General features: G+C 60.3%; 56 protein-coding genes and 1 other RNA gene (2 of these 57 running past the window's edge). 38 read left to right on the top strand and 19 right to left on the bottom strand.

The window, feature by feature from the left end:
- The 4 genes from ACP3TA_RS01535 to ACP3TA_RS01520 all read right to left on the bottom strand — a co-directional run.
- Positions 1-342, bottom strand: partial view of an NAD-dependent succinate-semialdehyde dehydrogenase gene (locus ACP3TA_RS01535; protein ID WP_033644731.1) — the 5' end (the start) only. The gene continues 1,107 nt to the left of window position 1, outside the view; 342 of the gene's 1,449 nt are visible here — the first part of the coding sequence; its start codon is at positions 340-342; the stop codon falls past the left edge of the window.
- Positions 343-388: 46 nt separating this feature from the next.
- Positions 389-1,513: an aromatic ring-hydroxylating oxygenase subunit alpha gene (locus tag ACP3TA_RS01530; RefSeq protein ID WP_033644732.1), complete on the bottom strand. Its 1,125-nt coding sequence runs from the start codon at positions 1,511-1,513 to the stop codon at positions 389-391.
- A gap of 26 nt (positions 1,514-1,539) precedes the next feature.
- Positions 1,540-3,150, bottom strand: a complete 1,611-nt coding sequence (locus ACP3TA_RS01525; RefSeq protein WP_101453750.1) for a BCCT family transporter — start codon at positions 3,148-3,150, stop codon at positions 1,540-1,542.
- Positions 3,151-3,514: 364 nt separating this feature from the next.
- Positions 3,515-4,600, bottom strand: a complete 1,086-nt coding sequence (locus ACP3TA_RS01520; protein WP_033652189.1) for a tartrate dehydrogenase — start codon at positions 4,598-4,600, stop codon at positions 3,515-3,517.
- An 82-nt stretch (positions 4,601-4,682) separates the two neighbouring features.
- Here ACP3TA_RS01520 and ACP3TA_RS01515 point away from each other — a divergent pair, with 82 nt between their 5' ends.
- The 4 genes from ACP3TA_RS01515 to fbaA all read left to right on the top strand — a co-directional run bounded on the left by ACP3TA_RS01515 (position 4,683) and on the right by fbaA (position 9,401).
- On the top strand, positions 4,683-5,642 hold the full coding sequence (locus ACP3TA_RS01515; RefSeq protein ID WP_273974485.1) for a LysR substrate-binding domain-containing protein: 960 nt from the start codon (positions 4,683-4,685) through the stop codon (positions 5,640-5,642).
- Between the two features lie 312 nt (positions 5,643-5,954).
- The gene (gene epd / locus ACP3TA_RS01510; RefSeq protein ID WP_004931582.1) at positions 5,955-6,971 is read left to right on the top strand and encodes an erythrose-4-phosphate dehydrogenase; all 1,017 of its coding nucleotides are present in this window, start codon (positions 5,955-5,957) and stop codon (positions 6,969-6,971) included.
- Positions 6,972-7,041: 70 nt separating this feature from the next.
- Positions 7,042-8,205 (top strand): phosphoglycerate kinase, encoded by a 1,164-nt coding sequence (gene pgk, locus ACP3TA_RS01505; RefSeq protein WP_025160206.1) that lies wholly within the window; start codon positions 7,042-7,044, stop codon positions 8,203-8,205.
- Between the two features lie 116 nt (positions 8,206-8,321).
- Positions 8,322-9,401, top strand: coding sequence for a class II fructose-bisphosphate aldolase (gene fbaA, locus ACP3TA_RS01500; protein WP_025304179.1), 1,080 nt, complete (start codon positions 8,322-8,324; stop codon positions 9,399-9,401).
- Between the two features lie 218 nt (positions 9,402-9,619).
- Here the strand turns inward: fbaA and ACP3TA_RS01495 are convergent, their stop codons facing one another.
- Entirely contained in the window at positions 9,620-10,288 is a 669-nt protein-coding gene (locus ACP3TA_RS01495; protein WP_096242579.1) for a DUF1345 domain-containing protein, read from the bottom strand.
- A 204-nt stretch (positions 10,289-10,492) separates the two neighbouring features.
- Here ACP3TA_RS01495 and mscS point away from each other — a divergent pair, with 204 nt between their 5' ends.
- Complete coding sequence (mscS, locus tag ACP3TA_RS01490; RefSeq protein WP_015378992.1) at positions 10,493-11,359, top strand: small-conductance mechanosensitive channel MscS; 867 nt, start codon at positions 10,493-10,495, stop codon at positions 11,357-11,359.
- Positions 11,360-11,613: 254 nt separating this feature from the next.
- Positions 11,614-12,741, top strand: coding sequence for a hypothetical protein (locus ACP3TA_RS01485; protein ID WP_033644738.1), 1,128 nt, complete (start codon positions 11,614-11,616; stop codon positions 12,739-12,741).
- A gap of 97 nt (positions 12,742-12,838) precedes the next feature.
- On the opposite strand, the gene ACP3TA_RS01480 is transcribed toward ACP3TA_RS01485, so the two are convergent.
- The 3 genes from ACP3TA_RS01480 to ACP3TA_RS01470 all read right to left on the bottom strand — a co-directional run bounded on the left by ACP3TA_RS01480 (position 12,839) and on the right by ACP3TA_RS01470 (position 16,410).
- Positions 12,839-14,188 carry an MFS transporter gene (locus ACP3TA_RS01480; protein ID WP_060660275.1) on the bottom strand — a complete coding sequence of 450 codons (1,350 nt, stop codon included), beginning with the start codon at positions 14,186-14,188 and terminating at the stop codon, positions 12,839-12,841.
- Between the two features lie 187 nt (positions 14,189-14,375).
- The gene (locus tag ACP3TA_RS01475) at positions 14,376-15,407 is read right to left on the bottom strand and encodes a methionine synthase (protein ID WP_206196294.1); all 1,032 of its coding nucleotides are present in this window, start codon (positions 15,405-15,407) and stop codon (positions 14,376-14,378) included.
- Positions 15,408-15,432: 25 nt separating this feature from the next.
- Entirely contained in the window at positions 15,433-16,410 is a 978-nt protein-coding gene (locus ACP3TA_RS01470; protein WP_033644742.1) for a DUF1852 domain-containing protein, read from the bottom strand.
- Between the two features lie 316 nt (positions 16,411-16,726).
- Between ACP3TA_RS01470 and ACP3TA_RS01465 the strand changes: the two genes are divergently transcribed.
- The gene (locus tag ACP3TA_RS01465; RefSeq protein ID WP_047573752.1) at positions 16,727-17,266 is read left to right on the top strand and encodes a DUF2058 domain-containing protein; all 540 of its coding nucleotides are present in this window, start codon (positions 16,727-16,729) and stop codon (positions 17,264-17,266) included.
- Between the two features lie 7 nt (positions 17,267-17,273).
- Here ACP3TA_RS01465 and ACP3TA_RS01460 read toward each other — a convergent pair whose 3' ends face one another.
- Positions 17,274-17,972, bottom strand: a complete 699-nt coding sequence (locus ACP3TA_RS01460; RefSeq protein WP_069100443.1) for an RluA family pseudouridine synthase — start codon at positions 17,970-17,972, stop codon at positions 17,274-17,276.
- A gap of 214 nt (positions 17,973-18,186) precedes the next feature.
- Between ACP3TA_RS01460 and argO the strand changes: the two genes are divergently transcribed.
- Positions 18,187-18,804: an arginine exporter ArgO gene (gene argO, locus ACP3TA_RS01455; RefSeq protein ID WP_025304159.1), complete on the top strand. Its 618-nt coding sequence runs from the start codon at positions 18,187-18,189 to the stop codon at positions 18,802-18,804.
- 121 nt (positions 18,805-18,925) lie between these two features.
- Positions 18,926-19,657 (top strand): oxidative stress defense protein, encoded by a 732-nt coding sequence (locus ACP3TA_RS01450; RefSeq protein WP_031300626.1) that lies wholly within the window; start codon positions 18,926-18,928, stop codon positions 19,655-19,657.
- 48 nt (positions 19,658-19,705) lie between these two features.
- Here the strand turns inward: ACP3TA_RS01450 and ACP3TA_RS01445 are convergent, their stop codons facing one another.
- A complete protein-coding gene (locus ACP3TA_RS01445) occupies positions 19,706-20,599 on the bottom strand; it encodes a LysR family transcriptional regulator ArgP (protein WP_004931613.1) in 894 nt (297 codons plus the stop codon).
- Between the two features lie 204 nt (positions 20,600-20,803).
- Between ACP3TA_RS01445 and rpiA the strand changes: the two genes are divergently transcribed.
- On the top strand, positions 20,804-21,460 hold the full coding sequence (gene rpiA, locus ACP3TA_RS01440) for a ribose-5-phosphate isomerase RpiA (RefSeq protein WP_025304157.1): 657 nt from the start codon (positions 20,804-20,806) through the stop codon (positions 21,458-21,460).
- A gap of 292 nt (positions 21,461-21,752) precedes the next feature.
- Complete coding sequence (gene serA / locus ACP3TA_RS01435) at positions 21,753-22,991, top strand: phosphoglycerate dehydrogenase (protein WP_025304156.1); 1,239 nt, start codon at positions 21,753-21,755, stop codon at positions 22,989-22,991.
- A gap of 48 nt (positions 22,992-23,039) precedes the next feature.
- Here the strand turns inward: serA and ACP3TA_RS01430 are convergent, their stop codons facing one another.
- The 3 genes from ACP3TA_RS01430 to zapA all read right to left on the bottom strand — a co-directional run bounded on the left by ACP3TA_RS01430 (position 23,040) and on the right by zapA (position 24,253).
- Positions 23,040-23,648: a 5-formyltetrahydrofolate cyclo-ligase gene (locus ACP3TA_RS01430; protein WP_101453755.1), complete on the bottom strand. Its 609-nt coding sequence runs from the start codon at positions 23,646-23,648 to the stop codon at positions 23,040-23,042.
- A 51-nt stretch (positions 23,649-23,699) separates the two neighbouring features.
- Positions 23,700-23,882: non-coding RNA, 6S RNA (gene ssrS / locus ACP3TA_RS01425), on the bottom strand.
- Between the two features lie 41 nt (positions 23,883-23,923).
- Positions 23,924-24,253 (bottom strand): cell division protein ZapA, encoded by a 330-nt coding sequence (gene zapA / locus ACP3TA_RS01420; RefSeq protein WP_004931621.1) that lies wholly within the window; start codon positions 24,251-24,253, stop codon positions 23,924-23,926.
- 319 nt (positions 24,254-24,572) lie between these two features.
- On the opposite strand from zapA, the gene ACP3TA_RS01415 reads away from it, so the two are divergent.
- The 8 genes from ACP3TA_RS01415 to ACP3TA_RS01380 all read left to right on the top strand — a co-directional run bounded on the left by ACP3TA_RS01415 (position 24,573) and on the right by ACP3TA_RS01380 (position 35,067).
- Positions 24,573-25,151 carry a YecA family protein gene (locus ACP3TA_RS01415; protein ID WP_004931622.1) on the top strand — a complete coding sequence of 193 codons (579 nt, stop codon included), beginning with the start codon at positions 24,573-24,575 and terminating at the stop codon, positions 25,149-25,151.
- Positions 25,152-25,206: 55 nt separating this feature from the next.
- Positions 25,207-26,523 carry a Xaa-Pro aminopeptidase gene (gene pepP / locus ACP3TA_RS01410; RefSeq protein ID WP_206196293.1) on the top strand — a complete coding sequence of 439 codons (1,317 nt, stop codon included), beginning with the start codon at positions 25,207-25,209 and terminating at the stop codon, positions 26,521-26,523.
- A 1-nt stretch (position 26,524) separates the two neighbouring features.
- On the top strand, positions 26,525-27,703 hold the full coding sequence (ubiH, locus tag ACP3TA_RS01405) for a 2-octaprenyl-6-methoxyphenyl hydroxylase (protein ID WP_042785326.1): 1,179 nt from the start codon (positions 26,525-26,527) through the stop codon (positions 27,701-27,703).
- 78 nt (positions 27,704-27,781) lie between these two features.
- Complete coding sequence (gene ubiI, locus ACP3TA_RS01400; RefSeq protein ID WP_042785325.1) at positions 27,782-28,984, top strand: FAD-dependent 2-octaprenylphenol hydroxylase; 1,203 nt, start codon at positions 27,782-27,784, stop codon at positions 28,982-28,984.
- A gap of 506 nt (positions 28,985-29,490) precedes the next feature.
- The gene (gene gcvT, locus ACP3TA_RS01395; protein ID WP_004931631.1) at positions 29,491-30,588 is read left to right on the top strand and encodes a glycine cleavage system aminomethyltransferase GcvT; all 1,098 of its coding nucleotides are present in this window, start codon (positions 29,491-29,493) and stop codon (positions 30,586-30,588) included.
- Positions 30,589-30,634: 46 nt separating this feature from the next.
- The gene (gcvH, locus tag ACP3TA_RS01390; RefSeq protein WP_047573770.1) at positions 30,635-31,021 is read left to right on the top strand and encodes a glycine cleavage system protein GcvH; all 387 of its coding nucleotides are present in this window, start codon (positions 30,635-30,637) and stop codon (positions 31,019-31,021) included.
- Positions 31,022-31,113: 92 nt separating this feature from the next.
- A complete protein-coding gene (gene gcvP / locus ACP3TA_RS01385; protein ID WP_015378983.1) occupies positions 31,114-33,993 on the top strand; it encodes an aminomethyl-transferring glycine dehydrogenase in 2,880 nt (959 codons plus the stop codon).
- A gap of 108 nt (positions 33,994-34,101) precedes the next feature.
- On the top strand, positions 34,102-35,067 hold the full coding sequence (locus tag ACP3TA_RS01380) for a quinone oxidoreductase family protein (protein ID WP_089195132.1): 966 nt from the start codon (positions 34,102-34,104) through the stop codon (positions 35,065-35,067).
- 9 nt (positions 35,068-35,076) lie between these two features.
- On the opposite strand, the gene ACP3TA_RS01375 is transcribed toward ACP3TA_RS01380, so the two are convergent.
- From ACP3TA_RS01375 to ACP3TA_RS01365, 3 genes are read right to left on the bottom strand one after another with little or no spacing between them, the layout of a single operon-like run.
- Positions 35,077-35,604 carry a GNAT family N-acetyltransferase gene (locus ACP3TA_RS01375; RefSeq protein ID WP_052752719.1) on the bottom strand — a complete coding sequence of 176 codons (528 nt, stop codon included), beginning with the start codon at positions 35,602-35,604 and terminating at the stop codon, positions 35,077-35,079.
- Positions 35,604-37,022 (bottom strand): ATP-binding protein, encoded by a 1,419-nt coding sequence (locus ACP3TA_RS01370; RefSeq protein ID WP_197755279.1) that lies wholly within the window; start codon positions 37,020-37,022, stop codon positions 35,604-35,606. The genes ACP3TA_RS01375 and ACP3TA_RS01370 overlap by 1 nt, the downstream gene beginning before the upstream one ends.
- Positions 37,023-37,026: 4 nt before the next feature.
- Positions 37,027-37,686: a response regulator gene (locus ACP3TA_RS01365; RefSeq protein WP_033644757.1), complete on the bottom strand. Its 660-nt coding sequence runs from the start codon at positions 37,684-37,686 to the stop codon at positions 37,027-37,029.
- Between the two features lie 189 nt (positions 37,687-37,875).
- Between ACP3TA_RS01365 and ACP3TA_RS01360 the strand changes: the two genes are divergently transcribed.
- From ACP3TA_RS01360 to rbsK, 12 genes are all read left to right on the top strand, one after another.
- Positions 37,876-38,109 (top strand): hypothetical protein, encoded by a 234-nt coding sequence (locus tag ACP3TA_RS01360; protein WP_033644758.1) that lies wholly within the window; start codon positions 37,876-37,878, stop codon positions 38,107-38,109.
- Between the two features lie 97 nt (positions 38,110-38,206).
- Positions 38,207-38,950 (top strand): SDR family oxidoreductase, encoded by a 744-nt coding sequence (locus ACP3TA_RS01355; protein ID WP_046688537.1) that lies wholly within the window; start codon positions 38,207-38,209, stop codon positions 38,948-38,950.
- Positions 38,951-39,027: 77 nt separating this feature from the next.
- On the top strand, positions 39,028-39,351 hold the full coding sequence (locus tag ACP3TA_RS01350) for a BrnT family toxin (protein ID WP_071883578.1): 324 nt from the start codon (positions 39,028-39,030) through the stop codon (positions 39,349-39,351).
- A complete protein-coding gene (locus tag ACP3TA_RS01345) occupies positions 39,314-39,631 on the top strand; it encodes a BrnA antitoxin family protein (protein ID WP_016929995.1) in 318 nt (105 codons plus the stop codon). Before ACP3TA_RS01350 ends, ACP3TA_RS01345 begins: the two co-directional genes overlap by 38 nt.
- A 380-nt stretch (positions 39,632-40,011) precedes the next feature.
- Positions 40,012-40,830, top strand: coding sequence for a DeoR/GlpR family DNA-binding transcription regulator (locus tag ACP3TA_RS01340; RefSeq protein WP_033644759.1), 819 nt, complete (start codon positions 40,012-40,014; stop codon positions 40,828-40,830).
- A gap of 48 nt (positions 40,831-40,878) precedes the next feature.
- Complete coding sequence (locus tag ACP3TA_RS01335; RefSeq protein WP_025304134.1) at positions 40,879-41,862, top strand: substrate-binding domain-containing protein; 984 nt, start codon at positions 40,879-40,881, stop codon at positions 41,860-41,862.
- 2 nt (positions 41,863-41,864) lie between these two features.
- Positions 41,865-43,382, top strand: a complete 1,518-nt coding sequence (locus tag ACP3TA_RS01330) for a sugar ABC transporter ATP-binding protein (protein ID WP_149542281.1) — start codon at positions 41,865-41,867, stop codon at positions 43,380-43,382.
- Positions 43,375-44,361 carry an ABC transporter permease gene (locus ACP3TA_RS01325; RefSeq protein WP_033652174.1) on the top strand — a complete coding sequence of 329 codons (987 nt, stop codon included), beginning with the start codon at positions 43,375-43,377 and terminating at the stop codon, positions 44,359-44,361. The genes ACP3TA_RS01330 and ACP3TA_RS01325 overlap by 8 nt, the downstream gene beginning before the upstream one ends.
- Positions 44,362-44,371: 10 nt before the next feature.
- Positions 44,372-45,406 carry an ABC transporter permease gene (locus ACP3TA_RS01320; RefSeq protein WP_033644763.1) on the top strand — a complete coding sequence of 345 codons (1,035 nt, stop codon included), beginning with the start codon at positions 44,372-44,374 and terminating at the stop codon, positions 45,404-45,406.
- 30 nt (positions 45,407-45,436) lie between these two features.
- Positions 45,437-46,108, top strand: a complete 672-nt coding sequence (alsE, locus tag ACP3TA_RS01315; RefSeq protein ID WP_033644765.1) for a D-allulose 6-phosphate 3-epimerase — start codon at positions 45,437-45,439, stop codon at positions 46,106-46,108.
- Positions 46,109-46,118: 10 nt separating this feature from the next.
- Positions 46,119-47,027, top strand: a complete 909-nt coding sequence (alsK, locus tag ACP3TA_RS01310; protein WP_149542280.1) for an allose kinase — start codon at positions 46,119-46,121, stop codon at positions 47,025-47,027.
- Positions 47,024-47,950 (top strand): ribokinase, encoded by a 927-nt coding sequence (gene rbsK / locus ACP3TA_RS01305; protein WP_033644768.1) that lies wholly within the window; start codon positions 47,024-47,026, stop codon positions 47,948-47,950. Before alsK ends, rbsK begins: the two co-directional genes overlap by 4 nt.
- A gap of 40 nt (positions 47,951-47,990) precedes the next feature.
- On the opposite strand, the gene ACP3TA_RS01300 is transcribed toward rbsK, so the two are convergent.
- Positions 47,991-48,599 carry an HD domain-containing protein gene (locus tag ACP3TA_RS01300; protein WP_047573791.1) on the bottom strand — a complete coding sequence of 203 codons (609 nt, stop codon included), beginning with the start codon at positions 48,597-48,599 and terminating at the stop codon, positions 47,991-47,993.
- Positions 48,600-48,782: 183 nt separating this feature from the next.
- Here ACP3TA_RS01300 and trhA point away from each other — a divergent pair, with 183 nt between their 5' ends.
- Positions 48,783-49,457, top strand: coding sequence for a PAQR family membrane homeostasis protein TrhA (gene trhA / locus ACP3TA_RS01295; RefSeq protein WP_206196292.1), 675 nt, complete (start codon positions 48,783-48,785; stop codon positions 49,455-49,457).
- 150 nt (positions 49,458-49,607) lie between these two features.
- Positions 49,608-50,105 (top strand): DUF2165 family protein, encoded by a 498-nt coding sequence (locus ACP3TA_RS01290; RefSeq protein WP_033644774.1) that lies wholly within the window; start codon positions 49,608-49,610, stop codon positions 50,103-50,105.
- 38 nt (positions 50,106-50,143) lie between these two features.
- Here the strand turns inward: ACP3TA_RS01290 and ygfZ are convergent, their stop codons facing one another.
- A complete protein-coding gene (gene ygfZ / locus ACP3TA_RS01285) occupies positions 50,144-51,136 on the bottom strand; it encodes a tRNA-modifying protein YgfZ (protein ID WP_033644775.1) in 993 nt (330 codons plus the stop codon).
- Positions 51,137-51,456: 320 nt separating this feature from the next.
- On the opposite strand from ygfZ, the gene sdhE reads away from it, so the two are divergent.
- From sdhE to creD, 5 genes are all read left to right on the top strand, one after another.
- Positions 51,457-51,723, top strand: coding sequence for an FAD assembly factor SdhE (sdhE, locus tag ACP3TA_RS01280; RefSeq protein WP_019455657.1), 267 nt, complete (start codon positions 51,457-51,459; stop codon positions 51,721-51,723).
- Positions 51,704-52,126, top strand: coding sequence for a protein YgfX (locus ACP3TA_RS01275; protein WP_033644776.1), 423 nt, complete (start codon positions 51,704-51,706; stop codon positions 52,124-52,126). Before sdhE ends, ACP3TA_RS01275 begins: the two co-directional genes overlap by 20 nt.
- Complete coding sequence (creB, locus tag ACP3TA_RS01270) at positions 52,126-52,821, top strand: two-component system response regulator CreB (RefSeq protein ID WP_047573795.1); 696 nt, start codon at positions 52,126-52,128, stop codon at positions 52,819-52,821. Before ACP3TA_RS01275 ends, creB begins: the two co-directional genes overlap by 1 nt.
- Positions 52,818-54,236, top strand: a complete 1,419-nt coding sequence (gene creC / locus ACP3TA_RS01265; protein WP_160204551.1) for a two-component system sensor histidine kinase CreC — start codon at positions 52,818-52,820, stop codon at positions 54,234-54,236. The genes creB and creC overlap by 4 nt, the downstream gene beginning before the upstream one ends.
- A gap of 80 nt (positions 54,237-54,316) precedes the next feature.
- Positions 54,317-55,681, top strand: coding sequence for a cell envelope integrity protein CreD (gene creD / locus ACP3TA_RS01260; protein WP_047573801.1), 1,365 nt, complete (start codon positions 54,317-54,319; stop codon positions 55,679-55,681).
- A gap of 37 nt (positions 55,682-55,718) precedes the next feature.
- On the opposite strand, the gene fldB is transcribed toward creD, so the two are convergent.
- Positions 55,719-55,878, bottom strand: the 3' end of a protein-coding gene (fldB, locus tag ACP3TA_RS01255; protein ID WP_033635825.1) for a flavodoxin FldB. It continues 359 nt past the right edge of the window; only the last 160 of its 519 coding nucleotides appear in the window; the start codon falls outside the window, past its right edge — the gene reads right to left on this strand; the stop codon is at positions 55,719-55,721.

Raw genomic sequence — 55,878 nt, 5'->3', positions numbered from 1 at the left:
GGAGGCGGCGTAGCGGATCTCACCCAGCGATTCCGCCAGCGGTTTGCCTTGCTCCAGCGTCATCAGGTTGGCCAGATCCTGCTGGTGTTCCAGCATCAGTTCAAACCAGCGCCGCAGCAGCTGCGCGCGCTGTTGCGCCGGCAGCGCGCGCCAGCCTTCCAGCGCCTGCTGGGCGGCGTCGATCGCCCGTTGGGTTTCGGCCGTCGCCATGTTGGGCACGCTGCCGATGAGTTGGCCGGTGGCGGGATCGCTCACCGGCAGGGTTTCCTGGTTGTCGGCGTCGCGCCATTGGCCGTTGATATATGCCTGTTGGCGGAATAGCGCCCGATCGGAAATTTTCACAAGAACCTCACAAGTCAGGGGAAAGGGGCCCGCGGGCCCCGTCGCATCAAGGTTGATAAACCTGCGCCAGCAGGTTGTGGAAGTGGGCGATGCCGTGTTCGCTGACGCCGCTGCCGGCGCCGTCGGCCATGATGCGCCCCTGGCCGCGATAGCCGCGCGACTTCAGGCCTTTTTGCACGCTTTCCACCAGCCGCAAATCTTCCGGGCGGAACACGTCGCGGTACCAGTCGATCAGTTTGAGCTGTTCGTCGCTCAAATCGGTGTTGGTGAAGTAGATGTCGTAGTGCTGCAGGGTGGTTTCCGCATCGACCGGGAACTCATAGATCACCGTCATCATGCCTTCCAGCGGCGGCATGTTGAACATGGTGCACGGCCACAGCCAGATGCCGTGGAAGCTGGATTCTTTGCCCTCTTCAAACTTGAACGACTGCTCGGAAGGGCGGGCGTAGCCGAACTGCAGCGTCCAGTTGCCGTGCAGGGTGTGCCAGTAGCGATCGACCTGCACCGAGTCGGCGAAACCGGGATGCGCCGGGCCGCAGTGGTAGCACTCGAGGTAGTTGTCGACGATGTTCTTCCAGTTGGCCGGGGTGCGGGTGACGAAACGCGCCGCCAGCTTGAGATCGTCGACCTGCGGGCAGGCTTCGCGCACTTTGGCGCCGAGGCCCGGCAGTTGGTCTTCCACCGTGCCGGCCTGCGAGTCCAGATTGACGTAAATAAACCCGGCGTACTCTTCGACCCGCACCGGCACCAGGTGCGAGTTTTCTTTATCGAAGTTCTGCACGTTTTCACAGTTGCGCGCGTGCGCCAGCTCGCCGTCCAGCTTGAATGCCCAGGCGTGATAAGGGCAGGTGATGACGTTTTTCGCCCGGCCGTCGCCCGCCAGCAGTTGGTGGCCGCGGTGCGGGCAGACGTTGTAAAAGGCGCGCAGCACGTTATCGCGGCCGCGCACCACCAGAATGTTTTCACCGATGATCTCGCGGGTGATGTAGTCGTTCGGTTGGGCAAGCTCGCTGCGGTGCGCCACGCAGATCCAACTGGTGGCGAACACCTGCTCTTTTTCGTGCTCGAACGCCGCCTGGTGGGTGTAGAACCGGGCCGGTATGGTGTAGGCCTCGCGTGCGTCGGCGCAGAAATCTTTCGGTAAGGTAAATTCAGGGATCAGAGTGCTCATAAGTTAACCTTCCTCTTTTCTTATTGTCATTTCGCCATAGGGCGCGGTTGATACGACGATGGAGCGGAGAGTTCGCCGGCCGGCGGCGCTTCGGGCAGCGTTGGCGGGCTGCTTTCGATCAGGTGCGCCGGGATGGCCGCGTAGTCCTGCTTCAGCCAGCGGGCGAAACCGTAGGTTTTCACCAGCAGCACCAGTAGGAACGGCAGTGCGGTCAGGATCACCGTGGTTTTCATGGTGTCCAGCGAGGCGCCGGTAAACAGGATCGACAGCGGGATCAGGGTGATCACCACGCACCAGAACAGGCGCAGCATCGGGCTGGGATCTTGCCCCTCCTGCAGGTTGCGGGTGCTGGTGGCGGCCATGGTGTAGGCCACCGCGTCCATGTGCGAGGCCAGGAAAATGATCATGATGAACAGATAGGCGGCCAGGAACAGCTTGCCGAGCGGCAGCGCCGTCAGCAGCATCTGCACGGCGGTTTCGCCGCCCTGGGTGCTGAGGATCTCCGGCACGTTGAGCTGCCCGCTGATGAACTGGTGCATGGCGTAGCTTTCCAGCGAGCCGAAGAAGAACCAGCAGCCGAGGGTGCTGCCGAGCAACAGCGCCCAGATCACCTCTTTAATCTTGCGGCCGCGCGAGACGCGGGTGACGAACATCGCTACGCCCGGGGTGTAAGAGATCCACCAGAGCCAGTAGAACACCGTCCAGCTGCGGCTGAAGCTGCCGTCGCCCATCGGATCGGTGAACAGACTCATCTGCAGGAAATTTTGCGCCGTCAGGCCGATGGCGTTGATGGTGTTGTTGATGGTGAACTCGGTGGGGCCGACCAGCAGCACCAACCCGGCGAAGACGAAAGCGCCCCAGCCGACCATTTTGCTCAGGCGCTGCATGCCACCGTCGATGCCGATGTAGGAGCTGAGGCAGAAAATCACCGCCGCCAGCAGGATCACCGTCGCCTGCACCACGAAATTGTCGGGGATGCCGGTCAGCGCCGTCAGCCCGCGGGTAAAGGTGGAGGCGGTCAGCACCAGCGAAATGGTGAGGGCGCCGACGGTGGCGACCAGGAAAATCAGGTCCACCATCCGCCCGATCGGGCCGTTGGCGCGCACGCCGGTGATGGCGGAAATGATCCCCGACAGGCTGAGCCCTTTGTTCTTACGCACGTGGAAGTGATAGGCCATGATCAGCGAGGCGAGGGCGTAGGTCGCCCAGGCGCTCAGGCCCCAGTGGAAGAAGGAGTAGCTGATGCTGTATTCCAGCGCCTTCGGGGTGCGCGGCGCGATGTTCAGCCCCGGCGTCTGGTAGTAATACGCCCATTCCATCACCCCCCAGTACAGGGTAGACGAGCCCAGGCCGGCGCAGATGAACATGAACAGCCAGGCCAGCGTGGAGTATTGCGGTTTGCCTTCGCCGAGGCGGATATTGCCGTATTTGCTCAACGCCAGATACAGCACCACCAGCAGGGCGATCAGCACCAGGATTTGAATGGTTGAACCGAACAGCCGGGTGACGCCGTTGAAAATGGTGTTGGCGATAAGCGCGGATTGAGCCGGAAAGAGCATCAGGCAAAGGGCGATCAGCGCAATGCTGCACAGGCTGATGGCGATGAGCGTGACATCCTTTTTGGGATTGCTCTGCATGGGAGTGAACTCCTGTTATCGGTGGTGGGCCGGTGCGCAAAGCGTAGGGTGCGCCCGGGCCTTATTGGCTTGAACCATTTGTTTTGTTACACCGCGAGGAGCAAACCGCCCGGTGGGTCGCTACCGGGAATATTCACTCTTCATTAACATTTTCGAGTGTGCACAAATTACAGGAGGGCCACAATTGGGGCATCTGTAAAAGGATAAAACACAGTATGTAAACAATTTGTTGTGATCTTGACCGGGGTATTGGCGTGCCTTCTGCGGTGGTTTTCAACGGATTTGCGGCAGCGATCGAAGCGGAAAAACGGACGTGGCAAAGCAGGGCGCGGAAGGGCGCCCTGCGCGGGAAAATCTGCGGCGTTCAGCGTTGCAGCAGGGCGGCGATCGCCTGGCCGACTTGCTGGGTGGAGGCGTCGCCGCGCATGTCCGGCGTGCGCGGCCCGTCGGCGATAATGCGCTCAATCGCCTGCAGGATGCCGTCGTGCGCCTGGCGGTAGCGGGCATCGCCGTCGCCGAGGAAGTCCAGCATCATCGCGCCGCTCCAGATCATGGCGATCGGGTTGGCGATGTTTTTGCCGAAAATGTCCGGCGCCGAGCCGTGCACCGGCTCGAACAGCGACGGGAAGTTGCGCTCCGGGTTCAGGTTGGCCGAGGGGGCGATGCCGATGGTGCCGGTGCAGGCCGGGCCGAGATCCGACAAAATATCGCCGAACAGGTTGGAGGCGACCACCACGTCGAAGCGTTCGGGGTTCAGCACGAAACGCGCGCACAGAATATCGATGTGCTGTTTGTCCCAGGCGATATCAGGGTATTGGCGCGCCATCTCCGCCACGCGCTCATCCCAGTACGGCATGCTGATGGCCATGCCGTTGGACTTGGTGGCGGCGGTCAGGCGTTTGCGCGGGCGCTGTTGCGCCAGCTCAAAGGCGTACTTCAGGATGCGGTCCACGCCCTGACGGGTGAAGACCGATTCCTGGATCACCATCTCGCGTTCGGTGCCTTCGAACATCCGTCCGCCGAGCGAGGAGTATTCCCCTTCGGTATTTTCGCGCACCACGTAGAAATCGATATCGCCCGGCTGCTTGTTCGCCAGCGGGCAGGGCACACCGGGAAACAGCCGCACCGGACGCAGGTTGACGTACTGTTCGAAGTCGCGCCGGAATTTCAGCAGAGAACCCCACAGCGAGATATGATCGGGCACCGTGTCCGGCCAACCGACGGCGCCGAAATAGATGGCGTCGAAGCCTTTCAGTTGCTCGAACCAGTCGTCCGGCATCATCTGGCCGTGGTGCTGGTAGTAGTCGCAGCTGGCCCACTCGAAGGTGGCGAATTCCAGCGACAGATCCCAGCGCGCCGCCGCCGCCTGCAATACTCGTATGCCTTCCGGCAACACTTCCCGCCCGATCCCGTCCCCGGGGATGGCGGCAATCTTGTAAGTTTTGCTCATACAGAGGTCTCATTTGTAGGTAGGGGAGATTGACAACACTGTTATCCTATAATTGACTAACTGTTAATCAATCCTGAAAACGGTGAAACATAAAACACGAATCATGAACAATATGCCGATCCTGAGTGACCTGCGGGTGTTCGTGCTGGTGGCGCGCCGCGCCGGGTTTGCCGCCGCCGCCGAAGAGTTGGGCGTTTCGCCGGCCTTTATCAGCAAGCGCATCGCGCTGTTGGAGAAGACGCTGGACGTGTCGTTGCTGCACCGCACCACGCGGCGGGTGGCGATCACCGAAGACGGCGAGCGCATCTACGAATGGGCGCAGCGCATTCTCAACGATGTCGATCAGATGATGGACGAGCTGTCCGAAGTGCGCCAGGCGCCGCAGGGCATGCTGCGAGTGGTCAGCAGCTTCGGCTTTGGCCGGCGTTTCGTCGCGCCGGCGCTGTCGGCGCTGGCGCGGCAGTATCCGCAGCTGGAACTGCGGCTCGACGTTTCCGATCGGCTGGTGGATCTGGTCAGCGAAGGTTTCGATCTGGATATCCGCATCGGCGACGATATCGCCCCCAATCTTATTGCGCGCAAGCTGGCGGACAACCAGCGCATACTGTGCGCTTCGCCGGCGTACCTGCAGCGCCACGGGGCGCCGAAAAACCCGGCGGAGCTGGCGGGCCGTTCCTGTCTGGTGATCAAAGAACGCGATCATCCGTTCGGGCTGTGGCGGCTGCAGGGGCCGAGCGGTGAAGAAACGGTAAAGGTGACGGGCGCGCTGGCGTCGAACCACGGCGAAATCGTGCATCAGTGGTGCCTGGACGGGCAGGGCGTCGCGCTGCGTTCCGCCTGGGACGTGAAAGAGAACATCGACAGCGGCCGACTGGTGCACATCCTGCCGGAGTATTATCAGCCGGCCAATATCTGGGCGGTGTACGTTTCCCGGCTGGCAACGTCGGCGAAAGTGCGGGTGACCGTCGAATTTCTGCGCGACTATTTTCGTGAGCACTACGGCGAAACGGTGCCGGCGAGTGAAAATCCGTCGCGGTCTTAAGGCCAAAAATGTGCGCCAGATCATCTTATGCTCGTAAAATTCCCGTCCGTTACCTGAGGAACTGTCGCACGTGTTCCTTTTGCCAAAACTTTGGTTTATGCTCAGCTGAAGCGTTTCAGTTGAAGCACTCTTCGACAGAAATGCCGATGTGACGGCGGTGAAAAACCGCTGAAGCGCGGGAATAATGCAAACTCGGCGATTCACAGCGGGCGGTACGATCCACTACTCTATGCGGGTTAGTGAGACAACCAGTCAGCGCCGGGCGGCGCCGGTGAGTCAACCCGGCGTGGACGGCCCTTTTTCAGGAGCAGCATGACCATCCGCATAGCGATAAACGGCTTTGGCCGCATCGGCCGCAGCGTATTGCGCGCACTGTACGAATCGGGCCGACGGGCGGAAATCTCCGTGGTGGCGATCAATGAGCTGGCGAACGCCGAAGGCATGGCCCATCTGCTGAAGTACGACTCCAGCCATGGCCGCTTCGCCTGGGATGTGCGGCAAGAGTGCGACACGCTGAGCGTCGGAGACGACGCGATTCGCCTGTTGCACCAACCGGCGGTGGAGCAGTTGCCCTGGGGCGAACTGGGCGTCGACGTGGTGCTGGACTGCAGCGGCGTGTACGGCAGCCGGGCGGATGGCGAGGCCCATCTGGCGGCGGGGGCGAAGAAAGTGCTGTTCGCCCATCCGGGCGGCAACGATCTGGACGCCACCATCGTGTTCGGCGTCAACCATCAGACGCTGCTGGCGGAACATCGCATCGTGTCCAACGCCTCGTGCACCACCAACTGCATTATTCCGGTGATCAAGCTGCTGGACGACGCCTACAGCATCGAGTCCGGCACCGTGACCACCATTCACTCGGCGATGAACGATCAGCCGGTGATCGACGCGTATCACGCGGATTTGCGGCGCACCCGCGCGGCGAGCCAGTCGATCATTCCAGTCGATACCAAGCTGGCCGCGGGCATCACCCGCATCTTCCCGCAGTTTTGCGATCGCTTCGAGGCTATCTCGGTGCGCGTGCCGACCATCAACGTGACGGCTATCGATCTTAGCGTCAGCGTGAGCGCCGCAGTGAAGGTGGCGGAGGTCAACCAGCTGTTGCAAAAGGCCGCACGGGAATCATTTCGTGGTATAGTTGACTACACGGAATTACCATTGGTCTCGATCGATTTTAACCATGACCCGCACAGCGCTATCGTCGACGGTACGCAGACCCGGGTCAGCGGGCAGCACCTGATAAAGACCTTGGTCTGGTGCGACAATGAATGGGGCTTTGCCAATCGGATGTTGGATACAACACGGGCAATGGCCGCCAGCGGTTTCTAGTACGGCGGCGCCGGCGTGATTGGCGCGCTGCTCAGGCAATTTTATAGAGATTCAATAAAGAGGGTTCACCATGTCTGTAATTAAGATGACCGATCTGGATCTGGCGGGTAAACGCGTACTGATCCGCTCCGATCTGAACGTGCCGGTAAAAGACGGTAAAGTGACTTCCGACGCGCGTATCCGCGCTTCCCTGCCGACTATCGAAGCTGCGCTGAAGCAAGGCGCCCGCGTGATGGTAACCTCCCACCTGGGTCGTCCTACCGAAGGCGAGTACAACGAAGAATTCTCCCTGCTGCCTGTGGTCAACTACCTGAAAGATCACCTGAAATCCCCAGTGCGTCTGGCGAAGGATTATCTGGATGGCGTCGACGTCGCCGAAGGTGAACTGGTGGTGCTGGAAAACGTCCGTTTCAACAAGGGCGAGAAGAAAGACGACGAAACCCTGTCCAAGAAATACGCGGCGCTGTGCGACGTGTACGTGATGGACGCGTTCGGCACCGCGCACCGCGCGCAGGCTTCCACCCACGGCGTGGGCAAGTTCGCGCCTGTCGCCTGTGCCGGCCCGCTGCTGTCCGCCGAGCTGGAAGCGCTGGGCAAAGCCCTGGGTAACCCGGCCCGTCCGATGGTCGCCATCGTGGGCGGTTCTAAAGTCTCCACCAAACTGACCGTGCTGGATTCCCTGTCCAAAATCGCCGATCAGCTGATCGTCGGCGGCGGCATTGCCAACACCTTCGTGGCGGCGCAGGGCAACAACGTGGGCCAGTCCCTGTACGAACCGGATCTGATCCCGAACGCGCAGAAACTGCTGGAAACCTGCGACATTCCGGTGCCGACCGACGTGCGCGTGGCGACCGAGTTCTCTGAGACCGCGACCGCGACCGTGAAGCAGGCCAACGAGATCCAGGACAACGAGCAAATTCTGGATATGGGCGACGTCTCTGCCGAGCGTCTGGCCGTTATCCTGAAGAACGCCAAAACCATTCTGTGGAATGGCCCGGTTGGCGTATTCGAGTTCCCTAACTTCCGTAAGGGCACCGAAATTGTCGCCCGCGCGATCGCCGATAGCGACGCTTTCTCTATCGCTGGCGGCGGCGACACTCTGGCAGCCATCGATCTGTTCGGTATCGCTGACAAAATCTCCTACATCTCCACCGGCGGTGGCGCATTCCTGGAATTCGTTGAAGGGAAACCGCTGCCTGCAGTCGTGATGCTGGAAGAGCGCGCTAAGCAGTAATTCAGACAACGGGAGGCGAAAGCCGCCCGTTTGTTTTATACCGCGCGGCAAATGCTGCGCGGCGTGAAAACATCGATTTACATCCATCTACGGCCGACGAAACAGGACAAAGTAACATGTCTAAAATTTTTGATTTCGTAAAACCGGGTGTCATCACGGGTGATGACGTTCAGAAAGTCTTCGCAGTTGCTAAAGAGAACAACTTTGCGCTGCCAGCGGTAAACTGCGTGGGTACCGACTCCATCAACGCAGTGCTGGAAGCCGCGGCTAAAGTGCGCGCGCCGGTCATCGTTCAGTTCTCCAACGGCGGCGCCGCATTCATCGCCGGCAAAGGCGTGAAGACCGATGTGCCTCAGGGCGCAGCGATTCTGGGCGCTATCTCCGGCGCACACCACGTTCACCAGATGGCTGAACACTACGGCGTGCCGGTGATCCTGCACACCGACCACTGCGCGAAGAAACTGCTGCCATGGCTGGACGGCCTGCTGGACGCCGGCGAGAAACACTTCGCCGCTACCGGCAAACCGCTGTTCTCTTCCCACATGATCGATCTGTCTGAAGAGTCTCTGGAAGAAAACATCGAGATCTGCAGCGCCTACCTGAAGCGCATGGCCAAAATCGGCATGACGCTGGAAATCGAACTGGGCTGCACCGGCGGTGAAGAAGATGGCGTGGACAACAGCCATATGGACGCTTCCGCTCTGTACACCCAGCCGGAAGACGTGGCTTACGCGTACGAAAAACTGAACGCCATCAGCCCGCGCTTCACCATCGCTGCATCGTTCGGTAACGTGCACGGCGTGTACAAGCCGGGTAACGTTAAGCTGACTCCAACCATCCTGCGCGATTCTCAGGATTACGTGTCCAAGAAATTCAACCTGCCGCACAACAGCCTGAACTTCGTGTTCCACGGCGGTTCCGGTTCTACCGACGCAGAGATCAAAGAGTCTGTGGGTTACGGTGTGATCAAGATGAACATCGACACCGACACCCAATGGGCGACCTGGGACGGCATCCTGCAGTACTACAAAGCGAACGAAGCTTACCTGCAGGGCCAGCTGGGCAACCCGAAAGGCGCCGATCAGCCTAACAAGAAATACTACGATCCACGCGTATGGCTGCGCGCAGCGCAGACCAGCATGGTGACGCGTCTGGAGCAGGCCTTCAAAGATCTGAACGCGGTAGACGTTCTGTAATCTTCGGCACCTGTTGCATGATGTACAAGGCTCCCTGCGGGGAGCCTTTTTGTTTATGGCAAGCCTGATGCGTGGCTTGGCTTGCCGTTGGCAATATATAAAAAATAAGGAAAATCAATTTATTGATTTTCGACTGATGATCACAAAGGAGGAAAAACCACGTTTTTTCCTCCTTTGTTTGCAATTTAAAGGCTCCCTGCGGGGAGCCTTTTTCGTTTTCAGCCCAGCAGGCCGGCACCGACGTTGATCGACAGGCCCAGGATCAGCATGTTGAACACGAACGAAATAACCGACTGCACGAGCGCGATTTTGCGTACCTCCGCGGCGCCGACCGCCACATCGGCGGTTTGCGACGCGACCGCGATGGTGAAGGAGAAGTAGGCGAAATCCAGATAGGTGGGATCGGCGAGATTGCCGGGGAACAGCAGCGGCAAAGGATCCTGCTGTGCGCCCTGGCGATAAAACTGATGAGCATAGTGCATGGTGAAGGCGGTCGGCAGAAGCAGCCAGGAGACCGCCAGCGTGGCGCCGGTCAGGAGCAAATGCAGCGTTTTCAGAGAGCCGGCCACCTGTTTGGCGCTGCTCAATTCAAACAGGATCGCCAGTAAGCTGACCAGGCAGCCGAGGCTGACTAACGCCAGCACCATGCTGGCGCTTTCGTCCTGCCGCCGGGCGATTTGGCGAATGTGCTGCGGCGTGCTGACCAGCATCAGCCGCCAGAGAAACAGCAGGTAGAGCCAGGCCAGCGTATTCCAGCCGATCATCAAGCGTTGCAGCAGCGAGAGCTGGGCGGGCAGCAGCAGAAAGCACAGCAGCCCGGCGCCGACGGAAAACAGCAGCCTGGGCCGCACTTGCCAATAGTGTTTGAGCGAAGAGCGAATGTGCATGAAGAACGGATCCCTTGTCGTGAAATGGCCAACGCGCTGTTCTCAGCATAGAAGAAGCGGCGGGCGGTTTCGGCTATTTTTAATGCTGATGGTTGGCATGAGCCTTTAATGTTGGTTACCCTTAGGCGTGGTTTCCTACTGGCCGCCGAGGCCAGTGTATTTTTGCGAGTTTCTCCCGTTAGGGACTGAGTTAGGACGACACGAATGAAAGATTTGAATGTAGTAGACGGCATCAACGGTGCCGGCGACTGGTTGGTGAAGAATCAGGATCTGTTGATCCAGTACGCGGTGAATATCGTCGCCGCCATCGTTATCCTGATCATCGGTTCGATTGTGGCCCGCGTGGTCGGCAATGCGCTGAACCGCGTGATGAAGCTGCGCGGCATCGACGCCACGGTGGCCGACTTCCTGTCGGCGATCGTGCGTTACGGCGTGCTGGCGTTCACCTTCATCGCCGTGCTGGGGCGCGTCGGCGTGCAGACAACCTCGGTGATCGCGGTGCTGGGTGCCGCCGGTTTGGCCGTCGGCCTGGCGCTGCAAGGCTCGCTGTCCAACTTCGCCGCCGGCGTGCTGCTGGTGATCTTCCGTCCGCTGCGCGTGGGTGAATATGTCGATCTGGGCGGCGTGGCCGGTACCGTCGATCAGGTGCAGATTTTCTCCACCACCCTGCGCACCGCCGACAACAAAACCATCGTGGTGCCGAACGGTAAAATCATCGCCGGCAACATCATCAACTACTCCCGCGAACCGAACCGCCGCGTGGATATCGTGGTGGGCGTGGCCTACAACGCCGATATCGACGTGGTGAAGAAGGTGCTGGGCGACGTGATCGCCGCCGACAAACGCATCATGCACGCCAAAGGCGTGACCGTGCGTCTGAACGAGATGGCGCCGTCCTCGCTGAACTTCGTGACCCGTTCCTGGACCACCAATGCGGAATACTGGAACGTGTACTTCGATCTGATGGAAAACTTCAAGCGCGCGCTGGATGCCCACAACATCGGCATTCCGTTCCCGCAGATGGATGTGCACCTGTATCGCACCGAAGACGCTTCCGCCAAGGCGGAATAACAGAGAAGGGGGCCTTGCCCCCTTTTTTTTGCCATTTTCCCCGTATTAGCCAGGCAGCCATTCAATCTGTCTCCGCTGTATCGATATTGGCGCCAAGCCGATATGCGCCTTCGGAAATTGCGGCCTATGACAAGTAGATGCGGGCGTAATAACGAGAAGCTCAATAAGTCGCGGTAAAAACGACTTTTCGTTGTTACTGTTTCCTTCTCTGATACCATAGCTTTCTTGTGGATTGTCGATAGGAAAGGGATGAAATGAAAAGGGCTGTTATTGCCGCATTATTGAGCGTCTTGATCTCTGGATGTGGGCCAAAAGCATTGTCGCCTGAACAAATACAGCAAGTAGACGATTTAAAGTCAGAGCTGGTGAGTACGGATGCCGAGATTGAAAACGCAGCTAAACAGCAGGACACGTTAAACGGCGGCTTGATTAAATCTCTGGTGATGGCGCGACTGGAAATTCTGAAAACGAACAAGGCGCTTATTCAGCAACGAATCAATGCGATCGAGTCTGGATCAAAGGTTGAGATTGTCACGAACCAGACCGCGCCGGATCTGAAGCTGGCGGAAAAGCTCACCGCCGAATTGGCAATGCTGACTCGGGAAATATCGACCGCTAAACAAGAGGCTGCACAATACGATGGTGGTCTGGTGGGGTCGATAAAAAAGGCAACGATAGCCACTCAAGAGCAAAGTCTGGCGATGTTGCAGCAAAAATTGCTGTCGGCGAAATATGGCCTGGCCGTTCCGACGATAGCCCATCATGCAACATCAACCGCTTCAAAATCCAATCAGCGGGAAGAACCGGTGGCGAAAGACGCGTTGCTTCCGCCCGGCATTGGGCCGTTTGGACTGCAAATGGGGTTGACGAAAAAGAACGTCGAGGACATGACAGGCGTTACCTTAACGGCAATACCGAATCGTCTTAATATTTATACTACGGAGGTCGTCCCCAAAACGTATTACGCCTTTGAAACCTACATTTTGCTCATCTCTCCCAAGGTTGGTTTATGCCGAATTCGCGCGCTTAGCGGTGATATCAATACAGACAGTTATGGGGTGGAGTTAAAGTCCAGGGTGAAGGACATTGCTAAATCATTGACCGCTAATTATGGCAAAGGAAATGCTACTGATTTGCTGTTGCCGGGGTCGTTATGGAAAGAACCTGGTGATTGGATGATGGGGCTGCTTAAAAAAGAACGCTATTTCGGTATTGACTGGGAAGAGAAAAAAGATAAACCGTTCAAGAACGATTTGCAGGGGATTATGCTTGAAGCGACCGCCGTCAATAGTGGGGTTGGGAGCGTTTATCTGCAATATGATTTTAAAAATGTCGATGAGTGCATAAAGGAAGCCAATGACAAGGAAAACAGTGCACTATAGCGGCAAGCGCTTTTGAAAAATAACCGATAGGTTAAGGGTTTCTCATGAGAGGCCGAGATGCTACCGATGGCGTCTCGGCCTTTTATTTTCCGCGAGGTCAGATGCCCGCAGCCGGTTCCGTGAGCGGCGTGCGGCGGCGCAGGCTGAGGCGATAGAGCAGGAAGATGGCGGCGGCGCCCAGCAGCGCCGGCAGCGCCAGCCAGAGGAAGAACACTTCCGTCGAGCCGGCGGCGGCCATCATCCAGGCGCCGAGCATCGAGCCGACAATTGAGCCGAAGCGGCCATTGGCCATGGCCCAGCTGACGCCGGTGACGCGGGCTGCGGTCGGATAAAGGGTGGCGGAGACCAGGTTCAGGCCGTTTTGCGCGCCGGCCACGCCGAAGCCGATAAGGAACACGACGGCGGCCAGCGTGTAGACGTCGCCCATCAGATACCCGGTCGCGCCAATTACCAGTGCGGCGCCCAGGTAGGAGACGGCCAGTACGCGGTATGGCCCGATCCGATCCATCAGCAGCGCCATCAGGATGGCGCCCAGGGTGCCGCCGAGCGGCACCATCGCGCCGATGCGCGAGGCGTGGGCGATATCGTAACCGGCGTCTTTGAGCAGGGTCGGCAGCCAGCTGGTGAGCAGGTAGAACACGAACAGCGAACAGAAGAACGCCACCCACAGCAGCAGGGTGCGTACGGCGCGGCCTTCGATAAACAGGTGTGATATCGGCGACCTGGCCTGCGCCGGGCGCTCGTCATCGACGATGGTTATCCCCGTCCAACGCTGGCCGGTGATGCGTTCGACCACCCGGCGCAGCCGATCGGCATGTTTGGCGCTGGCGGCCATAAAGCGTACTGATTCGGGCATCTGCCAGGCCAACAACGGCAGCAGCGCCAACGGCGCGATGCCACCGACCAGCAGCAGGCCGCGCCAGCCGAACGCCGGGATGATCTGCCCGGCCAGCAGGCCGCCCAGGGCCAACCCGGCGGTAAAGCCGCTCCAGCTCAAGGTGACCATCAGCATGCGGCGGCGCGCCGGCGAGTACTCCGAGCTGAGGGTGATGCAGGTCGGTATCGCGCCTCCGAGGCCAATGCCGGTGATGAAGCGCAGCAGGGTCAGGGATTCGATCGAATGCGTATAGGCCGAAGCCAGAGTACAGCCGCCAAACACCAGCACCGCGACGAGCAGCACGCGTTTGCGGCCAATGGCGTCGGCGATCGGCCCGAACAGCAGGCTGCCGATCAGCAGGCCGAACAGCCCCGCGCCGAAGGCGGGGGAGAGCTGAGCGGGCAGCAGATCCCACTCTTCGCGCAGCGCCGGCGCGATATAGCCGATGATGGCGGTATCGAAACCGTCCAGAAGGGCAATGAGGAAACACAGGGTCAGGATCAGGATTTGGTAGGGGGAGATCCTGGCGCGATCGATGATTTCGCTGATGCGAGCGGTATTTGGGCTCATGGTTATTCCACTGTTATTCGGCTTGTGTGGGCTGGCTGAGGGCTGTTCAGGCCAGGCCTGAACCAAAACCGCTGTGGCTGGCATTGCGTAGAAATCCGAGTATACACCAGAGCGGGGGCGTTGCGGGGAGGGGAAATTGATGATAATCGCCCGCCGCAGGAGGTGTCTGTGGCGGGCGCTGGCAAGGTTATTTGGCTAACAGCTCTCGGCGCACGATCTCGGCGCCTGCGCTTAACGCATTCAGCTTGCCGCGGGCGACCTGACGGGGCAGGGGGGCCATGCCGCAGTTGGTCGACGGATAGAGTTTGTCGGCATCAACAAACTGCAGCGCTTTGCGCAGCGTGTCGGCCACTTCCTCCGGCGTCTCAACGGCATGATTCGCTACGTCGATGGCGCCGACCATCACCTTTTTGCCGCGGATCAGTTCAAGCAGATCCATGGGCACGTGCGAGTTATGGCACTCCAGCGAGATGATATCGATGTTGGACGTTTGCAGTTTCGGAAACGCCTCTTCATATTGTCGCCATTCCGAGCCCAGCGTCTTTTTCCAGTCGGTATTGGCTTTAATCCCATATCCATAGCAGATATGTACGGCGATTTCACACTTAAGCCCTTCAATGGCTCTTTCCAGGGCGGCGATGCCCCAGTCATTCACCTCGTCAAAGAACACATTAAATGCGGGCTCATCAAACTGAATAATGTCGACGCCTGCGGCCTCGAGCTCTTTGGCTTCCTGATTGAGGATCTTCGCGAACTCCCAAGCCAATTTCTCGCGGCTTTTATAGTGGTTGTCATAGAGCGTGTCGATCATGGTCATCGGCCCCGGCAGGGCCCATTTAATCGGCTGTGTGGTCAGCTGGCGTAAAAATTTGGCGTCTTCAACGAAAACGGGTTTTTGACGCGAGACCGCCCCCACGACCGTCGGCACGCTCGCCTCATAGCGATTGCGGATTTTAACCACTTCGCGTTTTTCGAAATCGACGCCGCTGAGATGCTCGATAAACGTCGTGACGAAGTGCTGACGGGTTTGTTCGCCATCGCTGACGATATCGATGCCGGCCTGTTGTTGCTCTGCCAGTGACAAACGCAGGGCGTCCTGTTTCCCTTCGATGAGTTCTTCATTCTGCAATTTCCAGGGCGACCACAGGGTTTCCGGTTGGGCCAGCCAGACCGGTTTGGGCAAGCTGCCGGCGGTCGATGTGGGGAGCAATATTTTCATGATAGGTGACCTGTATTTAAGTGAATCAAAGCGCGTAGTGAGCAGACCATTGCTCAAGAATAGGCTTGTAGGGTTTGATAAATTGCTCTTCCGTAAATTTCCCCTGCTCAATCGCTAGCTGGCTACGCTCTTCGCGATCGTAAACAATCTTGGTTAATGAATGATCCTGGTTATTCAGGCTTGGCTGATAGCATTGCCCCGCCGCCGAATTGGCATTGTAAATTTCAGGCCGATAGATTTTCTGGAAAGTCTCCATCGTGCTGATGGTGCCGATCAGTTCCAGGTCGGTGTAATCGCTCAGCAAATCCCCGGGGAAATAAAAGGCCAGGGGCGCAACGCTATTTTTCGGCATGAAATAGCGCACCTGCAGGCCCATTTTTTTAAAATACCGGTCGGTCAATGAAGCGCCGTCTTGCCGATACTCGTCGCCCAAGACCGGGTGTTGATTGCCCGTCCGATGGTAGGTGTCTTTGCTGGACACGCTGAGGCAGATCACCGGCGGTTTGCTGAAATTTTCATGGTATTCGTTTGAATTGACGAAGTGCTTAAAGATATTGCCGTGCAAATCGCCGAAATCATCCGGAATGGTAAATTCCGCCGTGTTTTTATTGTGCGCCGGCAGCAAGACGCTAAAGTCGTAATCGCGCACGTAAGACGAGAAATTGTTCCCGACGATGCCCTCGATACGCTTTTGCGTTTTTTTATCGATGATGTTGGTTTTCAGGATTTCGATAACCGGAAAGCTGGCGCCCTGATCTTCGATGCGCATCTCAACCGAGATGATTTCCAGCTCGACGGAGTAGCGATCGGCCTTGGGGTTATCCCAATAGGCTAATGCATTAAAGCGATTGTCGATCATCACCAACGTGTTGCGTAGGTTCTCCCGGCGGTTTTTCCCTCTGGCCAAATTGGCAAAGTTGGTGGTGATACGCGTATTTTCAGAAGGGTTATAATCTTCGTCGAAAGAACTGCTCTTAATCGTAAAGGTAAAGTCTGTATTCATCGTCTTATAGCATCCTGTTATATGATATGAAGGCTGGATTTATCCATTTCTTTCAATGGCTTGTTTTTCTATTTTTTTATTCAGCCGATTTCATATTGTCTGTCGTTAATGAGGTCTATTTTTGCCAGAGTCCCTGGGGGAGTGAAAGAGACTTAATTTCATTACCACATGAGCGGTATTCATGATCGGGCGTTCGGGCCGTTTTACCGCCGTTGCTCTGCGGCGCAAACCGCCGGTGGGTTGGGCCGGCAACCTGGTGCAGCCTGAAAAATTACGGGTATAATCCCTCCATGATCCCACGGCTTCAGACACGAACATGACAAAACTCACCTTACAAGAGCAGATGCTCAAAGCGGGCTTGGTAACCAGCAAGAAAATGGCCAAAGTCCAAAGAACGGCTAAAAAATCACGCGTTCAGGCCCGCGAGGCCAGAGAGGCGGTGGAAGAGAATAAAAAGGCGCAGCTTGAGCGCGATAAGCAGCTGAACGAGCAGCAAAAGCAAGCCGCGCTGTCCAAAGAATACAAGGCGCAGGTGAAGCAACTGATCGAGATGAATCGCATCGTGCTGGCGAAAGGCGATATCGGTTTTAACTTCACCGACGGCAACCTGATCAAAAAAATCCTGGTGGATAAGGCGACGCAGACCCAACTGATCAATGGCCGCCTCGCCATTGCCCGCTTGGTGGTCGAGAACCGGGAAGAGTGTGAATACGCGATTATCCCCGCGAGCGTCGCCGATAAAATCGCGCAGCGCGATGCGGGCAGCATTGTGTTGCACAGCGCGCTGAGTCAGGAAGAGCAGGATGAAGACGATCCGTACGCCGACTTTAAAGTGCCTGACGATTTGATGTGGTAAGCCGCGTTCAGAACGGCGCGGCGTGACGAGCGGTTATCCGCTCTCCGCGGATGGGGTGCACAAAGTCCAGTTCGCTGGCGTGCAGCATCAGCCGCGGCGTCTGCTCGGTACCCGGCAGCAGGCGCCCGCCATACAGATCGCAGCCTAAAATAGGATGGCCCAATTGCCGGCTGTGAATACGCAGCTGGTGGGTGCGCCCAGTCTCTGGGGTAAGCTGCACCCGCGTCAGCGGCAGCGAGATCCCGCCTTCCGTTTCACGATAAAAACGCTCGACGACCCGATAGCGGGAGCGAGCGGGCTTGCCGTGAAGGGCGCAAATCGACATCAGCGGGAACAGCGCCGGATCGTTGGCGATCGCCGCGTCTATTACCCCTTCGTCATCCGCCAGATGGCCGCAGAGCAGCGCGCTGTAGACTTTACCGACGGTGCGCTCGCTGAACTGCCGGCAGAGCGCGGCATTGACGGCCTTATTGCGGGCTACCACCATCAACCCGGACGTGCCGAAATCCAGGCGGTGTGCCAGCGTGCAGCCGGGGAAGATCTGCACCAGCCGATAGTGCACCGAGTCGAGATTTTGCGGATTTTTGCCCGAAAGGCTGAGCAACCCGGCGGGTTTATTGATCAGCGCCAGATGATCGTCCTGATAGAGGATCTCTATCTGGTCATGACAGGGCGGGGCGATGAAGGTATCGGTAATCGTAGACATCGGTCGGCCGGCTGGAGGGGAGAGGGGCGGATGATAGCGAATTTTTCGCCGATGGGCGAATCTGGCGGCGCTGGCCTGGCGCCCACAGGGTATTAGCATCTCTGATACTTGATTAGAAACATCAATTTCACCTAATGATCGCTTCCTCGTATGATGCGCGTGTTGACCGATACGCGCCCACGTCCGGCGTCTTTTATCATTCGAGGAATTTCCCATGCTAGCCGTCTTCCTGCAGGGCTTTGCCCTGAGCGCCGCCATGATCCTGCCACTGGGCCCGCAGAACGTATTCGTGATGAATCAGGGCATTCGCCGTCAGTATCATCTGATGATCGCCTCATTATGCGCGCTGAGCGATATCGTGCTGATCTGCGCCGGTATTTTCGGCGGCAGCGCGTTGCTGACCCGCTCGCCGCTGCTGCTGGCGTTGGTGACCTGGGGCGGGGTGGCGTTTCTGCTGTGGTACGGCTGGGGCGCGTTCCGTTCCGCCTTCAGCCCGCAACCGGCTCAGGCCGCGGCGCAGGAGCTGGCGCAGAGCCGCTGGCGCCTCGTGGTCACCATGCTGGCGGTCACCTGGCTGAACCCGCACGTGTACCTGGATACCTTTGTGGTGCTCGGCAGCCTGGGCGGACAGCTGACGGCGGACGTGCGTTCCTGGTTCGCGCTTGGCGCGGTCAGCGCGTCGGCGGTGTGGTTCTTTGGCCTGGCGCTGCTGGCCTCCTGGCTGGCGCCGTGGCTGAACACCCAGCGGGCGCAGCGCATCATCAACGCGCTGGTCGGTCTGGTGATGTGGGGCATAGCGCTGCAGCTGGCCTGGCAGGGGGCAAATTTATAAGAATTTGTCACTAATCCGAATTCAAAACGCCGTGCGATATGCTACGTTTGATGCCAGGAAACCGGCGGTTCTCGCAGGGAAAAGCCGGCGATCAGAGACAGCCTGTCATTAAGGAGACACTGTGAAGCTAAAAGCATTGGCTATGGCCGCAATGGTCGGATTAGGGACGCTACCGATGGCGCTGCAGGCGGCTGAATTGCCTGAAGGGCCGCACGTCGTCACCTCCGGCACCGCCAGCGTGGACGCCACGCCGGATATCGCCACCCTGGCGATCGAAGTGAGCGTTTCCTCCAAAGACGCCGCCCAGGCGAAGAAGCAGGTGGACGAGCGCGTGGCGCAGTACTTTGATTTCCTGCAGAAAAACAACATCGAGAAGAAAGACATCAGCGCCGCCAACCTGCGCACCCAGCCGGAATACGATTACCTGAAAACCGGCGAGTCGGTGCTGAAGGGCTACCGGGCGGTGCGTCAGGTGCAGGTTACCCTGCGCCAGTTGGACAAGCTGAACGAGCTGCTGGACGGCGCGCTGAAATCCGGCCTGAACGAGATCCGCGCGGTGGAACTGGGCGTCGCCAAGCCGGACGTGTATCGCGAGCAGGCGCGGCAAAAAGCGATCGAGAACGCGACTCAGCAGGCCGAATCCCTGGCCAAGGGCTTCCACGCCAAGTTGGGGCCGGTGTACAGCATTCGCTACCGGGTCGCCAACTACCAGCCGATGCCGGTGGCGCGGATGTATAAGGCGGCCGGCGCGGCGGCGGAAAACGACGCGGCGCAAACCTATGAACAGCAAAGCATTCACTTCGACGATCAGGTGGATGTGGTGTTCGAGCTGCAGCGCAACGCCGCGCAGTAAGGGGGTTGTCATGAAGAAAAGGTTCGCTGCGGCGAACCTTTTTTCGTTTTAATCCTGGCGCAGCACCTGGTGACCGTGCTCCAGCAACGCGTCGGTCACTTTACGCATCATGCGGCTCTCCGGCGCGAAGCGGTGCCAGTACAGCATGCGGCGCTGGTACAGCCCCGGCGTCAGATCGATCAGTTCGCCGGATGCCAGCTCCTTTTCGATCTGCAGATGTGGGATCATACAGCAGGTGGTGCCCTGACGGGCCAGCTGCACGAAGGCTTCCGATGAGTTCACGATGTGGCAGGGCACGCTGCCCGGCGACAGATCGAAGTTCTGCTGCAGAAATGCCTGGTGCATGTCGTCGAGATGATCGAAGGCCACCGCCGGCGCTTTCAACAGCGCGGAGCGGGTGACGCCGTTCGGGAAATAGCGCTCGGCGAAGCCGCTGGAGGCCACGAACAGGTAGTCCAGCGCCCCCAGCCGATCCACCAGGCAGCTCGGCAGCGGCTGCGGCTGAATACTCACCGCGCCCACCACCTCACCACGGCGCAGCCGCTCCTGGGTGCGGGTTTCATCTTCCACCTGCAGATTCAGACGAATGGGGGAGTCCGCCAGCACCGGCTTCAGCGCCGGCAGCAGCCAGGTCGCCAGACTGTCGGCGTTGACCGCCAGCGACAGCAGCAGCGGCGTATCGACGCCGGTGTCGTTGCCCAGCCACTCTTCTTCCAGCAGCTCCACCTGATGCAGCAGCGCCAGCAGCTTTTGCCCCTGTTCGGTCGGGCGCGGCGGCACGGTGCGGACCAGCAGCGGTTGGCCGAACAGGTTTTCCAGCTGTTTGATGCGTTGGGATACCGCCGATTGCGTGATGCAGAGTTTTTGCGCGGCGCGCTCGAAGCCGCGCTCACGGATCACCGCGTCCAGCGCTTGCAGCGTACGATAGTCTGGGCGTTTCATCGGAAAGATATCCCTTAAATTAGAATGATACCGGCACTATGCCACATTTTGCGTGCGGCGCAGGTGGAAAAATCACGCCCCCAGCTCGCCGCCAAGCGGGTAAAAATGCGGGCTGCGGTAAATAAGTGTGATCCTGCCGGCGTGAAAAACAGCGTTTTACCCTATAATACGCACACGTTTTCGTACAGAGGCAAGGGACATATTATGACGCAGGATGAACTGAAAAAAGCGGTGGGCTGGGCGGCGCTGGAATACGTGACGCCGGGCACCATCGTCGGGGTGGGCACCGGCTCTACCGCCGCCCACTTTATTGACGCGCTGGGCTCCATCAAGCACCAGATTGAAGGCGCGGTGTCCAGCTCAGACGCCTCCACCGCCAAGCTGAAAAGCCTCGGCATCCATGTGTTCGACAGCAACGAAGTGGACTCGCTCGATATCTACGTGGACGGCGCGGACGAAATCAACGGCCACATGCAGATGATCAAAGGCGGCGGCGCGGCGCTGACGCGCGAGAAGATCATCGCCGCCATCGCCAAGAAATTCATCTGCATCGTTGACGCCAGCAAGCAGGTGGACGTGCTGGGCAAATTCCCGCTGCCGGTGGAAGTGATCCCGATGGCCCGCTCCTATGTGGCGCGCGAGCTGGTGAAACTGGGCGGCCTGCCGGAGTATCGCCAGAACGTAGTGACCGACAACGGCAACGTGATCCTCGATGTGCATAACCTGAGCATCACTGATGCCATCGCGCTGGAGAACAAGATCAACGGCATCGCCGGCGTGGTGACCGTGGGGCTGTTCGCCAACCGCGGCGCGGACGTGGCGCTGGTCGGCACCCCGGAAGGCGTGAAAGTGGTCAAATAAGCCTCTGCGGCCTGTGGCCCGGCAGTGCCGGGCCGCATATTTCTTCGGTTAAAACATCTTTTCTGAAAAGCGGCAAATTTGGTGACTTATGTCACATTGTGAAAACTGACTCCCCAAAGCTTCTGCCGAAAACTTTCCCTATGGCATTTTCTGCCGTAAACCGCCATCAACGCTGCGCCTTGTCCTGCCGGGCAGGCAATCGTTTGTATTGCCGCCCGCGTTATTTTTGTTATGTTGGATGGGAGCTGTGTCGTCACAGCCGCTTCTGAAGTCTGAACATAGGGTCGGGTAAATGGCAAAAGTATCATTGGAGAAAGACAGGATTAAATTCCTGTTGGTGGAAGGGGTTCATCAGAGCACGGTCGATAATTTGCGTGCCGCCGGTTATACCAACATCGAATACCACAAGGGTGCGTTAGACACCGAATCGCTGAAGGCCTCCATCCGCGATGCGCACTTCGTCGGCATCCGATCGCGCACGCATCTGACCGAAGAGGTGTTCGCCGCCGCAGAAAAACTGGTGGCGGTGGGCTGCTTCTGCATCGGCACCAACCAGGTTGACCTGAAAGCGGCGACCAAACGCGGCATTCCGGTCTTCAACGCCCCGTTCTCCAATACCCGATCCGTGGCCGAAATGGTGCTGGGCGAGCTGCTGTTGATGCTTCGCGGCATTCCGGCCGCCAACGCCAAGGCGCACCGCGGCGTGTGGCACAAACTGGCCGTGGGCTCCTATGAAGCGCGCGGCAAAAAACTGGGCATCATCGGCTACGGCCATATCGGCACCCAGCTGGGCATTCTGGCCGAAGGGCTGGGCATGAAGGTGTTCTTCTACGATATCGAGAACAAGCTGCCGTTGGGCAACGCGCAACAGGTGCGTCATCTGTCCGATCTGCTCAATATGAGCGACGTGGTGACGCTGCACGTGCCGGAAACGCTGGCGACCAAGAACATGATGGGGGCGGAAGAGCTGGCGCTGATGAAACCGGGCGCTATTCTGATCAACGCCTCGCGCGGCACCGTGGTGGATATCCCCGCGCTGTGCGACGCGCTGGCCAGCAATCACCTGGCGGGGGCGGCGATCGACGTCTTCCCGGAAGAGCCGGCGACCAACAGCGATCCGTTCAACTCGCCGCTGTGTGAGTTCGATAACGTGCTGTTGACGCCGCACATCGGCGGTTCCACTCAGGAAGCGCAGGAAAACATCGGCGACGAAGTGGCCGGCAAGCTGGCGAAATATTCCGATAACGGTTCGACCCTGTCGGCGGTCAACTTCCCGGAAGTGTCGTTGCCGGCGCATGGCCCGAACGCCAGCCGTCTGCTGCACATCCATGAAAACCGTCCGGGCGTGCTGACGCAGATTAACCAGATCTTCGCCGAAGAGGGGGTTAACATCGCCGCGCAGTATCTGCAAACCGGGCCGGAAATCGGCTATGTGGTGATCGACATCGAAGCGGAAACCGCGCGCGCCGACGCCGCGCTGCAGCGCATGAAGGCCATCGACGGCACCATTCGCGCCCGTCTGCTGTTCTGATTCGGCGGCTCGCCGCAACGAAAAAGGCCGGAGTGATCCGGCCTTTTGCTATTTGGGCTCCCGCCACGCCCAGCTGCAGAGCGGGGTGAGGATTTCCGGCAGCGGGATATCCCAGTGTTCGGTCGGCAGGTGCTCCACCTGCTGGCAATCATGGGCCAGGCCGATGGGATAGGGGCCGCCGCTGCGCCAGTTTTGCAGGGTGCGATCGTAAAAGCCGCCGCCCATGCCCAGACGCTGTCCGGTATGATCGAATGCCACCAGCGGCGTCAGCACCACCTCCAGTTCACCCAGCGGCAACACATGGCGCACATCGAGACGCGGCTCGAGAATATTGAAGCGATTGCGCACCAGCGGCGTTTCCGGCGCATAGCGCAGGAACAACAGGTGTCCCGGGCTGAACGGATGCAGCACCGGCAGGTAAACCCGTTTGCCGAGCGTCCACAGACGCTCGATCAGCGGCCCGGTATCGAGTTCGCCGTCAAACGACAGGAAGACCGCGATGTTGTGCGCCGCTTGAACGCGCGCGTGTGCGGTGAGGCGTTCGGTTATCTTTTCTGCGGCAAAGCGTTGCTGCTCGGGCGTAAGCTCGCGCCGACGTTGGCGAATGAGTTGACGAATGGCTTGGCGCTGCTGCGCGAATTGGGGTTGAAAAGACATCGTATCAGGCTTGCTCAGTGTGGCGTTCAGCACACAAAACCGCTGAGAAGGGGAATCTCCGAGATGCCGTCGCAGGCTGTAACCCTTGAACCCATGGTTCAAGGTGAACGTGCCGTCGCAATCTTAAGGCTTCTCGGCGCACCGAGCGTGCTCACCGATCGCGGAGCAACACATTCTGTTTGTACTAAATATCGGCTCAGGGGACTGGCCCGCTGGCGAACATCTCAGAGAAATTTTGTACTCGTTGCCGAAAACTTGGCTTTCAACAACTTAAGTTATTCGAATTGTGCATCCTGACGTTCAGAGATGCGACCTTGTTCAAGCAGCGCTTGTTCAATGGTCTGCTGCAGCATCCGTATGCGTTGTTCCATATTGGACGCATAGTCACGGGTTTTCAACCGTTCTTGAGCAAGTTCGTGACAGACGTTCAATGCCGCGATGAAAACCAGTTGCTCAGTATTGGAGACTCTAGTGCGAACTTTAAGATCTTGCAACCGTTGGTTAAGATCGTCCGCCGCCATATTCAACGCATCTTGTTGTTCTGGCGGGCAATTGACTCTTAACGAGCGGCCAAAAATTTGAATATCTACCGGTTGTGCAGACATGCCACCTTCCTGCCTAAATTTCGCGCCAGCCTTGTCCGCCCGGGCCGGGCCGTCAAAGCGGGCGCCACTATATATACCTCGGTACCAAGATACAACCCCTTTTTCAGTACCTGGTTGTAATCTACTGTGGCGGACATTGCCAGTCAAAAAAGGGTTTCAAAATGCGTATTTACCGCACTTTCGTCACCCGCCGGCGCAGTGTGAAACCTGCCACATCGCGATTATAACTAGCCACTGAGGTGTCGCGCTTATCTGGTATAGCGACGGACCTTGGTGGTAGCATAACACGAACTTATCCTGCCAACGATGACGAATGCGCATGTCTATACAGAATACATTTCCAAGTTACCAATCTTTGACCGTGGCCCTCAACCAGCAGTCGGTGGCGCTGACCGCGGCAGAAATGCACGGCCTGATCAGCGGCCTGCTGTGCGGCGGCAGCCGTGATGCCGGCTGGCAGGCGCTGGTGCACGATCTGACCAACGAAGGCGTCGCCTTCCCGCAGGCGCTTAGCCAACCGCTGCAGCAGCTGTATGAAGCGACGCGTGACACGCTGGAAGATGACGAATTCCTGTTCCAACTGATGCTGCCTGAAGGGGAGATCGTCAGCGTGTTCGATCGCGCCGACGCGCTGGCCGGTTGGGTCAACCACTTCCTGCTCGGGCTGGGCATGATGCAGCCGAAGCTGGCTCAGGTGAAAGACGAGGTCGGTGAAGCGATTGACGATCTGCGCAACATCGCGCAGCTGGGCTACGACGAAGACGAAGACCAGGAAGAATTGGAACAGTCGTTGGAAGAAGTGGCGGAGTATGTGCGGGTCGCCGCCATCATGTGCCACGGCGAATTCACCCGTCATAAACCGACGGCGCCGGAAAATATCAAACCGACGCTGCACTAAACGTTCTATCGCCCTTCCGCCGGCGGTGCGGATGGCATGATTTCAGGAGAAGGTAATGACTCAGCAGGAATTCAACAACCGCCGCCAGGCGCTGTTGGCGAAAATGGCGCCGGCCAGCGCGGCGGTTATTTTCTCTGCGCCGGAAACGACGCGCAGTGCAGATTCAGACTATCCCTACCGGCAGAACAGCGATTTTTGGTACCTGACCGGCTTCAATGAGCCGGAAGCGGTGCTGGTGCTGATTAAAAGCGATGAAACGCACAACCACAGCGTGTTGTTCAACCGGGTGCGCGATTTGACGGCGGAAATCTGGTTTGGCCGCCGCCTGGGGCAAGACGCCGCACCGGCAAAGCTGGGCGTGGATCGCGCGCTGCCGTTCGATGAAATCAATGACCAACTGCACCTGCTGCTCAACGGCCTGGATGCGGTCTACCACGCGCAGGGCGAATACGCCTATGCCGATCAGATCCTGTTCAGCGCGCTGGACAAGCTGCGCAAGGGGTTCCGCCAGAACCTGCAGGCGCCGGCCACCGTTACCGACTGGCGGCCGTGGCTGCACGACATGCGGCTGTTCAAGTCGCCGGAAGAGCTGGCGGTGATGCGCCGCGCCGGTGAGATCAGCGCGTTGGCGCACACCCGCGCGATGGAAAAATGCCGTCCGGGCATGTTCGAATACCAGCTGGAAGCGGAAATTCATCATGAGTTCACCCGCCTCGGCGCCCGTTACCCGTCTTACAACACCATCGTCGGCAGCGGCGAAAACGGCTGTATCCTGCACTACACCGAGAACGAGAGCCAGATGCGCGATGGCGATCTGGTGTTGATCGACGCGGGCTGCGAGTACCTGGGGTACGCCGGCGACATCACCCGCACCTTCCCGGTCAACGGCAAGTTCAGCCGGCCGCAGCGCGCGGTGTACGACATTGTGCTGGCGTCGCTGCAGCGCGCTTTGGAACTGTTCAAACCCGGCACCAGCATTCGCGAAGTCAATGACGAAGTGGTGCGCATCATGGTGGTCGGGCTGGTGGAGCTGGGCGTATTGAAAGGTGAAGTCGACCTGCTGATCGCCGAGCAGGCGCACCGTCAGTTCTTCATGCACGGGCTGAGCCACTGGCTGGGTCTCGACGTGCACGACGTTGGCCACTACGGCACGCCGAGCCGCGATCGGCTGCTGGAGCCGGGCATGGTGCTGACCGTGGAGCCGGGGCTGTACATCGCGCCGGATGCGGACGTGCCGGCGGAGTACCGCGGCATCGGCATCCGCATCGAGGACGATATCGTGATCACCGCCGACGGCAATGAAAACCTGACCGCCACCGTGGTGAAAGACGCCGATGCCATCGAGGCCTTGATGGCGGCGGCAAGGTCGTAGCATGAGCGTTATTATCGTTGGCGGCGGTATGGCGGGCGCGACGTTGGCGCTGGCCATTTCGTCGCTCACTCAGGGAAGAATGGCGGTGGATCTGGTCGAGGCGACCCGGCCGGACGACCGCAGCCATCCGGGCTTTGACGCCCGCGCCATCGCACTGGCGCAGGGCACCTGCCAACAGCTGGTGCGCATCGGCGTTTGGCCGGCGCTGCGCGATTGCGCTACGCCGATCACTCAGGTGCACGTCAGCGATCGCGGGCACGCCGGGTTTGTGAATCTGCAGGCGCAAGATTATCAGGTCGATGCGCTCGGCCAGGTGATCGAACTGCACGACGCCGGGCAGCGGTTGTTCGCGCTGCTGGCCAAGGCCCCCGGCGTTACGCTGCACTGCCCGGCGCGGGTGGTGGACGTGATTCGCACCGCAGAGCGGGCGGAAGTGCTGCTGGACAACGGCCAGCGTCTGCGCGGGCAATTGCTGGTGGCGGCCGATGGCTCGCGCTCTGCGCTGGCGCAAGCCTGCAATATGCAGTGGCGGCAGGAGGACTATCCGCAGTTCGCCACCATTGCCAACGTCACCACGGCGGAAGATCCGCAGGGGCGCGCCTTTGAGCGCTTTACTCGCTATGGGCCGCTGGCGCTGTTGCCGATGTCGCAGGGGCGCAGTTCACTGGTATGGTGCCATGCGCGCGAAGATCGCGCTCAGGTGGATGCCTGGGACGACGAGCGGTTTATCGCCGAGCTGCAACAGGCCTTCGGCTGGCGGCTGGGGCGCATCCTCAAAGCCGGTAAACGGCACAGTTACCCACTCGGTCTGCTGACCGCCGATCGCCATGTCAGCCACCGGCTGGCGCTGGTGGGCAATGCGGCGCAAACGCTGCATCCTATCGCCGGGCAGGGGTTCAACCTTGGCCTGCGCGACGTGATGTCGCTGGCGGAAACGCTGGCGGAAGCGGCAGACAGCGGCGAAGACGCCGGCGGTTACGCACTGCTGAGCCGTTATCAGCAGCGGCGGCAAAACGATCAGCGGGCGACGATCGGCGTGACCGACGGGTTGATTCATCTGTTCGCCAACCGTTATGGCCCGCTGGTGATCGGCCGCAATCTGGGGCTGATGGCGATGGAACGTTTGCCGGCGATACGCGATGCCTTCGCCAAGCGTACGCTGGGCTGGGTGGAACGTTAGAGACATGGTCGGGCGCTTTAACGCGCCCAAAGCGCGGCGCGGCAAGGCGTCGCGCGTTATTTAAGGAAATCGAGCAGCATGCAATCATTTGACGTGATTATCGCCGGTGGCGGTATGGTGGGGTTGGCGTTGGCCTGCGGCCTGCAGGGCAGCGGGCTGCGCGTGGCGGTGCTGGAGCAGCGCCAGCCGGAGATGGCGCCGCCGTCGGAACAGCCGGCCCTGCGCGTCTCCGCCATCAATGCCGCCAGCGAGCGGTTGCTGCAGCACATCGGCGTGTGGGACGACATTCTCCAGCTGCGCGCCAGCGCCTATAACGCGATGGAAGTGTGGGATCGCGACAGCTTCGGCAGAATCGCCTTCCGCGGCGACGAGTGCGGCTTCAGCCATCTCGGCCACATCATCGAAAATTCGGTGATCCAGCAGGCGCTGTGGAAACGCGCCGAAAGCCTGTCGGACATCACGCTGATTACCCCGGCCGCGCTCAAGCAGGTGGCGTGGGGCGAGAACGACGCCTTCGTCACGCTGGAGGACGGCCGCATGCTGACCGCCCGGTTGGTGATTGGCGCCGACGGCGCCCAGTCGTGGCTGCGCCAGCATGCCGATATCCCGCTCACCTTCTGGGATTACCGCCACCACGCGCTGGTGGCCACCGTTCGCACCGAAGAATCGCATCAGGCGACGGCGCGGCAAATTTTCCACGGCGACGGCATTCTGGCGTTCCTGCCATTCAGCGATCCGCATTTGAGCTCTATCGTCTGGTCGGTGACGCCGGAAGAAGCCGAAAGGCTCAAACGGCTGGAACCGGCGCAGTTCAACCGCGAACTGGCGATGACCTTCGACATGCGCCTGGGGGCTTGCAGCCTGGAAAGCGAACGGCTGGCCTTCCCGTTGACCGGCCGCTATGCGCGCAGCTTCGCAGCGCACCGCCTGGCGCTGGTGGGTGATGCGGCGCATACCGTGCATCCGTTGGCCGGCCAGGGCGTTAACCTGGGCTTCATGGACGCCGCCGAGCTGATTTCCGAACTGCGCCGCCTGCAGCGGCAGGGCAAGGATATCGGCCAGCACCTCTATCTGCGCCGTTATGAGCGCCGCCGCAAACATGGCGCGGCGGTAATGCTGGCCAGCATGCAGGGTTTCCGCGAACTGTTCGACGGCAATCACCCGGCCAAAAAGCTGCTGCGCGACGTGGGCCTGCGGCTGGCGGACAGCCTGCCGGGCGTCAAACCGAAGCTGGTGCGTCAGGCGATGGGCCTGAACGATCTGCCCGAGTGGCTTGCCTGATCCCTTCCTTCTGCGGGCCCGCGCCGGGCTCGCGCTTCTCGCCTTATTCCATCGCTTTTCCTTATATAACCCTTCATTTGAAATAATCTAATTTCAGCCGCTTTTTATCATTACTTTTTCTAATTCCATGTTCGGTTATCAAAAGTCCGGATCCCATGTGAGGCCATAGGTTTGTTATATAAGTTCGGTGTTTTGCCGCTTTAATTGTTAATTTTGTGCCTTAAGGCGCATTTTTCCAGTGAAAAACTCTGCACACTAGCCCGGCGTTTTACCGCCCCGGAACGGCGATGAGCCTATTTTAACTTATGGTTAATGTGGTCGTTCGGTGATAAGTTCGAGGGAAAGGTATCGTTTGCGTCACGGCGGTTGCACGCAGTTTCCGCCCGTCCCGGCGCAGCATTTGTGTTGAGCAGTCAGTGCGCCATGGCGATCGGGCCGCGAGCCAGGCTCCGCCGCATTGCGTGGCAGCACCCTAACTTCTAGCGACGAGTGGAAAGAGGGAAAAGATGGCAAAGCAAACCCCACTGTACGACCAGCACGTGGCGTGCGGTGCGCGCATGGTAGACTTTCACGGCTGGATGATGCCGCTGCACTACGGCTCGCAGCTCGATGAGCACCACGCGGTGCGTCAGGATGCCGGCATGTTCGACGTGTCTCACATGACCATTGTGGATCTGCACGGCGCCCGCACCCGCGAGTTCCTGCGCTACCTGCTGGCGAACGACGTCGCCAAACTGACCCAACCCGGCAAAGCGCTGTACACCGGCATGCTGAATGCCTCCGGCGGCGTGATCGACGACCTGATCGTTTATTTCCTCACTGAAGACTATTTCCGCCTGGTGGTGAACTCCGCCACCCGCGACAAAGACCTGGCCTGGATCGAAGAGCACGCCGCGCCGTATGGCGTCGCGCTGACGGTGCGCGACGATCTGGCGCTGATCGCGGTGCAGGGCCCGCAGGCCAAAGAGCGCGCCGGCACCCTGTTCACCCCGGAGCAAAAAAGCGCGGTCGAAGGCATGAAGCCATTCTTCGGCGTGCAGGCCGGCGAGCTGTTCATCGCCACCACCGGTTACACCGGCGAGGCCGGCTATGAGATCGCGCTGCCGAAAGAGCAGGCGGCGGATTTCTGGCAAAAATTGCTGGCCGCGGGCGTCAAGCCGGCCGGTCTGGGCGCGCGCGACACCCTGCGCCTGGAAGCGGGCATGAACCTCTACGGGCAAGAGATGGATGAAGGCGTTTCGCCGCTGGCCGCCAACATGGGCTGGACCATCGCCTGGCAGCCGGAAGATCGCCGTTTCATCGGCCGCGAAGCGCTGGAACAACAGCGCGAGCAGGGCACCGAGCAACTGGTCGGCTTGATCATGACGGAAAAAGGCGTATTACGTAATGAGCTGCCGGTGCGTTTCACCGACGCGGCGGGGCAAACCCACGAAGGCGTGATCACCAGCGGCTCGTTCTCTCCGACGCTGGGCTTCAGCATCGCGCTGGCGCGCGTGCCGGCAGGCATCGGCGAGCAGGCTATCGTGCAGATCCGCAACCGTGAAATGCCGGTCAAAGTGACCAAGCCCGGTTTCGTTCGCGCCGGCAAGCCGCTGACAAATTGATTTTTTATTGATTGATTCTTTTATTTCTTCGAAGGAGTAACCGGCGATGAGCAATGTGCCAACAGAATTGAAATACGCATCCTCCCACGAGTGGGTTCGTGCAGAAGGTAACGGCGTTTACACCGTAGGCATCACCGAACATGCGCAGGAACTGCTGGGCGATATGGTGTTTGTCGATCTGCCGGAAGTGGGCCGCAGCGTCGCCGCCGGTGAAGATTGCGCCGTGGCGGAATCCGTCAAGGCGGCATCGGACATTTACGCGCCAATCAGCGGCGAAATCGTGGCGGTGAACGGCGAGCTGGAAAGCTCTCCGGAACTGGTGAACAGCGAACCTTACGGTGACGGCTTCCTGTTCCAGATTAAAGCCACCGACGAAGGCGAGCTGGCGAACCTGCTGGACGCCGCGGCTTATCAGGCCTCGATCGACGAGTAATCGTGACCACGCCCCAGGCCTTTCGGCCAGGGCGTTTTAGTTACCGTTCAAGCTATATCCCGTATCACGCAAGCATTCAGGAATTTGTAGCAATGACTCAGACACTCAGCCAACTCGAACACAGCGAAGCGTTCATTGAACGCCACATCGGCTCTTCTGCGGAACAACGCCAGGAGTTGCTGGCAGCGGTGGGCGCTCGCTCGCTCAGCGCGCTGATCCAACAGATTGTGCCGGCGGACATTCAGCTGCCGGGGCCGCCGCCGGTCGGCGACGCGGCGACCGAACATCAGGCGTTGGCTGAGCTGAAGGCGATCGCCTCGCAGAATCAGCGCTACAAATCCTATATCGGCATGGGCTACAGCGCCGTGCTGACGCCGCCGGTGATCCTGCGCAACATGCTGGAAAACCCGGGCTGGTACACCGCTTACACTCCCTATCAGCCGGAAGTGTCGCAGGGCCGTCTGGAAGCGCTGCTGAACTTCCAGACCGTGACCCTCGATCTGACCGGTCTGGATCTGGCCTCCGCTTCGCTGCTGGATGAAGCGACCGCCGCCGCCGAGGCGATGGCGTTGGCCAAACGCGCCAGCAAGCTGAAAGACGCCAACCGTTTCTTCGTGGCTGACGACGTGCATCCGCAAACGCTGGACGTGGTGCGCACCCGCGCCGAAACCTTCGGCTTCGACGTCATCGTCGATAAAGCGGAAAAAGTGCTGGAGCTGGACGGCGTGTTCGGCGTGCTGCTGCAGCAGGTGGGCACCACCGGTGAACTGCACGACTACAGCGCGCTGCTGGCAGAACTGAAATCGCGCAAAATCATCACCAGCGTGGCTGCCGACATCATGGCCCTGGTGCTGCTGACCGCGCCGGGCAAGCAGGGCGCCGACGTGGTGTTCGGCTCCGCGCAGCGCTTCGGCGTGCCGATGGGCTACGGCGGCCCGCACGCCGCCTTCTTCGCCTGCCGCGACGAGTTCAAGCGTTCGATGCCGGGCCGCATTATCGGCGTTTCCCGCGATGCCGCCGGCAACACCGCGCTGCGCATGGCGATGCAGACTCGCGAGCAACATATCCGCCGCGAGAAAGCCAACTCGAATATCTGTACCTCGCAGGTGCTGCTGGCCAACATCGCCAGCCTGTACGCGGTGTATCACGGCCCGCAAGGCCTGCAGCGCATCGCCGGGCGCATCCATCGCCTGACCGACATTCTGGCCGCCGGGCTGCAGAAGGCCGGCCTGACGCTGCGTCACCACACCTGGTTCGACACCCTGACCGTCGAAGTGAAGGACAAGGCCGCCGTGCTGGAGCGCGCGCTGAGCTTCGGCATCAACCTGCGTACCGACATTCACGGCGCCGTCGGCATCACGCTGGATGAAGCCACCTCGCGTGAAGACGTGCAAACGCTGTTCGCACTGCTGGCCGGCGACAATCACGGTCTGGACATCGACGCGTTGGACGCGGCGGTGAGCAAAAACAGCCAATCGATCCCGGCCGCCATGCTGCGCCAGGATCCGATCCTGACCCACCCGGTATTCAACCGCTATCACAGCGAAACCGAGATGATGCGTTACATGCATCGCTTGGAGCGCAAGGATCTGGCGCTGAACCAGGCGATGATCCCGCTGGGTTCCTGCACCATGAAATTGAACGCCGCGGCGGAAATGATCCCGATCACCTGGCCTGAATTCTCAGAGTTGCATCCGTTCTGCCCGCCAGAGCAGGCGGCCGGTTACCAGCAGATGATCGGCCAACTGTCCCAGTGGCTGGTGCAACTGACCGGCTATGACGCGGTGTGCATGCAGCCGAACTCCGGCGCGCAGGGCGAATACGCCGGCCTGCTGGCGATCCGCCGCTACCACGAAAGCCGCAACGAAGCGGGCCGCCACGTCTGTCTGATCCCGAGCTCGGCACACGGCACCAACCCGGCCTCCGCCCAGATGGCGGGCATGAGCGTGGTGGTGGTGGCCTGCGACAAGAACGGCAACATCGATCTGCACGATCTGCGCGTCAAGGCGGAGCAGGCAGGCGAAGAACTCTCTTGCATCATGGTGACCTACCCGTCGACCCACGGCGTGTATGAAGAAACCATCCGTGAAGTGTGCCAGATCGTGCATCAGTTCGGCGGTCAGGTGTATCTGGATGGCGCCAACATGAACGCCCAGGTGGGCATCACCACGCCAGGCTACATCGGCGCGGATGTTTCGCATCTCAACCTGCATAAGACCTTCTGTATCCCGCACGGCGGCGGCGGCCCGGGCATGGGTCCGATCGGCGTGAAAGCACACCTGGCGCCGTTCGTGCCGGGCCACAGCGTGGTGCAGATCGACGGCGTGACCACCCAGCAGGGCGCGGTCTCCGCGGCGCCGTTCGGCAGCGCCTCCATCTTGCCTATCAGCTGGATGTACATCCGCATGATGGGCGCGGAGGGCCTGAAGCAGGCCAGCCAGATGGCGATCCTGAACGCCAACTACATCGCCACCCGTTTGAAAGACGCGTACCCGATTCTGTATACCGGCCGCGATCACCGCGTGGCGCACGAATGTATCCTCGATATTCGTCCGCTGAAGGAAGAGACCGGCATCAGCGAAATGGACATCGCCAAGCGCCTGATCGACTTCGGTTTCCACGCCCCGACCATGTCGTTCCCGGTGGCGGGCACGCTGATGGTCGAGCCGACCGAGTCGGAAAGCAAGGTGGAGCTGGATCGCTTTATCGATGCGATGCTGGCGATCCGCAGCGAAATCGACCGCGTCGCCAAGGGCGAATGGCCGCTGGAAGACAACCCGCTGGTGAATGCGCCGCACGTGCAGGCGGAGCTGGTCAACGACTGGCAGCATCCGTACAGCCGCGAACTGGCGGTGTTCCCGGTGGCCGGCGTACGCGAGAACAAGTACTGGCCGAGCGTTAAGCGTCTGGACGACGTGTACGGTGACCGTAACCTGTTCTGCTCTTGCGTGCCGATGAGCGATTACGAATAACACGTTCGGCAAAGTTTGTGTTCGGGGGACACCGCATCATGCGGTGTCCCTTTTTATTTTATAGCGGCCTATTCTTTCCTGTACGTTCCCACGATTTGAGGAGTCACCATGCAAGCGGCAATCGTAACAGCGCTGGGGCAACCCCCGGTTTTCGGCACCTTTGAGGAACCTCAGGCGCAGACGAATGAAGTGCCGATCGACGTTCTGGCGGCCGGCATCAAACAGCTGGATCGCGCCACCGTCGCCGGAACCCACTATTCCAGCCCGAAGCAATTGCCGATCGTGCCCGGCACCGATGGCGTGGGCCGTACGGCGGACGGGCAACGGGTGTACTTCGCCTCTTTCCGTCGCCCTTACGGCGCGATGGCAGAGCGCAGCGTCGCGTCCTGGACGGTGCCGGTGCCGGCGACGGTGGACGACGCCACGGCGGCCGCGCTGATCAATCCGGCCTTCGCCGCCTGGTTGCCGCTGCGCTGGCGGGCGGATCTGCAGCCCGGTGAAACGGTGCTGATCATCGGCGCCACCGGCACCTCGGGTAAGCTGGCGGTCGCGGCGGCGCGTCAGGCGGGGGCCGGACGCATTGTTGCCGCCGGCCGTCGACTGAGCGTGCTGGAGGCATTGGGTGTAGACGCCACGGTGGATCTGAGCCTGCAGGGCGAGGCGCTGACGCAGGCCTTCGCGGCGGCGGCGGGGCCGGGCGGTTATCAGGTGATCGTCGATTATATCTGGGGCCCGGCGACCGAAGCGCTGCTGGCAACGCTCAACAATCACGATCTCTCGTCTTACGCCGGCGGGCGCGGCATTCGCTTGGTCAACGTCGGTTCGATGGCCGCGCCGGACATCCGGCTGCCGGCTGCGGTGTTGCGCAGCAACCAGCTGCAGATCCTCGGCAGCGGCACCGGCAACTTCCCGCCGATCCCGGAGATGCAGCGCTACGCGACCGAGATTTTGGCGCTGGCGGCGACCGGAGCGCTCACTATCGAGACGCAGGAGCACGCGTTGGCGGAGATCGCCGAGGTGTGGGATCTGAACAAGAAAAGCGACGTGCGTTCGGTGATGCGCATCGCCCGTTAACCCCGGCCGCTAGCGGCAAGGGCAGACCAGGTGAATGTCTTCCGGCTCACGGGCGAACAATTCGGTATCCGGCTGTTCGATGAGCCGGCAGCCCTGCGCCAGATAGAAGTCTACGGTGCTTTTATTGGGGATGGAGGAGACATACAGCCCGGCGGCGCCGTCTTGCGCCGCCTGACGCAGGCAGAGCTGGAACAGCTGCCTGCCTAACCCCTGGCCGCGTTTGTGCGCGCTGACGTAAAAGAACAGCAGCTGGCGCAGATCCCGCTGTGGGCCGCGCGGCTCGGTGTCCAGCGCCGCCGCCGCCACGATCTCCTCGCCTTCGAACAGCGCGAAGAACGCGCCGCCGCGATCGAAGCACGCTGCGTGGATTGGCGTATAGGTTTCCCGATCGTGCGGATCCCAGCCGCGCACGTCGTAGTACTCCGCATAGGATTGCAACTTGCCGTCCTGCAGGCGATACAGAGTGTCGATAATTTCGCTGCGGTCGATATCCCATAGCCGGTCGAGTTGCTGCCGTTGCAGCAGAACAGGGGCAATCATGGTCGTTGTTCACTCTCAGTCTGTGGCCGATAACTTTCCGGCAAATCGATGATGAAGCCGATGCCGCGATCGTCAAGGCCTTCGGTGACGCGCAGCTGCGCGCCGATTTTGTCGGCCAGGTTTCGGGCGATGGCCAATCCGAGCCCGCTGCCGGTTTGCTGCGTGCCGGGCACGCGGTAAAAGCGTTCAAACAGGCGGGAATGATGTTCTTCGCTCACCCCCGGGCCGTTATCGCGTAACGTAATATAGCAGCCGAGCGGCGCCAGCGAGCGGATATTGGCCTCGATGCGGCTGCCGGGCGGCGCGTACTTGAGCGCGTTATCCAGCAGGTTGGTGAAGATGGCGATCAGCGCATGGCGGTCGGTACTCACCACCACATCCTCGCTGCCGTCGAGCGACAGTTCGACATCTTTCTCCAGCGCATAGGGGACGTGCTGCGCGATGCATTTGCCGATCTCCGCATAGATATCCACCGCCTCAATCTTCAGCGGAAAATCTTCCGCCTCCAGCTTGGCCAGGTTGATCAGCTGGCGTGACAGCGACGCCGCGCGATCCAGCCCTTGCTGCATGTCGCCGATGATTTCCCGGCGCTCCTGCTGCTCGCTGACCTGGGTCAGCAAATGTAGCTGCGCCAGCACGGCGGCGATCGGCGTGCGCAGCTCGTGCGCGGCGTCGGCCATAAAGCGTTTCTCGCGCTGATTGGCCGCGTCGATGCGCGCCATCAGTTTGTTGACCTCCATCACCACCGGCCGGATTTCCTGATACTGCTCACTGACGTTGAGCGGCGACAGGTTGCCAGGCTGGCGATCGGAAATGGTGCGGGCGATCTGGCGCAATGGCCGCAGGCTGAAGTAGGCGGTAAACAGCAAGGTAATGATGATCGCCGCCAGAATGCCCAACAGCGGTACGGCGGTGCTTTCCGCCGGGTTGCCGAACAGCGTGGTGCGATCGTTGAAAGACTCGCCGACGATCACCCGGTACTGGCGCTTTTCGCTCCAGCTACCGGCAAGGTGCCAGTTGGCGCCGGCGTAATTGACGGAGCCGGACAGCACCGAAGGCGGCAGGCGCAGCGGTTCTTCCTGCGTTTGTGAGCAGTAAAGCACCCGGTTATCCCGATCGTAAACCACGAACAGCGGATGATAGTCGAATTGATCCTGCATGCCATTATTGATGGAATCAATGTACATGCTTTCGATGGTTTTGATGATGCCGCGGTAATCGATATTATCGGTGCCGGTTTCATCGAGAATATTGGCGATGCCTGCGGCGACGATGCGTTGCTGGTTATCGAAATATTTCTCCATGTCGGGGTAATACCAGTACTTCACCCAGGCGACGAGGATCCCCCACAATAATAAAATGGCCAGGACCTGGAAAATAATGGTGCGCATAAAGAAGGATTTGAAACCGATCATCCCGCTACTCTTTCTTCAGCAAATAGCCAATGCCGCGTACGGTAATGATTCTTTCTTTACCAATCTTGCGGCGTAAATTATGCATGTGTACTTCCAGCGAGTTGCTTTCCACGCTATCGCCGTGGCCGAACAGCCGCTGTTCCAACACCGCTTTGCGCACCACGGTGCCGGCGCAGCGCATCAGTTCGTGCAGCAGGTGATACTCTTTTTTCGACAGCATCAGCAGTTCGTTATCCAGCATGACCTGATGGTTGACCGGATCGAGATACAGCGCGCCGAGGCTCCAGGTTTGAGACGCGAAGCCCGCCATGCGCCGGTTGACTGCCTTGACGCGCGAGATGAGTTCGGGCAGCGCGAAAGGTTTGGCCAGAAAGTCGTCCGCGCCGGAGTCGAGGCTGTTCACCAGGCTCTCGATGCGATCGCGGGCGGTCAGGATGATGATCGGGATATTCTGTCCGGCGGCGCGCCAGGCGACCAGCTTCTGCAAACCGTCGCCGTCCGGCAGCGTGAGATCCAACAGCATCAAATCGAACCCGCCGGGTGAAAGTTTATTTTCCGCGTCGGTGAGCAGGCGCACCCAGCACAAATTAAAGCCGGCCAGCTCCAATGCTCGGCACAGCGCCTTGCCTAATTGCAGGTCGTCTTCCACCAACAGTATGTTCACGTTATTTCCGCTGAGAGCCTTGAGTCGCGATTATCTAACTATAACGCTGACGGGAAGACAACGAGGAAAACCGCTCTGCCTGCGCGTTCTTAAGCAAACCTTAATCTGGCTTTAATCTCGCGTTAAGGGAGCGGGGGGGAATTTCAGTTATTTTGCTGCCATTCGAAATCATGGCTGAGGGAGCGAAACATGCAGACTGAAGGTTTCCCGAACGCGGGCGCCTCGCGGCGGCTGATGTATTCAGGCGTGGCGATACTGCTCGTTCTGTTGATGCTGTCTTTTCGCGGTGATGCGCAGAGCCATAGCCACGGCGGCCATCATGCTTCCGCTTTGCAGCGGGTGCATCAGGCGGCGGCGACGGACGCTTACGGCTGCGCCAAGTCGCGCATTAAAAAGCAGCTGCGCCGCCTGGCTCAGCTTTGAAGCGTTTTTTAGGGTGCCGCTCTATACTCTGACGGGCAAACGGAAGGCCTGTGCGCAGGCCGTTGTTGACATCGCCAACCAGAGAAAAAATACGATGATGAAAGTGGCATTGGTGACCGGCGCAAGCCGGGGAATTGGCCGCGCGACCGCTTTGCTGCTGGCCCGGCAGGGCTATGCGGTGGGCGTGAATTACCTGCGCGACGAAAGTGCGGCGCGGCAGGTGGTGGCGGAGATTGAGGCGCAGGGCGGCAAGGCGCTGGCGCTGCAGGCCGACGTGGCCGATGAAGCGCAGGTGATGGCAATGTTCAGCGCGCTGGATGCCGGGCTGGGCACGCTCAGCGCGCTGGTCAACAACGCCGGCATTCTGTTCCGGCAGGCGAACATTGAACAGTTGACCGCCGAGCGCATCAATAAGGTGCTCGGCACCAACGTCACCGGGTATTTCTTGTGTTGCCGCGAGGCGGTGAAGCGCATGGCGCGGCGCCATGGCGGGCAGGGCGGCGCTATCGTCAACGTTTCCTCCGCGGCGTCCCGGTTGGGGGCCGCGGGGGAATACGTCGATTACGCCGCCTCGAAAGGCGCCGTCGATTCGTTGACCATCGGGCTATCGCTGGAGGTGGCGGCGCAGGGCATCCGCGTCAACGGCGTGCGGCCCGGATTCATCTATACCGAGATGCACGCCAGCGGCGGCGAACCCGGCCGGGTGGATCGCGTGAAGGACAGTTTACCGATGCAGCGCGGCGGCCAGCCGCAGGAAGTGGCGGAGGCGATCGCCTGGCTGCTGTCTGACGCCGCGTCTTATGTGACCGGCACCTTTATCGAGGCCGCAGGCGGGCGTTGAACGCATCCGGAGAATTTTGACATCCCTTCGGAGGTGATGTATTTTGATTAAATAACAACCAAAATGTAGTTACAAAAATGTATTTTTATTTTGAATGGAATCAGGATAAAAATCACAGTAACCAGCGTAAACACCGTGTCAGTTTTGAGATAGCGCAACGGGTTTTTCTGGATCCCAACCATTTGGCTGTGCTGGAAAGGATCGAGGATGGAGAAGAACGTTGGCAAACGATCGGTATGGTCGGATCCTGTTTGCTATTGCTGGTGGCACATACGACGATCGAAACGGATGTCGAAGGCGATACAGTAGAGATCGTGCGTATCATTTCAGCACGCAAGGCCGATGCCAAAGAGAGGGGAAGATATGAAGCGCAAAAATTCCGCCAAAAATCTGGCCCATAGCGTACTCCCGCCGTTGACGGAGGAGCAGAAAGCGCAAATTGCTTCACTGAGTGCGTTGCCGGACGAGGGAATCGATTATGCCGATGCGCCGGCGCTGGGGGAAGAAACGTGGCAGACTGCGGTTCAGGGGCGTTTTTATAAGCCGATGAAAGTATCAAAAACCATCCGAATCGATGCGGATGTGTTGGCTTGGCTTCAGCGACCAGGCAAAGGCTATCAGAAACGCCTGAACGCCGTGTTGCGTGAGGCGATGTTGAAAGAGCATGAGCACGAGGAATAATTTGTGTCAGGCGGCTAACGATCCGGTGAGATTCTCACCGGATTTTTTTGCTGTTTTTTCAGGTAATGCGTTATCAACGCCGGCTGTCTCCTTGCGGCGCTCGGTCAAAACCACACAAACGGTCATTAACGGTCATGGCGCGGAACGTGGAATTGTGACCGTTTACCGTTTCTCTCCTGTCTGTCTCAGGCGGTCGCGCATCATAACTGTCTGTTACTCCACACTTTCGTAATTATTCATTTCATTTCCTTCCCGATTTTTTTGACAACTATCACAGCGCGATCGTTGACCGATCGCGGGGCGATGCGCTTTGCGTCTGCGCGCAAAACGCGGCGCGGCAAATCGATATCGTAATCATCGTCGTGGAGGAGAAAAGAAACATGCTGCCTGTAGAACGTCATCGCTTTATTACCGAAGTCTTGAGCCAGCGCGGCCGCGTGATGGTGCAGGAGGTGGCGCAGCTGTGCCACATCTCTATCGAGACGGCGCGGCGTGATCTGGCCCTGCTGGAACGGCGCGGCCTGCTGCTGCGCAGCCACGGCGGCGCGGTCTTCGTCGAGCCGCCGGCGGTGGAAAAAACCTATGTGCCCGCCGAGATAGATCAGGGGGAGTCCTTCCGCCAGCGCAGCAATGAGTCGCCGGAGCAGAAGACGCGCATCGCCAAACGCGCGCTGGAGTTTATCGCGCCCGGGGATTGCCTGCTGCTGGACAGCAGCTCCACCAGCTGGTTTTTGGCGCGCCAGCTGCCGGATATCTCGCTGGTGGTGCTGACCAACTCGCTGCACATCATCCAGACGCTGGCCTGCAAGGCCAACGTGCGCACCATCGGGCTGGGGGGCGAGTATTCCGCCAAGTACGAGGATTTTATCGGCGTGCTGGCGGAGCAGATGCTGAAAGAGTTCGTGATCAACAAGCTGTTTTTCTCCTGCCACGGCATTTGCCAGGACGGCGGCATCCGCGAGAGCAATGAGCACCATGCGCGGCTGAAGCAACAGATGCTGCTGGCCTCGGAGCGCAAGTTCCTGCTGGTGGACAGCAACAAGTTCGGCCGCCGCTCGTTCGCCCGCATTTGCCATTACCGGGAAATAGATACGCTGATCACCGACAGGCTTGGCGATGACGAGTTTCGTCAGGAATTGGCCTGGAACAACGTCGATGTGATTGAAGTTTCACCCGCCGCGAAAAGGGCGGCGCGATAACAACAACGAAAACCTTTTATTACAGCCAACACTTGTGGAGAGAGAACAATGAAAAAATCCGTACTGGTCGGTCTGTTTGCCTCGCTGCTGCTGTCGGTCTCCGCGCAGGCGGCGGACAAGCTGAAAATGGGCGTGGTGGTGAAGATCGGCGGCATTCCCTGGTTCAACGCCATGGAGGCCGGCATCAAAAGCGAGAGCGCCAAACGCGGCATCGACGCCTGGATGGTCGGGCCGACGGCGGCGGATCCTGCGCTGCAGGTGCGCGCCATCGAGGATCTGATCGCGCAGAAGGTGGACATCATCGGCGTGGTGCCGAACGACGCCCGGGTGCTGGAGCCGGTGCTCAAGCGCGCGCAGGAGGCGGGCATCAAGGTGATCGTGCACGAGTCCCCCGGCCAGAAGTACGCCGACTGGGATTTTGAGCTGGTGGACGCCTCGCAGCACGGGGTCAACCACATGAAAGCGCTGGCCGCCTGCATGAAAGAGCAGGGCAAGTACGCGGTATACGTCGGCAGCCTGACGGTGCCGCTGCACATCACCTGGTCGGACTCGGCCATCAATTACCAGAAGCAGCACTACCCGAACATGCAGCTGGTGGGCGACAAGTTCGGCGTGGGGGAATCGCTGGATGACAGCGTGCGCACCACCAACGATCTGATGGCCAAATATCCCGATCTGAAAGGCGTGCTGGCGTTCGGTTCGCAGGGGCCGATCGGCGCCGGGCGCGCGGTGCTCAACCGCGGCAAAAGCAACGATATCTGCGTCATCGGGCCGTTCAGCCCAGGGCAGGGCGCTTCGCTGGTCAATCGCGGCGCCATCAAGGGCGGCTATATCTGGAACCCGATGGTGGCGGGCGAAGTGTTCGTGCGCATCGCCGACATGATGCACAAGGGCGAAAAAATCACCGATGGCATGACCATCGAAGGCATGGGCAAGGTGCAGGTGGATGCGCAGCAGCACACCATTCTCGGCAATGCCACCGAAAGCCTGGATAAGCAAAACCTGCCGAAGCTGGTGAAGATGGGGCTGTAATCATGGCGATTTCCGGCAATACGGCAACGCGGGGCGCGCCGCTGATCGAACTGCAACAGCTGTCGATGACCTTCGGCGGGCAGCGCGCGCTGAACGATATTTCATTGGCGCTGATGCCGGGGGAGGTGCACTGCCTGGCCGGCACCAATGGCTGCGGCAAGAGTACGTTGATCAAGGCGATCGCCGGCGTGTATCAACCGGATGACGGCAGCCGCATTACCTTCGATGGGCAAACCTTCGGCCGGCTATCGCCGGATCAGGCGCGCGCCTTCGGCATTCAGGTGATCTATCAGGATCTGTCGCTGTTTCCCAACCTGACGGTGGCGGAAAACATCGCCTTTGAGCACAACCTGCACGGGCTATTGGGATGGCACCGCCCGGCGAGGCTGCGGCGCACCGCCGAGCGCCTGCTGCAGGAGCTGAATTTCAATCTCGATCTCGACAAACCGGTAGCGGAACTGCCGATCGCCCAGCGCCAGCAGGTGGCGATCTGCCGCGCGCTGGTGGCGCAGGCACGGCTGGTGATCATGGATGAACCGACCGCCTCGCTGACCCGCACCGAGGTCAATCAGCTGCTGCGCACGGTGGATTATTTGAAAGCGCAGGGCATCTGCGTGGTGTTCGTCAGCCACCGGCTGGACGAGGTGCTGGAGATCTCCGATCGCGTCACGGTGATCCGCGACGGCAACAAGATCGGCACCTGGCCGGCGGCGGAGATCACCGGCGATCGCCTGACCGAATTGATGACCGGCCTGACGCTGGACTATCGCCTGAAGTCACCGAGCATGAATAAGGATCGGGTGATGCTGGAGGCGGATCGTCTCAGCCGCGCCGGGCAGTATCACGATGTCAGCTTCCGCCTGCATCAGGGCGAGGTGCTCGGGCTGTGCGGACTGCTCGGCTCCGGGCGCACCGAGCTGGCGCTGAGCCTGTTCGGCATGACCCGGCCGGACAGCGGCAAGCTTTACCTCGACAGCAAACCGGTGCGCTTTCGCGGCCATGAGGACGCGATCAGGGCCGGCATCGGTTATGTCTCGGAGGATCGCCTGACGCTGGGGCTGGTGCAGCAACAGTCGGTGGCGGACAACGCGGTGCTGACCATTCTCGATAAGCTGCGCGGGCGTTTTCGCCTGATCGACGATTACCGCAAGAATCGCATCGTCGCGGAGTGGATCGCCAAACTCGGCGTGCGGGTGGCGGATCCGGATCAGGCGGTTTCGACGCTGTCCGGCGGTAATCAGCAAAAGATCGTGCTGGCCAAGTGGGTGCTGACCCAACCGCGGATCCTGATCCTCGACTCGCCGACCGTCGGTGTCGACGTCGGCGCCAAGGCCAGCATCTACCAACTGATCCATCTGCTGGCGCAGGAGGGGATCGCGATTCTGCTGATCTCCGACGAGGTGCCCGAGGTGTATTACAACTGCGATCGGGTGCTGCACTTCAGCGGCGGCAGCGTGATCGGCGAGTACCTGCCGGAGCTGGTGAGCCAGCAGCAGCTGGCGGAGGCGGTTAATGCGTAGATTCAGTCTGAAACCGCGCGGCAACGAAGGCTACCTGGCCTGGGTGCTGCTGCTGACGGTCATCGTCTTTTCGCTGCTCAGCGATCAGTTTTTGACGGTGCAAAACCTGCTCGATCTCAGCGAAAGCTACGCGGTGAGCGGCATATTCGCTCTCGGCCTGTTCGTGGTGCTGGTGACCGGCGGCATCGACATTTCCTTCGCCGCAGTCGCCTCGGTGGTGCAGTACCTGATCGCCACGCTGGCGACGCATTACGGCCTGGCCAGCCCGACGGGCAGTATTTTGCTGGCGTTGGCGATCGGCGCCGCGCTCGGCATGGTCAACGCGCTGTTGATCTACTGCCTGCGCATCGTCTCGATCATCGTCACCATCAGCATGCAGGCGTTGTTGTTCGGCATGCTGATGTGGCTGACCAACGGCCGCAGCCTGTACGCATTGCCGGACTGGTGGACGCTGCCGCGCAGCGTGCTGCCGTTCCAACTGGGTGAGCAGAGCTATCAGCTCGGTTTGCCGACGCTGGTGATGCTGGCGGTGGCGCTGCTGACCTGGCTGCTGCTGAACAAAACGCACCTCGGGCGCCAGCTGTTTGCCGTGGGCGGGGATGCGGAATCGGCGCGGCGCATCGGCATTCGCGTCGGCCTGCTGCATCTGTTCGCCTATGGCTATCTGGGCGCGATGGCGGCGATCGGCGGCCTGGTGCAGGTGTATCGCATGGGGGAAGTGGTGCCCAACGCGCTGGTGGGCGGCGAGCTCGACGTGCTGGCGGCGGCGGTGCTGGGTGGCGCCAGCCTGAACGGCGGCAAGGGCAGCGTTGTCGGCACGCTGATGGGCGTGTTCCTGATCGGCGTGCTGAAAAACGGCCTTAACCTGATCGGCGTGTCCAGCTACTTCATGAACGTGGTGATCGGTCTGGTGATCGTCGCGGCGATCACCGTCACTCACTACAAGAAACGCAAAGAAACCGACGTTGGTTTCGCCTGAGGAGCGCTTGATGGGCAACAACCTGAAATTTCGTCTGGACGGGGCCGCCGTCGGTTTGCTGGCCTTGCTGCTGGCGGTGGTGCTCGCCTTCAGCCTGCTGATGCCGGGGCGCTTCTTCAGCGGCGCCACCTTCACCAGCGTGGCCTTCCAGCTGCCGGAGCTGGGCCTGCTGACGCTGGCGATGTTCATTCCGATCCTCAGCGGCGGCCTGAACCTGTGCATTATCGCCAGCGCCAACCTGACCAGCCTGCTGATGGCCTGGCTGTTCATCAGCTACCTGCCGGCGGACGCCGGGCTGGGCTTGCAGGCGCTGTGGCTGGCCTTGGCGCTGGCGGCGGCGATGCTGCTGGCCGGGCTTATCGGCGCGGCGACCGGCGCACTGGTGGCCTACGTCGGCGCGCACCCGATTTTGGTGACGCTGGCCACCATGACCACGGTCAACGGCATCGGCATCTACCTGACGCGCGGCGCAGCCCTGAGCGGCATGCCGGAGATCGTGCGGTTTATCGGCGCCGAGAGCGTGCTGGGCGTGCCGGTGCCACTGTGGATCTTCCTGGCGGTCGCCGCCTTGCTGGCGCTGTTCCTGCAGAAAACCCGGCTCGGCAAATGCATCTACATGAGCGGCAGCAACATCAACGCCACCCACTTCAGCGGCGTGAATACCCATCGGGTGCTGATCGCCATTTACACCCTCTCCAGCCTGCTGTGCGTCATTGCCGGGCTGGTGATGATGGCGCGCTTCAACTCGGCGCGCATGGGCTACGGCGACTCTTACCTGCTGCTCACGGTGCTGGCGATCATTCTGGGCGGCACCGATCCGTTCGGCGGTTTTGGCCGGGTCAGCGGCGTGGTGCTGGCGCTAATCGTGCTACAGGTGATCGCGACCGGTTTGAATCTGATGAACGTCAGCCCGCATTTCAGTCTGGCGATGTGGGGCGCCGTGCTGATCGCGGTGCTGGCGCTGAAGTTTTTCCGGCATCGCTATCGGCAGCGGCGGGCGATGCGCCGCAGCGCGGCCCAGGCCAGAACCGCGGCGGGCCACTGATCCTTTTCCCTTTTGCGCAGGATAACGCTAATGAAATACCAGATTTCGCCTTCACTGATGTGCATGAACCTGATGGATATCCGCCAGCAATTGGCGGTGCTGAACCGCCGCGCCGATATGCTGCATATCGACATCATGGACGGGCATTACGTTAAAAACATCACGCTGTCGCCGTTCTTTATCGAACAGATCCGCCCGCACACCTCGTTGTTGCTGGATGTGCATCTGATGGTGGAGAACCCTACCGACTTTATCGAGCCAATCGCCCGCGCCGGCGCGGACTTTATCTGCCCGCACGCTGAAACCATCAACCGCGACGCGTTTCGGGTGATCAATCAAATCCGCGCGCTGGGCAAAAAAGTGGGGGTGGTGCTGAACCCGGCCACGCCGGTGGAGTTTATTCGCCACTACCTTCACCTGCTGGACAAGGTCACCGTCATGACCGTCGATCCGGGCTATGCCGGGCAGCCGTTCATTCCCGAAATGCTGGAAAAGATCCGCCAATTGCGCGACCTGAAAAGCCAACAAAATCTGCGCTATCTGATCGAGATCGACGGCTCCTGCAACCAGCGCACTTACCGCGATCTGATGGGCGCCGGTGCAGAAGTGTTGATCGTCGGCAGCTCCGGGCTGTTCAATCTCGATCCGGATCTGGAGACGGCATGGGAAAAAATGCTGGATCAGATGCGGCAGGCGGCCTGAGGCGGGGGACATGATGCGGTATTTTCTTGGCGTTGACGTCGGCGGCACCAATACCCGCCTGCTGTTGATGGATGATGAAGGTGAATTCAGCGGTTACTGCAAGATAGCGACCGCCGACTGGGCGCGGCAGGCCGATCCGCTGGCGGCGTTGGGCCGGCTGATCGCCGGGCATTGCCAAGATCGTCAGGTGGCGCAGGTGATGCTGGGGCTGCCGGGGATCCTCAGCCGCGATCGCTCGCGGGTGCTGTCGCTGCCGTTTATCCCGGCGCTGGACGCTCAGCCGGTGGCGGCGTTGTTGGCCGATTTGCTGGCGCTGCCGGTGCGAATGGACAAGGACGTCAATCATCTGCTGTGGTGGGATCTGCAGCAGCTGCCTGCGTTGCCGCAGGTGGCGGTCGGGCTGTATCTGGGCACCGGCATGGGCAACAGCCTGTGGCTGAACGGCGATTTTTACCACGGCGCGCACGGCGCCGCCGGCGAGCTGGGGCACATTCCCTGGCCGGGCCATCAGGGCGAATGCCCGTGCGGTAAACGGGGCTGCGTCGAGAGTCTGACGTCCGGTCACTGGCTAACCGGCTGGGCGCGCGCCAACGCGGCGCAAACGCCGTTCGACCGGTTGTTCGAACGCCACGGCGATCATCCTGATCTGCAGCGCTTCGTCGAGCGATTGGCGCAGACCATCGCCGTCGAAATGAACGTGATCGACCCCCAGCGCCTGATCCTGGGCGGCGGCGTGATCGCCATGCGCGGTTTTCCGCTGGCGCGGCTGGAGCAAGAGATCCGCCGTCATCTGCGCGCGCCGCAGCCGGCGCAGGGGCTGACGATCTCCGTCAGCCGCCTCAGCGATGAAACCGGCAGCAAAGGCGCCTGTCTGGCCGCCCGGCGCCACCTCCAATTGAGCAGGGAGTACCAGCAATGAAAGGCAAAGTCTGCGTGTTCGGTTCGTTCAACCTGGATATCGTCGCCGGCATGGCGCGCTTTCCGCAGCCCGGCGAATCGCTGATCGCCCGCAACAGCATGATGGGGGCGGGCGGCAAGGGTGCCAACCAGGCGACCGCCGCGCTGCGCGCCGGAGCGCGGGTGCATTATATCGGCAAGGTGGGGCGCGACGACTTCGGCACGTTCGCCCGGCGCCACCTCGCCGCCGCCGGTTTCGATGCGGTGACGCTGTTCTCTACCGGCGATTGCCCCACCGGCAATGCGCTTATCTACGTTGCCGGCGAGGATGCGGAAAACATGATCGCCGTCGATCCCGGCGCCAACCTGACGGTCAGCGAAGACGAGGTGCGTCAGTGCCGGCCGGCGATCGCCGCGGCGGATATTCTGCTGACTCAATTGGAGAACAACCTGCCGGCGATCGAGCAGGTGATCGCCATTGCCCGCGAAGCGCAAACGTTCATCATACTCAACCCGGCGCCGTTTCAGCCGGTGCCGGACAGCCTGTTGGCGCAGGTCGATCTGCTGACGCCCAACGCCACCGAGTGCACGTTGCTGACCGGCGTGCCGGTGCGCGATGTGGCTTCGGCGCGCCAGGCGGCGCAGGTGTTGCACGCCAAGGGCATTCGTTTGCTGATCGTGACGTTGGGCACGCAAGGGGCGTTGTTCTCGGACGGGGAAAACAGCGAACTGATCCCGGCGTTTCCGGCACAGCCGAAAGACACCACCGGCGCGGGCGATGCGTTTAACGGCGCCCTGGCGGCGCAGCTGGCGAATCAGGTGCCGTTAGCCGAGGCGGTGCGCTTTGCCGCCGCCTATGCGGCGGTCTGCGTGGAGCGCGCCGGTGCGGCGGGATCGATGCCGAGCTATGAGGAGGCGTTGGAACGCCAACGGACGTTCGCGTGACGATAACGGGCTGCGGCGCGGAGGCGGCAGCCCGGTTCCCTTATTTCAACCAGCCTTTGCGCTGCGCGTCCCGCAGATGTTGCTCCAGGTGGCGCCACAGCTCGGGATGCACGTCGGCGATCGCCGCATTGCGCGACAGTACCTGCTCCAGGCTGATGCCGTTTTCCACCCAGCTCTGGCCTTCGTTGTGCAGGTTCATCAGCATCGGCATGGTGCGATCCAGCAGCAAGGCGAAGCGGGCATCGGCGCTTTCGCCATCTTCATACTCCTGCCATAAAGCGGTGAAATACTCGCGCTGTGTCTGCGGCAGCATGCCGAACAGACGGCGCGCCGCCGCCACTTCCTGATCGTGGATCGCCGCGCGGGCGGCCAGATCGTAGACCAGTACGTCACCGGCGTCGATTTCCACGATGTCATGCAGCAGCGCCATCTGGATCACGCGCTGAATGTCTACGTCATCACCGGCGTACGGGGCCAGGCTCATGGCGGCGATGGCGAAGTGCCAACTGTGTTCGGCGGAGTTTTCCTGGCGCTGGGTGCCCAGCACTTTGGTGCGGCGTTGCACGCCTTTCAACTTATCGATTTCCATCAGGAACTGGATGGCCTGGGTCATTGAACCGAAATCTAACGCGGGTACAGCGGATGACATGGTGTAAACCTCAAGGTGGGTGGGTTGAAGCCTGACGATTGTAGACCACCGGGCAGGGGATTTCGATGGTTACACGCGTTCACATTTTTATTTTAGCGTACACGTGTACACTGGAATTATTCTCAGTTAAGCTGCTTTGCGTTAATTTCGAACAAAGCAGGGCATTTTGAGGGGTTGCGCGTTATGGGGAAAACGGACGTAGTGAAAGCCGGGACCAATAAGATTGTCGCCGCGGCTTATCCGTGGGCGGAAGAGATCGCTAACAGCATCAGCCACGGCATCGGGCTGGTGTTCGGCATCGTCGGCCTGGTGTTGCTGTTGGTGCAGGCGGTGAATACCGGCGCCGATGCGACGGCCATCACCAGTTACAGCCTGTACGGCGGCAGTATGATCCTGCTGTTTCTCGCTTCCACGCTGTACCATGCGATTCCGCACCAGAAGGCCAAGCATTGGCTGAAAAAGTTCGATCACTGCGCCATTTATCTCCTGATTGCCGGCACTTACACGCCGTTTTTGCTGGTGGGGCTGGATTCGCCGCTGGCGAAGGGCCTGATGGCGGTAATCTGGGGGTTGGCGCTGCTCGGCGTGCTGTTCAAACTGGCCTTCGCCCACCGTTTTGAAGCCCTGTCGTTGGTGACCTACCTGACGATGGGCTGGCTGTCGCTGATCGTGATTTATCAGCTGGTTACGCGGCTGGAGGCCGGCGGCGTCACGCTGCTGGCGATAGGCGGGGTGGTCTATACCCTCGGCGTGATTTTCTACGCCTCCAAGCGCATCCGCTTTGGCCACGCCATCTGGCACGCCTTCGTGCTCGGTGGCAGCGCCTGCCATTTCATGGCGATCTACCTGTACGTCTAAGCGTTGCCGCTACGTCTGAATGCGTATTGAACTGGCGCCTCTTTTGTTTTAAAAAAGAGGCGCTTGCTTCTTTCGGGTATCCAGCAAGCCCGTTCCTTCATTTCTGAGCCCGCATACCGTTTCTTTAACCTCTGTTCAGGACTCACCAAGATGATCGTTCGCTTATCCAAAGCGCTGCTGGTCTGCGCTATCGCCTTGTTCGCTTCGCTGGTCGCCTTCGGCAACATCACCGACTACGGCTCCAACTTCGCCTTTGTGCGCCATGTCTTTATGATGGACACGATTTTCCCCGACGCCACCATCGGCTATCGCTCGATACAGACGCCGTGGCTGCATCACGCCGGTTATATTTTCATCATCGCGCTGGAAAGCCTGACCGCGCTGCTGTGCTGGATCGGCGGCCTGCGACTGTTGGGCGGCCTGAAACTGCCCGCCAGGGCCTTCAACGGTCGCAAAAAGCTGGCGGTGGTCGGCCTGACGCTGGGCTTCCTCACCTGGCAGGTCGGTTTCATGTCGATAGGCGGCGAGTGGTTCGGCATGTGGATGTCGAAGCAGTGGAACGGCGTTCCCGATGCCTTTCGTTTCTTCATCACCATCATTTTGGTGCTGATTTATCTGGTGCAGCGCGACGGGGAGTTGGACGAGTAACGAAGATGGCCGCAGGCAGGGCGCCTGCGGCCGACGGATTATTTCTCTTCGGCCAGCGAGTAGGGCAACGGTTTGATCGCCAACTGGCTGGCGGCATCGTCGCGTACCCGCAGCTTGCTGTCGGCGTCCAAATCGTTGTTCATCACCACCTGCACCCACAGCGTGCCGTCGGCCAATTGGCTCGACGCCAGTACGGTGCCGGTGCGGCGCCAGTTTTCACCCAGCTGCAGCTCCAGATCTTCCGCCGCCTGCGGGGCGCGAGCGGCTTTACCTTCCAGCCAGTAGAGCGCGCGTTTGTTGGCGCCGCGGAATTTGGCGCGCGCCACCATCTCCTGGCCGGTATAGCAGCCCTTGCTGAAGCTGATGCCTTCCAGCGCCTGCAGGTTGGTGGCCTGCGGGATCAGCTGCGCGCTGTTGGCGGCGTCGATAATCGGATAACCGGCTTCGATCTCCAGCGCCAGCCACTGGCTGCTGTCATTCAGTTCCGCCTGATCATGCAGTTTGCCGATCAGCTGTTCGGCCACGGCGGGGCGGGTCACCAGCAGAAAACGTTCCGCCGGCGCGGCGAAGTGCAGCAGCGTGGTTTCGCCTTCCTGCACCACCGGGTGCTCGACGCTCGGCAGCGTGGCGAACAGGCCCGCCAGCGCGGCGCGCGCCTGGAAACCGGCGACCCCCAGCAATACCGCGTCATTATCGGCGGCGATGGTGACTTTGGAAAACACCGCATATTTTTTGATTTCAGCCAGTTGGCTGTCCAGCACGCTGCGGCGCTCCAGATAGGCGAAGCCTTCGCCACGGTGGAACAGACGCAGGTTGCTCCACATTTTGCCCTTGGCGTCGCAGTGGGCGCACAGCACGTGTTGATCGGCCGCCAGCGCGTCGATGTCCGCCGTCACCTGGCCCTGGAGATATTTCACCGCGTCCGGCCCGTTCAGCGTCACCAGCGCCCAATCTTCCAGCGAGATCAGCGTCAGGGGCAGATGGGTGGAAGCGGAGGGCTGACGGGGTGGGAATGGAATGTTATGCGCCATAGTAAGTTCCTGCTCAACGTTTAGCTTACCTGAAGGGTATTGAACCCATGGTAAAAGAGGCGGCGGGCTTTGCAAACTGTTATTCGCGCCGCGGCGCCGGGGGGCGCTTTTTTTGGCATTTTGCGCTTTATTGCGTTTTCCGCCACAAAGCGCCTTCCCGGCGTGTATGTCAAATTGTTACTCTATAGGCTTGCGGCCAGGGCACCCTTGCAGACAGATCCCCGGTTGATGGAATTATATTGCGACGGCGTTGCCATACAGTGTGTCATTTGAACCCTGCGCTGGCGCTGCCGCGCTGAAAAGAGGTGAGTCATAACAACATGGATATTAACAACAAAGCACGTATTCACTGGGCTTGCCGTCGTGGCATGCGCGAGCTGGACATCTCCATCATGCCGTTCTTCGAATACGAATACGACAGCCTGAATGACGCGGACAAGGCGCTGTTCATCCGTCTGCTCGAGTGCGACGATCCCGATTTGTTCAACTGGCTGATGAATCATGGCGCGCCGCAGGACAGCGAGCTGCAAAGAATGGTGACCCTGATCCAAACGCGAAATAAAGATCGTGGCCCAGTGGCGATGTGATATCCGCATTTCCTGGCGCACCCAGCTGTTCTCTCTGTTGACCCACGGCGTCCTGATCCTGCTGATCCTGATTTCGCCCTGGCCGGAAGGCTTTGGTCCGCTCTGGCTGGTGTTGCTGACGCTGGTGGTGTTTCAGTGCATTCGCAGCCAGAAGCGCATCGCTGCGGTGCAGGGCGAGCTGCGGCTGCTGGCGGACCGGCGCTTCAGCTGGCACGGCCGCGAGTGGCGGCTGGCGAAAAAACCGTGGATGCCGGGTTACGGCATGCTGCTGACGCTGCAGCCGACGGAGGGCAAAAAGCGCCGCCGGCTGTGGCTGGCTTCCGACTGCATGAGCAAAGAGGAGTGGCGCCACCTGCGGCAGCTGTTGCTGTATCCGCCGGCGGGTGACGGCGAGGAGGCCTGATGAAACCCGTACTCTGGTTGGTGGAGGATGAACCCAGCATTGCCGATACGCTGGTTTACACGCTGGAGAGCGAAGGCTTCGAAGTACGCTGGTTCGAACGTGCGGAACCGGCGTTGCAGGCGCTGGCGCAAGGCGCGCCCGTGCTCGCTATCCTCGATGTCGGTTTGCCGGATATCAACGGCTTTGAATTGTGTCGCCGCCTACTGGCTCAGGCGGCTGACCTGCCGATTCTGTTTCTTACCGCCCGCAGTGATGAAGTGGATCGCCTGATCGGGCTGGAGATCGGCGCCGACGACTATGTCGCCAAGCCGTTCTCCCCTCGTGAGGTCAGCGCCCGGGTGCGCACCATTTTGCGCCGCCTGCATAAGCAGCAGCGTCTGCAACAGAGCGCGCGCTACCATTTCGGTGCTTTCACGCTCGATGAAGACGCGGCCACCATCTCCTACCATCAGCGGCCGCTGCCGCTGACCCGTTACGAATACCTGCTGCTGAAGACGCTGCTGTTGGCGCCGGGACGGGTGTTCTCGCGGCAGCAACTGATGGAAAGCGTTTGGGCGCAGGCGGAAGAAAGCCTGGATCGCACCGTCGATACCCACATTAAAACGCTGCGCGCCAAGCTGCGTGCGGTTGAGCCCGGTGAGCCGCCGATCCACACCCACCGCGGATTGGGCTACAGCGTGAGCCGCCAGCCATGAAAATTGGCCTGCGCCTGCTGCTGGGATATTTTCTGATCGTGGCGGTGGCCGGGTACTTCGTGCTGAGCATTTTCGTCCAGGAAGTGAAGCCCGGCGTGCGGCGCGCTACCGAAGGCACGCTGGTGGACACCGCCAACCTGCTGGCGCAGATCGCCCGTCAGGACATGCAGCGCGGCGATGCGGCGCATGGCCAACTGGCGCAGGCGTTCACGCAGCTGAACCAGCGGCCGATCGGCGCCAATATCTCCGGCATCCGCAAGGATCGCAGCGAATACCACGTCTATCTTACCGATGCCCAGGGGCGGGTTATCTTCGATTCTGCCGGCCGCGCGCAGGGGCAGGACTATTCGCGCTGGAATGACGTTTATCGGACGCTACGCGGTGAGTACGGCGCTCGCAGTACCCGCAGCGATCCAGAAGATGAAAACAGTTCGGTGATGTATGTGGCCGCGCCGGTGATAGAACAAGGGCGTATTATCGGCGTGCTCACCGTGGGCAAACCCAACAGCACCATGGCGCCGGTGATCAAACGCAGCGAACGGCGCATTCTGTGGGCCGGCGCGTTGCTGCTGGGGATTGCGCTGCTGATCGGCGCGGTATTCGTCTGGTGGATCAACCGTTCGATAGGCCGGCTGGTGCGTTATGCCGACGGGGTGGCGCAAGGGGAAATCGCGCCGCTGCCCAAAGTGGGCGGCCGGGAATTGACGCAGCTGGCGCAGGCGTTGGAGAGCATGCGGCTGAAGCTGGAAGGCAAAGCTTATATCGAACAGTATGCACATACCCTGACGCATGAGCTGAAAAGCCCGCTGGCGGCGATCAGGGGCGCGGCGGAGCTGTTGCAGGAACTGCCGCCGCCGGAGACCGCCCGGCGTTTTCTCACCAACATCGAGCAGCAAAGCGCACGCATCCAGCAACTGGTGGACAAACTGCTGGTGCAGGCGCGGCTGGAGAGTCGGCCAGACATGGAGACCGCGCCCATCGCGATCGCGGCGCTGGTCAGCCAGACGATGGCGGGCAAAGAGGCGCAGGCGACGCAGCGCGGCGTCAGATTGCAACTGGAGGCGTTGGCGGAGGTGACGCTGAACGGCGATGCGTTGCTGATCAGCCAGGCGCTGACCAACCTGCTGGACAATGCGATCGACTTTACTCCGCCGGGCGGTTGCGTCAGCGTGCGAGGCGAACGGCGGGAACAGCATTACTGCATCAGCGTTTGCGATGACGGCAGCGGCATTCCGGACTATGCGCTCGATAAGGTGTTCGAGCGTTTTTATTCGCTGCCGCGCGCCGAACGGCCGAAAAGCAGCGGGCTGGGGCTGAACTTCGTGCAGGAGGTCGCCCGTCTGCATCATGGCGGCATTCACCTGTGCAACCGCCGGCCGCACGGGGTGGAAGCGACTTTCATGTTATCGCTGTAACTTCACCTTCCCTTCACATAACCACATTCTGATTTCACCTGCGGATTTTATCGTGGCCTCATAACCTACGAGGAGCGAGCATGATGAAATCGGTACTTTTCTGGAAAATAACCACGCTGCTGGGATTGATGGTGGTGATGTTGATCCCCATCGCCCAACTGATGAGCGTGATCGACGAGCGCAGCGGCTATCGGCAAAGCGTGGTCGGGCAGGTGAGCGAAAGCACCAGCGGGGCGCAGCGCGTGCTTGGCCCGTTGATTGTCATTCCCTATGTCGAACGCGAAGAGAAGAAAGACGAGAAAGGGCAAACGGTAGTGCAGCGGGTGCAGCATTACCGCTATTTGCTGCCTGAGTCGCTTCAGGTGCAGGGGGCGCCGAAAGTAGAGGTGCGCAAACTGGGTATTTATCAAACGCAGGTTTACCAGGGGCCGCTGAGTTTCAAGGTGCGTTTCGGCCAGCCGGAGCTGACGGATTTGCAACGCGCCAACGTGACCGTCGGCCAGCCGTTCCTGCTGGTGGCGCTGAGTGACTCTCGCGGCATCAAGAGCATTTCCCCGCTGGTAATGCCGCAGCCGGTGGCGTTTGAGCCGGGCACCGGCGTGGGAGCGTTGCGCCAGGGGATCCACGCCCCGCTGACGCTGGCGATGCTGCAACAAAAAGAGGGGCTGAACGCCGACTTCACCCTGACGTTGGCGGGCACCAGCAGCCTGTCGCTGGTACCGCTGGGGCGCAGCAGCGAGCTGCAGCTGCAAAGCAACTGGCCGCATCCGAATTTCCTCGGCAACTTCCTGCCGGACGAACGCAAGGTGACGGAGCAGGGGTTTAGCGCTCGCTGGCGCAGCACCTGGTTTGCCAACAACATCAACAGTGCGTTCTATTACGACGATGGCATTATCGACGAGGACAAACTGCCGGCCTTCAGCGCCAGCCTGGTCGAACCGGTCGATCATTATCAGCTGACCGAGCGCGCGGTCAAATACGCGCTGCTGTTTATCGGGCTGACGTTTATGGCATTTTTCCTGTTCGAAACTCTGACCGGGCTGCGGGTGCACCCGATTCAATATCTGTTGGTCGGCGCGGCGCTGGTATTGTTCTACCTGATTCTGCTGGCCTTCTCCGAACACCTGGGATTCGCTCTCGCTTACCTGGCGGCCAGCATCGCCTGCAGCGGACTGATCGGCTTTTATCTGAGCGCCGTACTGCGCGGCAAGCTGCGCGGTGCGCTGTTCGCCGCGAGCCTATTGCTGTTGTACGGCGTGCTCTATTTGCTGTTGCAGTCGGAGGACAATGCGTTGGTGCTGGGAGCAGGGCTGCTGTTCGCCATTCTGGCGGGCATTATGCTGTTGACGCGCAAACTGGACTGGTATCAGGTGGCTGATCCGGCGCGTTTGACCAAGGAAACGCCAGCTGCGGAAGACGAGCCACGCTTCCGTCTGTGGAAATAAGCGAGGGGGATCGGGCGCGCTACGCGCCCGATAGCGGCTACAGCAGCGGCTCCATTTCCAACAGGATCTGTTCGCACCATTGCTGCAGGCGCTCTTCGCTCAGATCGTATTGGTTGACCTCATCGAGCGCCAGGCCGACGAAGTGTTTGCCGTCGGCGCTCAGCGGTTTGGGGCTGGTGAACTCGAAGCCCTCAGTT

The organism is Serratia sp. 2C06, from assembly GCF_050037615.1.
In the GTDB taxonomy this organism is placed as follows: domain Bacteria; phylum Pseudomonadota; class Gammaproteobacteria; order Enterobacterales; family Enterobacteriaceae; genus Serratia; species Serratia ureilytica.
This window is presented reverse-complemented; position numbering and strand designations above follow the sequence as displayed.

Excerpts from the sequence above, each read along its gene's own strand:
- ACP3TA_RS01495 (WP_096242579.1), bottom strand. The coding sequence starts at position 10,288 with ATGCACATTCGCTCTTCGCTCAAACACTATTGGCAAGTGCGGCCCAGG.
- pepP (WP_206196293.1), top strand. The coding sequence starts at position 25,207 with ATGACTCAGCAGGAATTCAACAACCGCCGCCAGGCGCTGTTGGCGAAA.
- gcvT (WP_004931631.1), top strand. The coding sequence starts at position 29,491 with ATGGCAAAGCAAACCCCACTGTACGACCAGCACGTGGCGTGCGGTGCG.
- creC (WP_160204551.1), top strand. The coding sequence starts at position 52,818 with ATGAAAATTGGCCTGCGCCTGCTGCTGGGATATTTTCTGATCGTGGCG.
- sdhE (WP_019455657.1), top strand. The coding sequence starts at position 51,457 with ATGGATATTAACAACAAAGCACGTATTCACTGGGCTTGCCGTCGTGGC.
- creD (WP_047573801.1), top strand. The coding sequence starts at position 54,317 with ATGATGAAATCGGTACTTTTCTGGAAAATAACCACGCTGCTGGGATTG.
- ACP3TA_RS01380 (WP_089195132.1), top strand. The coding sequence starts at position 34,102 with ATGCAAGCGGCAATCGTAACAGCGCTGGGGCAACCCCCGGTTTTCGGC.
- ACP3TA_RS01360 (WP_033644758.1), top strand. The coding sequence starts at position 37,876 with ATGCAGACTGAAGGTTTCCCGAACGCGGGCGCCTCGCGGCGGCTGATG.
- ygfZ (WP_033644775.1), bottom strand. The coding sequence starts at position 51,136 with ATGGCGCATAACATTCCATTCCCACCCCGTCAGCCCTCCGCTTCCACC.
- ACP3TA_RS01300 (WP_047573791.1), bottom strand. The coding sequence starts at position 48,599 with ATGTCATCCGCTGTACCCGCGTTAGATTTCGGTTCAATGACCCAGGCC.
- trhA (WP_206196292.1), top strand. The coding sequence starts at position 48,783 with ATGGGGAAAACGGACGTAGTGAAAGCCGGGACCAATAAGATTGTCGCC.
- alsK (WP_149542280.1), top strand. The coding sequence starts at position 46,119 with ATGATGCGGTATTTTCTTGGCGTTGACGTCGGCGGCACCAATACCCGC.
- ACP3TA_RS01330 (WP_149542281.1), top strand. The coding sequence starts at position 41,865 with ATGGCGATTTCCGGCAATACGGCAACGCGGGGCGCGCCGCTGATCGAA.
- ubiI (WP_042785325.1), top strand. The coding sequence starts at position 27,782 with ATGCAATCATTTGACGTGATTATCGCCGGTGGCGGTATGGTGGGGTTG.
- ACP3TA_RS01320 (WP_033644763.1), top strand. The coding sequence starts at position 44,372 with ATGGGCAACAACCTGAAATTTCGTCTGGACGGGGCCGCCGTCGGTTTG.
- ACP3TA_RS01290 (WP_033644774.1), top strand. The coding sequence starts at position 49,608 with ATGATCGTTCGCTTATCCAAAGCGCTGCTGGTCTGCGCTATCGCCTTG.
- ACP3TA_RS01475 (WP_206196294.1), bottom strand. The coding sequence starts at position 15,407 with ATGAAAATATTGCTCCCCACATCGACCGCCGGCAGCTTGCCCAAACCG.
- gcvH (WP_047573770.1), top strand. The coding sequence starts at position 30,635 with ATGAGCAATGTGCCAACAGAATTGAAATACGCATCCTCCCACGAGTGG.
- ACP3TA_RS01355 (WP_046688537.1), top strand. The coding sequence starts at position 38,207 with ATGAAAGTGGCATTGGTGACCGGCGCAAGCCGGGGAATTGGCCGCGCG.
- ACP3TA_RS01445 (WP_004931613.1), bottom strand. The coding sequence starts at position 20,599 with ATGAAACGCCCAGACTATCGTACGCTGCAAGCGCTGGACGCGGTGATC.
- mscS (WP_015378992.1), top strand. The coding sequence starts at position 10,493 with ATGAAAGATTTGAATGTAGTAGACGGCATCAACGGTGCCGGCGACTGG.
- ACP3TA_RS01470 (WP_033644742.1), bottom strand. The coding sequence starts at position 16,410 with ATGAATACAGACTTTACCTTTACGATTAAGAGCAGTTCTTTCGACGAA.
- ACP3TA_RS01485 (WP_033644738.1), top strand. The coding sequence starts at position 11,614 with ATGAAAAGGGCTGTTATTGCCGCATTATTGAGCGTCTTGATCTCTGGA.
- serA (WP_025304156.1), top strand. The coding sequence starts at position 21,753 with ATGGCAAAAGTATCATTGGAGAAAGACAGGATTAAATTCCTGTTGGTG.
- ACP3TA_RS01525 (WP_101453750.1), bottom strand. The coding sequence starts at position 3,150 with ATGCAGAGCAATCCCAAAAAGGATGTCACGCTCATCGCCATCAGCCTG.
- ACP3TA_RS01460 (WP_069100443.1), bottom strand. The coding sequence starts at position 17,972 with ATGTCTACGATTACCGATACCTTCATCGCCCCGCCCTGTCATGACCAG.
- ubiH (WP_042785326.1), top strand. The coding sequence starts at position 26,525 with ATGAGCGTTATTATCGTTGGCGGCGGTATGGCGGGCGCGACGTTGGCG.
- ACP3TA_RS01520 (WP_033652189.1), bottom strand. The coding sequence starts at position 4,600 with ATGAGCAAAACTTACAAGATTGCCGCCATCCCCGGGGACGGGATCGGG.
- pgk (WP_025160206.1), top strand. The coding sequence starts at position 7,042 with ATGTCTGTAATTAAGATGACCGATCTGGATCTGGCGGGTAAACGCGTA.
- epd (WP_004931582.1), top strand. The coding sequence starts at position 5,955 with ATGACCATCCGCATAGCGATAAACGGCTTTGGCCGCATCGGCCGCAGC.
- ACP3TA_RS01370 (WP_197755279.1), bottom strand. The coding sequence starts at position 37,022 with ATGATCGGTTTCAAATCCTTCTTTATGCGCACCATTATTTTCCAGGTC.
- creB (WP_047573795.1), top strand. The coding sequence starts at position 52,126 with ATGAAACCCGTACTCTGGTTGGTGGAGGATGAACCCAGCATTGCCGAT.
- argO (WP_025304159.1), top strand. The coding sequence starts at position 18,187 with ATGCTAGCCGTCTTCCTGCAGGGCTTTGCCCTGAGCGCCGCCATGATC.
- zapA (WP_004931621.1), bottom strand. The coding sequence starts at position 24,253 with ATGTCTGCACAACCGGTAGATATTCAAATTTTTGGCCGCTCGTTAAGA.
- fbaA (WP_025304179.1), top strand. The coding sequence starts at position 8,322 with ATGTCTAAAATTTTTGATTTCGTAAAACCGGGTGTCATCACGGGTGAT.
- ACP3TA_RS01340 (WP_033644759.1), top strand. The coding sequence starts at position 40,012 with ATGCTGCCTGTAGAACGTCATCGCTTTATTACCGAAGTCTTGAGCCAG.
- ACP3TA_RS01325 (WP_033652174.1), top strand. The coding sequence starts at position 43,375 with ATGCGTAGATTCAGTCTGAAACCGCGCGGCAACGAAGGCTACCTGGCC.
- alsE (WP_033644765.1), top strand. The coding sequence starts at position 45,437 with ATGAAATACCAGATTTCGCCTTCACTGATGTGCATGAACCTGATGGAT.
- ACP3TA_RS01350 (WP_071883578.1), top strand. The coding sequence starts at position 39,028 with ATGTATTTTTATTTTGAATGGAATCAGGATAAAAATCACAGTAACCAG.
- ACP3TA_RS01430 (WP_101453755.1), bottom strand. The coding sequence starts at position 23,648 with ATGTCTTTTCAACCCCAATTCGCGCAGCAGCGCCAAGCCATTCGTCAA.
- ACP3TA_RS01530 (WP_033644732.1), bottom strand. The coding sequence starts at position 1,513 with ATGAGCACTCTGATCCCTGAATTTACCTTACCGAAAGATTTCTGCGCC.
- ACP3TA_RS01335 (WP_025304134.1), top strand. The coding sequence starts at position 40,879 with ATGAAAAAATCCGTACTGGTCGGTCTGTTTGCCTCGCTGCTGCTGTCG.
- gcvP (WP_015378983.1), top strand. The coding sequence starts at position 31,114 with ATGACTCAGACACTCAGCCAACTCGAACACAGCGAAGCGTTCATTGAA.
- ACP3TA_RS01480 (WP_060660275.1), bottom strand. The coding sequence starts at position 14,188 with ATGAGCCCAAATACCGCTCGCATCAGCGAAATCATCGATCGCGCCAGG.
- ACP3TA_RS01465 (WP_047573752.1), top strand. The coding sequence starts at position 16,727 with ATGACAAAACTCACCTTACAAGAGCAGATGCTCAAAGCGGGCTTGGTA.
- ACP3TA_RS01345 (WP_016929995.1), top strand. The coding sequence starts at position 39,314 with ATGAAGCGCAAAAATTCCGCCAAAAATCTGGCCCATAGCGTACTCCCG.
- rbsK (WP_033644768.1), top strand. The coding sequence starts at position 47,024 with ATGAAAGGCAAAGTCTGCGTGTTCGGTTCGTTCAACCTGGATATCGTC.
- rpiA (WP_025304157.1), top strand. The coding sequence starts at position 20,804 with ATGACGCAGGATGAACTGAAAAAAGCGGTGGGCTGGGCGGCGCTGGAA.
- ACP3TA_RS01415 (WP_004931622.1), top strand. The coding sequence starts at position 24,573 with ATGTCTATACAGAATACATTTCCAAGTTACCAATCTTTGACCGTGGCC.